Source organism: Streptomyces sp. NPDC050560 (assembly GCF_044457285.1).
Taxonomy (GTDB): domain Bacteria; phylum Actinomycetota; class Actinomycetes; order Streptomycetales; family Streptomycetaceae; genus Streptomyces.
Window position 1 is genome coordinate 1 of record NZ_JBITGT010000010.1, and the last position, 57,539, is coordinate 57,539.

The following is a 57,539-nucleotide window of genomic DNA, read 5'->3' on the forward strand; positions in this document are numbered from 1 at the left end:
CGGAGGAGGGAGTCGACGCGGCGCGTCGGCGACCGACGACAACGCGGCGTGGGGGCACCTCCCGGCCGAAGGCTGGGGGAGTGCGTGCCGGGCCGCCCCGACCAGACGGGCTTTTGAAGACACGACCTAAGGGGGCGGAAGCGTACCCGGCGGTGCGGGGGTGCGCCATCCGGGGGAGCCGGGGCGGGAGGCGGGGGCGCGACGGCGCGGAGGGCGGGGTGTGCACGCGCGGCGCGCGCCGCGCGGGGTCGCCCTCCCGGAGGAAAGCGGTGGTGGGAGCGGGGAAAGGCGCGCCGACACGACCGGGGGTGCGGTAGCGCCCGGGGGCGGCGTGGGTGAGGATGGGACCCGCGACGAACAGCCGACAGGAGGGCAGCCCTTTGTCCCGGCCGCGATCCGGTCCCACCGTGGCGCTGCGCATGGCCGCGGCGGATCTGCGCGCCCGCAGGGAGGCGGCGGGCGTGTCGCTCGCCGGGGCCGCCCAGAGCCTCGGCGTGCACCAGGACACGGTGCGTCGCATGGAGAGCGCGGAGACGGCGCTGCGGCACGTGTACGTGGAGAGCCTGCTGCGCGCGTACGGCACCGCGGAACCGGACATCAAACGGGTCCTGGAAGTGCTGCACGAGGCGAACAAGCCCGGTTGGTGGCACGAGTTCCGCGACGTGCTGCCCGACCACCTCCAGGGCACCATCGACCTGGAGTCCGCGGCGAACATGATCCGTGTCTACGCCCCCCAGGTCCTCCCCGAGCTGCTCCAGACCCCCGACTACGCCCGCGCCATGCTCCGCCTCACCCACCCGCGCGAGCCCGCGGAGCGCACCGAGCGGCGCATAGAGCTGCTCGCCGAGCGGAAGCGACGGGCCTTCGAAAGACCCAGGCCGCTGCGTCTCTGGGCGCTGATCGAGGAGTCCGCGCTGAACCGCCCGGTCGGCGGCGCCCAGGTGATGCGCGCGCAGCGCGAGTCCCTGGCGCGGATGGTGGCCGACCCGATGTCGCCCATCGCCGTCCAGGTGGTGATGCCGGACGGCGGTCCGCACCCGCTGCTGACCAGCGGCCCCGCCGAGCTGATGCGCTTCGAGCACCCCGCGCTCGCCGACCGCGCCGTGGTGCGCGGGCTGCACCCCGAGGTCACCGTGCACGACGGCATCGACGTGGTGCGCACCTTCCAGGCCGCCATGGACACCGTGTCCATCGTGGCGAGGCCGCCGCGCACCCCGCTGCCGCCCGCCCGCGGCGCCTGGTGAGCCACGCGGGCCGCACGCACCGCGCCCGCCCGGCGCCCACGCCTCACACCGGCTCGCGCGGGACGGTCAGACAACGTTGCCTGGCCCGCAGGAAGCTCTCCGTCGCCGCCGCGCCCTCGCCCCACGGCCAGGGCGTGTAGTACGGGCCGAGGGCCGCGAACACCCGGGCGGCGCCGCGGAACTGCCCCGCGGTGTACAGGGCGTGGGCGAGCACGCTGAGGTCGGACAGGTTCTCCGGGGGCTGCGCGGCGCGGTCGAACCAGCCGTCGAGCGCGGCCGCCGCCTCCCGCGCGGCAACCTCCGTGCCCCAGTGCGGCCCGAGCGAGGGCTGCCGCCGCGCCCGCTCCGCGCGCACATGGAGCGGCAGGGCGTGCAGCGGGGAGCCGCCGGGCGCGCCCGCCACCGACCAGAGCGCGAAGTCGGCCGCGTCGGCGGCCCAGCCGGAGGAGCCGCGGGAGCACAGGTACTGGAGCATGCGGTGGTACGCCTCGCGGTTGTACCGGTCGCGCCGGTCGGCCTCCGCCAGCAGCTCCCAGGGCCCCGGCGGCAGCATCGCGCCAGGCGGCGCGGAGCCGCGCCCGCCGCCGAGGCCCGCGAGCCGCAGCAGGCACACCCAGGGCACCGGGTCGGCGGGCGCGGCGCCCGCGGCGACCTGGCACGCCTGGCGGGCCTGGTGGCCCAGCGCGTGCGCATGGCGGTGGCCCGCGCGGTGGGCGCGCAGCGCCCGCTCGACGGCCACCCGGCCGTGCATCACCGCGGCGGGCGCGCTGCGCGGCTCGGCGGAGCGCCAGGCGCCGACGAGGTCGGTGCCCGCGACGGCGGCGCCGAGCACCTCGGTGCGGCGCGTCCAGCGGGCGGGGTCGCGCGCCGCGGCGGTGGCGTCGAGCAGGCTCCGCATCGCCGTCCAGCGGCCCTCGCGCAGCTCGCGCAGTGTCGTGCGCAACTCGGTGTCATGGCCCGCCGGATGGTAGGCGGGGCGGAACGTGTGCGGTGGCGCGGGTGTGGTCATCGATTCCGACTCCCGGCGGTCGGCGGACACGGGCGGGAACGGACGGGAGGGGGGTTCCGTCGGTTCTGTGGGGGGAGTGCGGCGGCCGTGGCCAGTGTAGGGCGGTGGGGGTGGGGAGTTGAGAGCTTTGCGCACCTTCCTCGCGGCTCCCTCGCCGCCATCGGCGGGGTCCGGCGCGAACGCGCTGGTCGTTACGGTGCCGGTGGCCGACGGCGCGTGAAAAGACCTTAGAAGAAAGGGAGTTGGGGCGGGAGCGCGTTCCGGTCACGGGGCGCGCGGGGAGGGTCCGTACGCCGTTCAACGGAGGCGTCGACGCGGAGTGTTGTGCGAACCCGCAAAGGTTATTTGGTTAGACCTCTAGACGCCGGGATACATCAACACTACTGTCACCTGGCGTGAACGCACCCACCGCCGGGCGTTCGGATTCCGGCGGCGGGACCCCTGACACGACCCGGCCGCAGGCGCGATCGGGCCCCGTCCCCTCCGGCTGCCGCGGCCGGGGCGTCCGAGGCGTCGACCATCTTCCCGACCAAGACCCGGTACGGCAGGAGACCGCCCGTCTCCCCGGTCCGACGGCACCGTCGAGCACGCGCGAGGCGAACCCGGCACGCCTCGACGGCGACACCAACCGCCACCCGCCCGCGCCCCGTACACCCACGGCCCGCGGGGCACACGGAGCCACCCACGGCCACGCCGCCGCGCGCACCCGGCCGCGATCCACCACGCCGCGCCCGCAGCCGCCGCGGCGTGCCGCCCGCCATGGAAGGAGGACCCATGCTGCGCGTCGACCACCTGGTGAAGAGCTACGCGCCGGAGAAGAAGAGCAGACGGGCGCGGAAGGCGGCGGGGGAGCCGGAGCGTGCACCCGCCGTCGACGACGTCTCCCTGGAGGTCGAGGAGGGCGCCCTCTACACCCTCCTCGGGCCCTCGGGCTGCGGGAAGACCACCACGCTGCGCTCCATCGCGGGCCTGGAGACCCCCGACTCGGGCCGTATCACCGTCGACGACCGGGTGCTCTTCAGCGCCGAGCCCGGCGGGCGCGCGGGCGCCGCCACCGTCAACGTGGAGGCCAACGAGCGCAGGCTCGGCATGGTGTTCCAGTCGTACGCGATCTGGCCGCACATGACCGTCTTCGACAACGTCGCCTTCCCGCTCCAGATCCGCAGACGCGCCGAGCGGCCCTCGAAGTCCGAAATCGAGGCGAGCGTGCGCCGGGCGCTCGACGTCATGGAACTCGGACACCTCGCCGAGCGCTCCGCCACCAAGCTCTCCGGCGGCCAGCAGCAGCGCCTCGCGCTCGCCCGCGCCGTCGTCACCGAGCCCCGGGTGCTGCTCCTCGACGAACCGCTGTCCAACCTAGACGCCAAGCTGCGCGAGTCCCTGCGGCTCGAACTCAAGCGGCTCCAGAGCGACCTCGGCATCACCTCCATCTACGTCACCCACGACCAGGACGAGGCGCTGTCGCTGTCCTCGACCATCGCCGTGATGCGGGCGGGCAAGGTCGTGCAGACCGGCCGCCCCCGCGACATCTACGCCCACCCCAGTTGCCGGTTCGTCGCCGAGTTCATCGGCACCTCGAACTTCTTCGGCGGCACCGTCGCCGCCCAGCGCGACGGCTGGGTGCACGTCGACACCGCCGCGGGGCCGCTGCGCATGCGGCGGCCGGAGCAGGCACTCCCGCCGGGCGCCGAGGTCATCGTGTCCGTACGCCCCGAGGACGTGGAACTGGCCGCCGCGAGCGCCGGGGGCGCCGTCCCCAACGAGTGGGCGGGCAGGGTGCTCACCCAGATCTTCCTCGGCGACACCATCGACCACGTGGTCGCCGTAGGCGGCCTGGAGATACGCAACCGCTCCACCCCCGCCACCTCCCTGCCCGCCCAGAGCGACGTCTTCCTGCGGATCGACCCGCGGAAGGTCTCCCTGGTGCCGGTCGAGTAACGGCCGGCGCACCGGCCCCCGGTCCCCGACACCCACCGCGACGAACGGAGATCCGCGTGTCCTACGAGACGATCCTGATCGACAAGGCCAAGGGCGTCACCACCGTCACCCTCAACCGCCCCGACAAGCGCAACGCCATGAGCCCGCGGCTGCACGAGGAGATGTCGGACGCGCTGCGCGACCTCGCCGTGGACGACGAGACCCAGGTACTGGTGATCACCGGCGCCGGGGAGTCGTTCTGCGCGGGCCAGGACCTGAAGCGCTACTTCCACGACATCCGCGACGACCCCAGGGCCCGCGCCCAGGCCCGGCAGAACTCCCACGACTGGCGCTACCGGCTGCTGCACCCCTTCCCCAAGCCCACCATCGCGATGGTCAACGGCTACTGCTTCGGGGGCGCCTTCACCGTGGTCTCCTCCTGCGACATCGCGGTCGCCGCCGACGAGGCCGTCTTCGGGCTCTCCGAGATCAACTTCGGGCACATCCCCGGCGGCATGGTCGCGAAGATCGTCACCGACTCGATGATCCCCAAGCAGGCCCTCTACTACATCCTGACGGGCCGTCAGTTCGACGGGGCCACCGCCGCCCGTATCGGCTTCGCCACCATGTCGGTGCCGCTCGCCGAACTGAAGGACACCGTCGACGGCATCGCCGCCGACCTCAGGGCGAAGGACCCGCTCGCCCTGACGGCGTGCAAAGAGGCGTTCAAGTCCGTCGACCTGCGCAGGCTCTCCGCCGAGGAGTCGCTGGCCTGGCTCACCGCCAAGAGCGACCAGCTCATCAGGAAGCAGTCGCAGCGCGGCGAGATCGACGGCATCCAGGGCTTCCTCGACAAGAAGTACCGGCCGGGCTTCGGCCCCGCGCCCCGGGAGAACGCCTGATGGCGCACGGCGGCGGGCCCGCGGACGACGGCGCGCGCCGCCGGGGGGTCCACGCGCTGCTGCACCCGCGCACCGTCGCGATCGTCGGCGCGGGCGACCGCCCCGGAAGCTGGCCGCAGCGCATCCGCGGCAACCTCGAACGCTTCGGCTACGCCGGCACCGTCTACCCCGTCAACCCGCGCCGCGAACAGGTCTGGGGCGCCGCCTGCTACCCCGACCTCGCCGCGCTGCCCGAGACCCCCGACCACCTGGTGGTGCTGATACCCGCCGCCGCCGCGCTGGAGACCGTCAGGCTCGGCGCCCGGCTCGGGGTGCGCAGCGCGACCATCTTCTCCAGCGGCTTCGGCGACCACGCGGGCGGCCCGCCGCTCAGCGCACTCACCGCCGTGGCCGACCGGTCGGCGATGGCCCTGTCGGGGCCCAACTGCCTCGGCAACATCTCCGTACCGGCCTCCATGGTGACCACCACCGACTCCAGGCTCGGCGAGATCATGGACGGGCCCGTCGCCGTCGTCGGCCAGAGCGGCGGCGTGGTCACCGCGCTGCACCGGGTCCTGGTCGGCCGCGGCATCGGCGCGCGCTACATGGTGTCGAGTGGCAACGAGACCTGTCTGACCACCGCCGATTACCTGCGCTACTTCGCCACCGACGACGGGGTGCGCGTCGTCGCCGCCTTCGTGGAGAGCGTCCGCGACCTGGACGCCTTCCTCGGCGCCTGCGACGCCCTCGCCGCCCGCGGCAAGCGCCTCGTCGCCCTCAAGGTCGGCCGCAGCGAGGCGGGACGCACCGCCGCGCGCAGCCACACCGGCGCCCTCGCGGGCTCCTTCGACGCCTTCGAGGCGGTCACCGCCGCGCACGGTGTGATCAGCGTCGGCACCATCGACCAGGCCGTCGAGGCATGCGAGTTCCTGTCCCGGGTGCCCGCACCGACCGGCGGCAAGGTCGCCGTCATCACCGTCTCGGGCGGTGTGCGCGAACTCGTCCTGGACGGCGCCGCCGCGGCAGGCGTCCCCCTCGCCGCGTTCTCCGACGCCACCCGGCGGGCCCTCACCGAACTCGTCGGCCCCGAGATGGACGTCGGCAACCCGCTGGACTCCGGCTTCGCCGGGCTCTCCGACGCCGGGGTCCTGGTCCGCTGCGCCGAGACCGCCGCCGCCGACCCCGACGTCGGACTCGTGCTGCTCCAGGAGGAGTTGCTCGGGCGGCCAGAGCCGGGCAAGGAGGCCACCCTCGCCCGCTACGACGCCGCCTTCCCCGGCGGCACCGTCGGCGGCACCGTGCCGGTCGCGCTCTTCTCCATGGCTTCCCTCGCCGTCACCGGCCATGGCAGGGCGCTGCGCCGCCGCCTGCCGCACCTCGCCTTCCTCCAGAGCACCGACAAGGCGCTCGCCACGGTGGGCGCGCTCCTCGCCAACGGCGCCGCCGGGCCCGCCGCGCCCGCGCCCGCCACGGGCCGGGCCGCGCGGCGGGACGGCGCACTCGCCCTGCTGCGCGACCTGCCCGCACACCTCACCGAGGTCGAGGCGAAACACCTCATCCGCCACTACGGCTTCACCACCCCCGAGGAGACCCACGCCGACACCCCCGCGCGTGCCCGCGCCTGGGCGGCCGGGCACCGGGCGCCGTACGTCGTCAAACGGGTCTCGCGGGAGAGCACCCACAAGTCCGACACCGGCGGTGTGCTCCTCGGCCTGCCGGACCCGGACGCCGTCGAGGCCGCCTGCCGGGGTCTCGCGGAGGACGGCGAGCCCACCGAGGGGTTCCTCGTCGCCGAGCAGGCACCCCCGGGCGTGGAACTCGTCCTCGGCTTCGTCCGCGACCCCGAGGTCGGCCCCGTGGTGATGGTCGGCGCCGGGGGGATCTCGGTGGAACTCTTCGGCGACGTCGCCTTCGCCCCCGCCCCCTGCACCCGCGACCAGGCGCTCGCCGCGCTGCGCCGCACCAGGGCCGCCGCCCTGCTCGGGCCCTGGCGCGGCCGCCCCGGCTGCGACCTGGACGCGGTGGCGGACGCGGTGTGCGCGATGGCGGACCTAGCCGCGGACCTCGGCGACATCGTCGAGTCCGCCGAGGTCAACCCGCTGCTGGTACGGGCGGGAGCGCCGGGAGCGCTCGCGCTCGACGCGGTCGTGCTGCGCCCCGCGCCCCCGCACCAGCCCGCACCCGCGCCATGACCCGGCAGCAGGGCCGGGCCCCTGGGGCCGCACCGTCCTGACGGGCCGTACGAGAGGAGGGCCGATGCCCGCACACACCGAACCGCCCGCGGCCGAGCCACGCGGCGAGATCGAGGTCACAGCGGCCGGGGAGGCCGACGGCGTCGCCACCGTGGTGCTCGCCCGCCCCGCCAAGCACAACGCGCTCACCCCCGGCATGCGCGCCGCGCTGCTCGACGCGTTCCGCTGGGCGAGCGAGGAGCCCGCGGTGCGCGCGGTGGTGCTGCGCGGCGCGGGACGGTCCTTCTGCGCCGGGCAGGACATCCGCGGCGAGCGGACCGCGTACGACTCCGTGCAGCAGGGCATCTGGCACCGCGAACACCAGAACCTGGGGCGGGCCGTGGCCGACTGCGCCGTCCCGGTCGTCGCCGCGCTGCACGGCCATGTGCTCGGCCGCGGCCTCGACATCGCGCTCGCCGCCGACATCAGGATCGCCGCCGAGTCTGCCAGGCTCGGCTTCCCCGAGGTCCGGCACGGCATGACCATCGGCGGCGGGGGACTGCGCCGCCTGGTGCGCGCCGTCGGCGAGTCCCGCGCGATGGACCTGCTGCTCACCGGCGACAGCGTGGACGCGGCCACCGCGCGCGCCTGGGGCCTGGTCACCAGGGTCGTCCCCGACGACCGGCTCACCGACGAGGCCCGGGCGCTGGCCGCCCGCCTCGCCGACCTGCCGGGACCCGCGCTCTACGCCACCAAGCACCTGGTCAGAGCGGCACTCGACGGCCCCGTGGAGGCCGGCTCCTGGACGGACACGGCGGTGGGCAGCCTGCTGGCCGCCGACCGCGCCGCCGCCAGAGCCCGCCCACGGGACCCGGACGACACCGGGCACCACGCGCCCGCCGAACGATAGCCCCAGGGAGGCAGCATGCGCACACGGATACCACTCCTCGCCGCGGCGGGCCTCGCCACGGCGCTCGCCCTGTCCGGATGCCTCGGCGCCGGCGCCCGGGTCCCGGCCGCCAAAACCGACCCTCAGCTCGCGAAGACCGAGAAGCTGACGGGCCCCGCCAGGGAGCGCGCCCTGTACCGGGGGGCGAGGAAGGAGGGCTCCGTCACCTGGTACACCGGGCTCATCCCCGACCAGCTCGTCATCCCCATGAAGAAGGCGTTCGAGGCCAAGTACCCCGGCGTCAAGCTGGAGTACTACCGGGCCGGCAGCTCCGAGATCGCCACCAAGATGCTCACCGAGGCCCGCGCCCGCTCCCCGAAGTCCGACATCTGGGACGGCGCCCACGCCGCCGAGGTCCTGAAGTCCTTCGGCGCCTCCGTCGAGTACCGCCCCCCGACCGCCACGGACTACCCCGCCAAGATCAAGGACAAGGACGGCTACTGGACCGCCGCCAACATCTACATCAAGGGCATCGCCTACAACACCCGCCAGGTCAAGGGCGACGACGTGCCCAAGACCTACGAGGACCTCCTCAAACCCCGGTGGAAGGGCCAGCTCGCCTGGACCCCCGAGGCCACCGGGGGCGCCGACTTCATCGGCAACGTCCTCGGCGGCATGGGCGAGAAGGCCGGGATGGCCTACCTCAAGAAGCTCGCCGAGCAGAACCCGGCCGTGGTCCAGGTCAGTTCACGGCAACTCGTCAACCTGGCCATCGCGGGCCAGTACCCGCTGGTCATCCAGGTCTTCAACAACCACGTCGCGATCAGCAGGAAGGACGGCGCCCCCGTCGGCTTCGCACCGCTCGGCTTCGCCTCCGAGGAGCTGAACCCGATGGGCCTGACGGCCGGCTCACCGCACCCGTACGCGGGCCGGCTGCTCCTCGACTTCATCCTCTCCGCCGACGGCCAGCGCATCTTCCGCGAGGCCGACTACATCCCGGCCGACCCCAGGGTGAAACCCGTCGACCCCGGCCTCGCCCCGGACACCGGAGGCTTCAAGGTCAACCTGATCACCCCGCACGCCATCGAGAAGGAGAACGCGAAGTGGGTGGACATCTTCGATGAGCTCAACGGCTGAGACCGGCATGGCGACACGCGGCGTCAGGGCCACCGTGGGTGTCCTCCTGGTGCTGCTCCTGGCCCTGATGGGCCCCGTGGTCTACCAGCTCGTGATGGGCAGCGTCACCTCCGTCTCGCTCGACGGTGCGATCTCCTTCACCGCCCATTACTACGCCGACCTCCTCGGCGACGGCGACAGCCTGCGGGCCGCCCTCAACACCGTGCTCTTCGCGGTGGGCAGCACCCTCGTCGCCACCGTCGTCGGCGGCTTCCAGGCGTGGGTGGCCGAGCGCACCAACGCCCCGCTGCGCAGGCTCGCCTACGCGGGAGCCCTCACCCTCATCGGCATGCCGTACCTGGTGTACGTGATCGCATGGGTGCTGGTGCTCGGCCGCGGCGGCCTCGTCAACTCCGCGCTCGCCGCCCTCACCGGCTCCGACAACCCGGCGATCTTCGATGTGAACAGCCTGGTCGGGATGGTCTTCATCGAGGGGTTCGTCTGGTCGCCCATGGCGTTCCTGCTGATCGCCGCCTCGCTGAAGCAGGCCAACCCGGCCTTCGAGGAGGCCGCGCGGATGTCGGGCGCCGGCATCGGCGTCATGGTCCGCCGCATCACCATCCCGCTGGCCTGGCCCGCGGTCCTCGCGGTGGGGCTGCTCACCCTGATCCGCTCCATGGAGGCGTTCGAGGTCCCCGCGATCGTGGGCCTGCCGGGCAACGTCCAGGTGGTCACCACCCAGGTGTACACCGCGATCCAGCAGGAGATGCCGCCCGACTACGGGCGCGCGAGCGCCGTGTCGGTGGGCCTCATGGTGGTGGTGGGCCTGCTGCTGTGGTGGAACGGCACCCTCACCAGGCGCGCCGAGCGCTACCAGGTCGTCACCGGCTCCCACTACCGGCCCGCGGCGCTCAACCTCGGCCGCTGGCGCTACCCGGCCGCGGCCGGTTCCGCGCTGGTCTTCCTCGTCGTGGTCGCCGTCCCGCTCGCCATGCTGGTGTGGGTCTCGGTGGTGCCGGTCTACCAGGGCGTCGACGGCTCACTCTTCCACTTCACGCTGCGCAACTTCACCGCCGCGGTGCACACCCCCTCGCTCGCCGAGGGCACCGTGAACACCCTGCTGCTGTGTCTGGGCGCCGCCGTGGTGTCCTGTCTCGCGGCGAGCCTGGTCGCCTGGTTCGTGGTGCGCCGCGCCACCGCGAGCAGGCTTCTCGACCAGCTCATGAGCCTGCCGCTCGTGGTGCCCGGCATCGTCGTCGGCCTCGCCGTCTCCCAGGTCGGGCTGACCTCGCCCGTCCCGCTGTACGGCACCGTGTGGGTGCTGGCGCTCGGCTACCTCATCACCTTCCTGCCCTTCGCCATGCGCTACGCGTACACCGGCGCCATCCAGATCCAGGCAGCGCTTGAGGAGTCGGCGAGGGTCGCGGGCGCCCGCTACCCTGCGGTGTTCCGCAGGATCGTGCTGCCGCTGCTGATGCCCGCGATGGTCACGGGCGGCCTGTTCGTCTTCATGCAGGGGGTGCGGGCGCTGTCCATGCCGGTGTTCCTCGCCTCGCCCCAGCACCCCGTCGCCGCCGTGTCCCTGTACGAGCTGTGGTCCAACGGGAGCACCACCACCGTCGCCGCGTTCGGGGTGCTCTGGACGGCGGCCATGGTGCTGGTGGCGGGCGTCCTCTCGGCGCTCGCCCGCCGCAGCCGCGTCTCGCTCTTCTGACCGCCGCCCCGCAACGACCGCCCAGGAGCCGGTATGACCGAGACCGCCACCACCCCCGCCCTCCATATCGACGGGGTCGCCTTCTTCGGGCCCGTGCTGGGCTCGATCCCGCGCGGCGAGGAGGCCGCCCGTGTCTTCGACGGCGCCGGCGCGCTCGCCCATTACCCGGACTTCTTCGAACTGAAGCGCACCCGCACGGGCGAGCTGAACTTCGACTGACATCCCGTACCGGACGGAGGCGACCGCCCGCCGCCGCCCCATGCCGCCCCATCCGGAATCCCCGGTTTCCCCTTCCGCGGCCGACGCTTTTGCGGAGGGATTCCATCCGGCCCCGGCGGCAGGGAAAAGCGGGTCGATATATTCCGCATCCGGTGGGCGAAACGCGCGCGGCGCTTTCCGAAAGGGCGCGCGGTCTTTTACGTGACGGCCGCCGCCGCGCGGATTCAGCCTCCCTTTTCCCTCGTCCCTCCGGCTTCCCCCGTTTCTCTCGTTTCCCCGGATTCCCCTGTCTCCCTTGCTTCCCTTGGTTCCCTTGCTTCTCCCGTCTCCCGTCCGACGCCGTGGACGGTGAAGCTGACCCGGGGACCGAGCCAGACCCGGTCGTCGTCGTGCATCCGCGCCCGGCTTCCCGGCCTCAGCACACGGTCGTTCAGCCGGGTGCCGTTGCTCGCGCCCTGCGGGACCTCCGTCACCCAGCTCGCCCCGTCCGGGGTGTGGACGACGGTCGCGTGCCGCGCCGACACCGACGTCTCGTCCGCCAGCAGCCGGTACGCCCGCGGGGCCCAGCCCCTGCTGCGCCCGAGACGCAGCTCCTCGCCGCGCGCCACGTCCAGATGGCCGCCGTCGAACACCAGCCGCAGCGGGCGCACGGGCGCCCCGGGCCGGACCGCACTTGTCGCAGGTGCCCCGACCGGGGAGAGGCACCCCGGGCACACGGCCATGCCGGACGGGACGACCGTGCCGCAGGTCGCACAGCGCGCGCCGACGGCGGGCGGGGCGGGACGCGGGGCGGGACGCGCCGGTGCGGGAGTCGGGTCGAGCAGCCGCTCGTTCGCCTCGACGTCATCCCACCCCGGGACCTCCCACCCCGGGACCTCCCCTTCAGGGGGCGCCGTGCCCGCCGCCGCGTCGTCGCCCACCGCGTCCCACGCACCCCCCGCGTCATCCGTGTCGTCCGCGTCCGACCCCCGCACCGGCGACACCCCCCTTCTTGAAGACCACCGCCGTGTCCACCCGTCCGCTCTCGGTCTCCCGCACGTCCGTCACCACCACCGTGGTGCCGGGACCGATGTCCGACGCGGCGAACAGCTCCCGGGCGAGCGGGTTGACCAGATGCGTCTCCAGCACCATGCCGATGCCGCGCCCGCCGTTCCACCTGTCCCGGATGCAGTGGTCGAGGAGCGCGGCGCGGGCCGGCTCCTCGATCCGCAGGACGAGCTGGTGCCCCTGCTCCAACTGCCGCTGGATGTTGCGGATCTGGAGGTCGAAAATCTGCTCGGCTACCCGGTCCGAGATGAAGTCGAACACGACCACGTTGCCGCCGATCCTGTTCATCAGCTCCGGCCTGCCGATGACCTGCTCGAAGTGCTTCTTCACATTGTCCTTGACCGTCGCCTCCAACTGCCGGTAAGGCGTGCCGGGTCTGACGATCCACTCGCGCTCCCCGGTCTCCGGGTCCGTGCGCTGCACCCCCAGGTTGGAGGTGAAGATGAGCACGCACTCGCTGAAGTACGCGGTGATGCCCTGCCCGTCCGTGAGCCTGCCGTCCTCAAGGACCTGGAGGAACTTGTCGAGGATGCCCTTGTCGGCCTTCTCGATCTCGTCGAAGAGGACGACGCGGAAGGGGTTCTCCCGTACCGCCGAGGTGAGTTCGCCGCCCGCCTCGAAGCCGACGTAGCCCGGTGGCGCGCCGACGAGCCGGTCCGCGGAGTGGGCCGCGGAGAACTCGCTCATGTCGAAGCGCAGATACGCCTGGTCGCTGTCGAAGAGCACCGAGGCCACCGACTTCGCCAGCTCCGTCTTGCCGGTGCCTGTCGGCCCCGCGAAGAACAGCACCCCGCGCGGCCGGTGCCCGGGACTTGTCGCCTGGGCGCCCGACAGGCCGAGCGCGGCGCGCTTGAGGATGTCGAGGGTCATCGCGACCGCCGCCTCCTGGCCCAGCACCCGGTTGGGGATGGAGTCCTTGTCGCCCGGGTCCTCACCGCGCAGGATGCGGCGGCGCAACTCGTCGCGGCCCCACGGGTTCTTCTCCACCCCGAGCCGGTAGATCCGCACGGCGTCCGGCATGGCGGCGAACGGCATCCCGCGGGAGCGCGCGAGCCGTACGCTCCCCTCCATCGCCCGCAGGCTCATGCCCGCGGCCGCCCGGGTGAAGGCGTCGACGGCCCGTGCCCGCTCCTCGCCCGCGGCCTCCGAAGGGGAGGGACCGAGCGGGGAGGAGGGCGCCCCGGGCTCGTCGGTCCCCGGGTAGCGGTGGTAGCGCTCGCCCAACAGCCGGGCCATCGTGGTGCGTTCGTCCGCGTCGGGCTCGGGCACCGCGACCGCGCGTATCCGCTCGCTGCCGGAGACCAGCCAGCCGGGCACGTCGCGCTCCCCGTCGGCCACCCAGATCACCGGGTTGAACCTGGCCGTCCCGTTCGCCGCCGTCCCGGGGACCTGCGGCCCCGGCCGCAACGGGTCGGCCCCGTGGGCCAGTTTGAGGCAGGCGAGAAAGAAGTCCCGCTCGTCCGGGGTCGGTCTGGACGGGTCGGTGAGCAGCCGGGAGGCGTGCTCCACCACGAGCGCCACCCGCAGCGGCGGCAGCGGGCGCCCGTCGCGCACCGTCTCGCGCCGCTGCTCGGCCCAGCCGGTGGTGACGTTCCTGAGCTGCTCAAGCGCCGCACGGCGCTGACCCGCCGTCTGGCCGGGGAACTCCCTGGCCCCCTGGAGCAGTTCCTGCACGGCGGCCTGCGTCCTGCCCTCGCCGGCCTGCGCCACGTGGAAGCCGCGCACCTGGTCGCAGAGGACCAGCGCCTCGTAGCCGATCTCCCGCAGCGGGTTCCACAGCACGTCGAGCAGCGGGTGGAAGCTGTCACGGCCCCGCCGCCGCACCAGGTGCAGATCGCGGATGTTGCCGTGCAGGACGTACTGCGCGTGCACCCCGAGCGTGCCGATCAACTCCTCGACGAAGTTCGGCAGCCGGTCTTCCTTGGACAGACGCATCGTTCCCCCCTGGGTGTGCCGGTCTCCCCGGCGGCCGTCCGGCCGTGCGGTGTGTTCAGCTTCCTGCGCCGCCGTCCGCGGTCCGGGTCCGGTACCCGCGTGCGTCCCGCGTCGCGGCCTGCCGCCGGGCATCCGCGCCGAGGGCGTCGTCGAGCAGCCCGTCGAGGAGTACGGCGTCCTCGCCGAGCACGCCCGGCAGCGCCCCCTCGGCGCGTTCGACCCTGAACGCGAGCCCCAGTCCCGCCGCCCCGGTGATCTCCTCGAAGTCGGCGAGGTGCCGCCTGGTCTGCGCGCAGCGGGTGTCGTCCAGGGCGCGCTGGCCCGGCGTCCGTTCCCCGGCCGTGTCCTGGTACATCGTCGCCACCCGCAGGACGCCGCCGACCACGGTCGCCCGCAGCCAGTGCCCGGGCTCCCAGCCGTCCGGCACCCAGTCGAGACGGATCTCCTGCCCCTCGGGCCACTGCGCCCCGGCCGGTCCGCCGAAGCGCCTCGCCAGTTCCGCGACGGCGCCCGCGCACTGCTGCGTGAGGTAGACCGCCTCCAGCGCGTCCCGGCGCTCCTCCACCCGGCGTGCGACCAGGTCGCGTTCCGCCCGGGTGAGCGGGGCGCCGTCGTCCAGGGTCCGCCGCAGCAGTGCCAGCGCGTCCGGCGCCACGGGCAGGTCCGCCACGCCCTCCCCGGTCTCGTACTCCAGGAAGTCGAGTTCCCGTGCGGCCCGTTCCTGTGCCGCGCGTGTCTCGCGCGCCTCCCGGTTGGCGTCCCGTACGAACTTCCGCGCCTCGACGAGGTGGTTGCGCGCCCGCGACGGCTCGTCGGCCGCGCGGCGTACGGCGTGCCCGACGGCGGCCTGGGCGAGTTCCGCGGTCGCCGTGGCGGCGTACGGGTCGAGACCGCCGAGGATCTCCGCGCCCAGCCGGCCGACCTCGCCGGGGCCGAAGGAGCCGGGCAGCGGCCCCCCGGCCCCCTCGGGCGCCTCCGCCCGCCCGTCCTCGGCGCCGCGCTCCGCCGCCAGCCGCTCCAGCGCCCTGCGCCGCGCGTCCCGCAGGCCGCGCCGCCAGTCGTCGTCCGCCCCGCCCCCGTCGTCGAGACGCAGCAGCGCGGCGGTGCGCCGCTGCTCCCACGCCGCGTGCCGCTCCTCGGCCGCCCGCAACCGCTCCTCCGCCCCGGCCAACTGCTGCCGCGCGTCGCACAGCCGCGCCCCGACGGGTTCGAGCGGCGGCGGCAGGTCGGGGACCGGCGGCGGCCCCGCGGGGCCGTGGGGGGCCCGCCCGGCGCGCGCCACCCGCGCCCGCAGGACCCGCCTGCGGGCGTTGCAGCTCACGGCGGCGAACGCGGCCGCCTCCCACTGCTCGGCGGCCGTGGCGGCCACCCGCTGCTGCCGTTCGAGGCAGCGCTGCTCGTCCGCGGCCCGTACCGCCGCCGCGGCCAGCACCCGGGTGGTGAGCAGCGCCGCCCGCCCGGCGAGCAGCACCCCGCTGAGCGAGCCGAGCACCTGCGCCGCGGCGTCCGCCGCGTGGTGGGCGGCCTGGCCCGCCAGGTCCGCGCCGTGCGCGTGGAGATGGCCCGCGACGTCGCCCGGGTGGACCACTCCGGTGTGCGGCAGCGCCTGCGCGGCGACCGGCGGGGGCGGCGCGAAGTCCACGGAGGGCGCGATCGAGGTGATCGAGGGAAAGGCGACGCCCATGCTCATGCCGCGCCTCCCGCCGCACCGCGCCCGGCCGGTGCCCGCCGGTGCGCCGCCCGCCGCTCCCGGTGCCCGCGCCGTCGGCGCCGCCAGACCCAGCAGCGCCTGACACTCCACGCGGCGACCGCGACGGACGACGCGAGCGGCCACAGCCACGGCACCGTCGAGAGCGCCCGGTACGCCAGGTAGACGGCGAGCAGCAGCAGCCCGGCGGCGACGAAGCGGCCTGCGCCGCGGCGGGCCAGCCGGGCGGGGCGCTCCGCGCTGCGGATCAGCAGCCCCGCGAGCGACCGGTCGGGATGGTAGAACGGCGGGCCGATGTAGACGGCGGTCCACAGCTCCACCGCGCACACGAACGCCGCGGCGGGCAGCGCGAACAGCCAGGCCGTGACGACGTCGCCCTGGGAGGCGCGGCCCAGCACGTCCGCCAGGCCCGTGACGAAGCCCCACGGCGCGGTGACGACGGTGGCGCCGAGCAGCGCCCAGCCCAGCGTGGGCGGCCGGTCGAGGCGCCGCAGCACGGCCACGATCCCGTCCTGGTCGGTGGCCAGCATCCGCTCGTACTCCTCGACGACGCGCCGCTGTCTGCGGTCCTCCGCCTCCGCCACGGCCTGCCCCGTCAGCAGATGGGCGCTCAGCAGCCGTACGTCGTCCTCGTGGTCGGTGAGCAGGGCGTCGAACCAGGGCACCCGGGCGGGCAGCGCGGCCCGGGTGCGCCGCAGCGCGTCGGCCAGCAGGCTCCTGGTGCGTTCCGGCTCGCGGGCGAGCTGGAGGAGCCAGGCGTCCACCACCACGCCCCGTTCGAGCGCCGCACGCGCGCGCGGCACACCGCGCGCCTCGTGGCGCCGCAGCTCCTGGGTGACGGGCCGCCACCGGGCGCGCAGGGCACGCCACGCGCTGTCGGTCTCGTCGAGGCCCTGGCCGCCGGGGCGCCCGGCCAGCCCCGGCAGGACGTCCTGGTGGTCCGCCAGGTGCCGTACCAGCGCGACCGCGTCGGCGCCGCCGTCCCTGGCCGCGGCGCACAGCCCGCGTATGCCGCGCGTGTCGAGGCCCACGCCGTGCCAGGAGACGTCGAGCCCAGGACCGAGCCAGTTCAGCAGCCTGACCACGCCCCCGGCGGACGGCGGCTGCTCCAGCTCGGCCCGCAGCTCCGCGAGGTCCCGCAGCTCCTGCGGGCCGCGGCCGCCGACGTGCTCGAACTGGCCGAGCCAGGCGACGAGTTCGGCCCTGGCGTCGTGGTCGGCGAGCATCCGGGCCGCCGCGCCGTGGTAGTGGTCCAGGTCGAGCGCGAGCCGCTCCGTGCCGGTGAACTCCCTTCCCATGAAGGGGAACGGGCGGATCTCGGGGCGCGGGTCCTGGTCGGGGAGTACCCGGCCGCCGGTGCGCGGCGCGACCGCGGGCGCCCTGCCGTCCAGCCAGTCACGCACCTGTGCGGCGCCCCAGCGCCGCTCGGGGGCACGGGTGAGCAGTCCCTCGCAGAGCGAGCGTGTCCTGCGGTGCCCGATGCCCGTGAGGTCCGGGTCGTGCGTGGCGATCTCCGCCAGCACCTCCTCGTCCCGCCGGAAGTCCACGGGGTGCTTGCCGAGGGCGAGTTGGGCCACGACCATGCCGAGCGACCACCAGTCGCCCGCCTCCGACACGGTCTGCCGCAGCAGGCCCGCCTCCGGCGCGAGATAGAGGGGCTTGCCGCGCCAGTCGGTACGGCGCTCCAGCGCCTCGTCGGGCCGGTGCACGGCGGCACCGAAGTCGATGAGGACGAGATCGGCCCTGTCGCCGTGGCGGCTGTGCACCATGACGTTGTCGGGGGTGATGTCCCGGTGCACCACACCCCGTCCGTGCAGCGCGGCCACGGCGCCGTAAAGCTGGCGCACCGCGGACTCGACGGCCTCGGGCGGCAGCCCCTCCGGGTGGTCGGCGCGGTACGCCTCCAGGGTCTCCTCGCCGTGCGACCAGTACAGGTGCCAGGGGTGGCCGTGCGCCTCGCCGGTCTCCAACAGCCGTTCGAGATGCGGGGTGGTCGGCTGCGCCAGCTCCCGCACCGCGCGCTCGACGTCGGGGCCCGGCGCGTGCATCCGGTGGTACCACTTGAGCACCAGGGGGATCGGCACCGCCCCGTGACGGCCCGTCAGGTCGCGCACCCGCAGCACCACGGCCTCCGCGGGCCGCCGCGCCGCGGACAGTACGGCGACACGTTCGAAGCGCCGCGACAGCTCGTCCGGCACACCGTCCAGGACCGGGCGCGTCTCGACGAGGCGGGCATCGGTGATCCCCCCGTCCTCGGGGGCGTAGAAATCGGTGGGTGGCGTCGTCATCTTCCGGCCTTCCGGGCGAACACGGCGGGGGGACAAGCGGGGCGGTGCGGGCGGCACAGGCGGGGCAACGGGGCGGCCTCCGCGGCACCTTGGGCGGGCGCACGCGCGGGGCTACGATGCGCGCTATGCCCACCCTGCCCCCGCACGAGAGCGTCGTCGCCGAACTCAGGGAGCTGCGCCGCCGCGGGCTTCCCGGGCTGCGGCGCTGCACCAGGCAGGCGCTGCGCGACGCCGCCGTCGCGGCCCGGCTGTGCACCGGCGCCGAGGACGAGCAGAGCGGTATCGAGGAACTGCTCGGCGAGGCGGTACGGCGGCTTGCGGGCGGCCGGCCCGTGCGGGACGACGACTCGTGCGACCCGCTGGCCCGCGCCGCCGCCCACTCCTTCGGGATCTTCCCCGCGCGCCGCGGCGTCCCCGGCAGCGACCGGCGCAAGGCGGCCGCCGCCGTCTACGGCGTGAGCACCGAGCGCTTCCGCAGGAGCCAGGAGCACGACGTCGTCGACGAACTCGCCGCGGCCGTCCTCGCCCTGGCCCGGGAGACCGCCGCGGGGGAGCGGGCCGGGCGCGGGACCTCGGGCGTCGTCCTCCAGCACATGCCCCCGGCGCCCGCCGCGCCCGCCTCCGCGGCGCCCGGCTGCCCCGGCGCGCCCGTACGCCCGCCGGGACGGCGCCCGGCCGCCGTGCCCGCGGCGGCGCCCGCCGTGCCCGCGGGCCGGATCACCGTCCGGGTCTCGCCCATCGAGCAGGTGCGGGACGTGGACGTCCTCGTCTCCTCGGAGAACACCTACCTGGAGATGTCCAGGACCTTCCGCCCCACCGTCTCCGGCGCCCTGCGCCGCGCCGCCGCGCTGCGGGACGCCTCCGGCGCGATCGCGGACGACGTCCTCGCCCGCGAACTCGGCGTCTGGCTGCGCACCCACGGGCTGACCGGCAGTCCGGTACGGCCCGGCACGGTCGTCGCCACCTCGTCCGGCGCCCTGTCCGCGCAGGGTGTGCGGCGCATCCACCACGCCGCCGTCGCCACCCCCGTCGGCGACGGCGACCGCTACCACGTGACACCCGCCGTGCTGGCCGAGGCGGTCCGCGCCTCGTTCGAACTGGCCCGCCGCGAGGCCGTGTTGCTGTCCGTGCCGATGGCCTCCATCTGCTTCCCGCTGCTCGGCACCGGGCGCGGCGGCCTGCCCGTCGACACCGGCGCCCGGTGCCTGCTCGACGCGGTCAGGGAGGAGTTACGCCGCGACCCCTCCTGGTCGGTGCTGCTCGTCGCGCTCGACGAGAGCCGCGCACGCCGGATCATGGCCGCCAGCTCCGCCCCGTGAGCACCACCCCGGCCTGCCGCAACCGGCTTTCCAGCGCGGTGAGTTCACCGCGCAGCGGCACCCCGTGCAGCCGCATGAGGCCGTCCTCGTCCCTGACGACCTGCAACCGCGGGCCCTCGGCCCCCCGCGCCAGATACGGGGCGTAGCGGACGACACCGAGCGGTGTCAGGGGAATGATCCGCTGGTTGGCCGAGCCCCGCCACGCAAGGCGGGTCGGCTCCGCCACCCGGAACCTGCCCACCACCACCGCGTCCGCGCATCCGAGCGCCGCACGCCGCCCCCGCGTCAACTCCCCGGGCTCGTGGCCCGTGTACACCAGCAGGTCGGGCCCGGCCCCGGCGCCCCCCTCGTGGCGCCGGGCCCCGTCGCGCAGCCGCGCCGCCCCGGCCAGCAGCGCGGCGAGCGCCTCCGCCTGCTCAAGCGGCTCGCCACCGCTGACCGTCATGCCCTGCGCACCGTCGTCGAGCGCGTCCCGCCACCGCGCCAGCACGTCGGACACCTCGGCCGCCCTGCCCGCCGCCCGGTCCCAGGTGTGCCGGGACATGCATCCGGGACAGGCCAGCGAACACCCCTGGAACCAGACGCCGAACCGCTTTCCAGGACCCAGCGTCTCCAGCGGATAGTGCGTCCCCGCAAGGCGCAATTCCACGGCATCTCCTCCTCGCACCGTTGGGAGTATGAAGTGCGTTCCGGTGCGCCCGCAATTGCGCGAGGGCCTGTTTTCGGCTATCCGCTGGGCGGTATCCGGTTGTTTTCCGGACCCCCGCCGAGAACGATCAATTCCCTTTCCCGCGCCCGTCCCGCGGCGGCGGACGCTCCGTTACTCTTCCGGGCATCGCCGCGCTTTCCGCTACGGATGTGCGCGAGAACGGGGGGTCATTCACAATGATCAATAATGCTGGAATAGGTGTTCGGGTGCCCTGGTTGCCTGCGGCCCGCGCCCGATGGCACGGCCGCCGGGATTCCGCGGGCCTGCGCGCCTTCCTGGCGCAGACGGCGGGAGGCACGCCCGAGGACGACACCCTGCCGCCCTATGTGCTCGGCCTGCGGATGCGGGCGAGGCGGCGCACCGTGCGGCTGCGCACCCGCACGCTCGCACGGCACCGCGCGCTGCTCGTGCGCATCCAGGCCGAGTCGGTGCGGGTGGTGGCCCAGTACACCCTGCGCGGCGAGCCGGCCCCCGCCGCGCTCGCCCGCTACGGCCAGATGGTGGGGGAGTGGCGCGCCGCCGCCACGGTCTGCCGCCAGCGCGCGCAGCAACACCTCGACGCCACCAACCAGTTGACCGCCTGCTACTGGGACGCGGCCTGGGCAGGGGCCCGGCGCGACGACGACGTCAGCGGCGCCCGCCCCACCGGCCGGCTCCCCGGCGAGGCCGTCCTCGACCACACATGGACCCACCTCGACGACGCGCTCGTCAGCGACCGCTGGTACGCCGAGGACGGGCCCCGGCGCGGGGCCGACACGTCCGCCGTCGCCGACGCGCTGCACATCCTCGACCAGCAGTCCGCACACGGCGGCCCCGGCCGGGCGCGCGGACGCGACACCGCGAGCGGCGCCCGCAGGGGATGACCGGCCCCGGACCCAGGAAGGCAGGTAACGCCATCGTGCCCCACCACTCAGCCAGGACCGGCCGCCGGTCCTCCCTGCGCGCCGCCCGCCGGCTCGCCGTCGCCCTCCCGCTGCTGTGCGGGCTCTGCGTCGTCTCCTGCAGCAAGCAGGAGGACTCCCTCGACACCCCCTGCGGGGTGGTCGTCGACGGCTCGGGTTCGGCCGCCGCGGTGAAGGAGGGCTTCGACTCGGAGGCGAAGCTCAAGGACACCCTCGTCGACTTCCTCACAGGACAGAAGTGCGGAACGCTCGACTTCGCCCCCGTCACCCGCTCCTCGCGCAGCTCGTCCTGCCGCCAGGACCGGGTCGACCTCGACCCGCCCCACGAGGCCACCACCGACCAGAAGGCGCTGCGCGCGAGGGCCAGGCAGACCGCCGCCGTCGCGGCGCTCGCCGAACTCAAGTGCGCCCGCACCCAGAACGGCTCCGACGTCTGGGGCGCGCTCGCCCGCATCGGCGAGACGGTGCCGTCGGACCCCACCCCGAAGCTGCTCGTCGTGAGCGACTTCGACCAGGCCGACCCCGAGTTCGCGCTGTCCCACCACGACCTGTCCACCAAGGCGGCACGCACCGACGTCGTCGACACCCTCGTACGCGCCAGAGGCCTGCCCGGCATCAAGGGCATGGACGTCCTGCCCGTCGGGCTCGGCATGCAGTACAAGGCCAAGCCGAGCGAGGCCGACGACTTCGACTCCTTCTGGACGGAAGCACTCGAAGGGAGGGCCGAGGCCCATGTCGACAACGCATACCGGAGCTGACGAACCACAGCCGCGGCGGCGCAGGCTCACCCGCCGCGCCCCCTTCACGGGCCTGCCAGGGCGGACCGCCCCGGGGCCACGCCCCGCCCCAGGACCCGGGGCACCGGGCGCGCACCGCCCCCTCGTGCACACCGACCCCGCCGAGCGCGCCCTGCTGCGCACCGCCAACAAGCGGGGCCGCCGGGCGGCGCGGCGCGGCACCCTCGACCCCTGGGTGCTGGGCGGCGGCGACCTGGTGTCCTACTTCGGCACCCTCGCCTCCGTACGGGACTCGCTCGTCCACCGGTGGGAGCAGGAGCTGAGCGACCGGGAGAACGCCGCCCGGGTACGGGACGCCCAGGCGGCGTCCGACGTGGCCTCGGGCGAGCGCGACACCAGGCTGCTGGACGAGCGGCTGCGGGAGGCCCGCCGTGACATCGAGGCGGCCAGGCGCCAACTCGACCTGCTCGCCTCCAGGTCCGCGCGCTGGCTGCGCTTCCGCGACCGGCTCCGCGAGCGGATGGAGGAGCGGTGGCTGCGCACCCGCTTCCCCGACGCGCCCGGCACACCGGCGCCCGACAGCCCCCTGGCACCCCCTCAGGGGCAGTCGGCGGTGGGTGCGGGTGCGGGGGAGCCCGACGGCGACGACTGGGTCGCGGTGTCCACGAAGGGCGCGGACGACGACACCGACACCCCCGCCCCGCTGTGGGACGAGTACCGTGCCGCCCGCGAGGAGACCCGCGACAGCGCCTCTGCGTTCGGCTGGGAGGGCCTGCAGACCCGCCCGGGGCTGCCCCGGTGGCTGACCTGGGCGCTGCTGCTCGTCGTCATGGCCGTGGAGGTGCCGGTCTACTGGGTCGCGTACCAGCCCTTCCACGGCGTCGGCAGCTCGGGCGGGGACCTGCTGTCCGGCACGCTCGCGGTGTCCTCCGCGGTCATCATGCTGACCGTCCCGCACCTGGCGGGGCACATGCTGCGCTGGCGCGCGGGCACGGGCTCGCCCCGGTCCGGCTGGGTTCCTGCGCTCTCGCTGCTCGGCGTGTGGGCCGGCCTGACGTGGGCGCTGGGCACCCTGCGCGCCAAGTACGTGCTCCAGCACGACACTCCGGTACCGCCCGCGGACGGCGCCGATGGCTTCCGCGGGCTCGACGACCCGTCCGGCTCCACCGGGACCCTGGTGGACAACCTGCACCTGTCGTCCCAGACGGTGACCTGGCTGTTCACCGCGCTGCTGCTGCTCTCCGGCGGTGTCGGGCTGCTGCTCGGGCTGTTCAGGGAGCACCCCTTGCTCGACGCCTTCCGCTCCGCCGTGGAGCGGCACGCGGAGCTGGGGCGGCGGCGCGAGGAGAGCATCGCCGCCACGGAGCGGGCCCGCAGCGTCACGGAGACCGCCGAGTCACGGCAGCAGGACCGCAGGGACGCCACGGACGAACTGATCGCCGCGACCCGTGAACTCCACGAGGCCGCCGCCCACGAGTACCTGGAAGGGGTGATGGCGGGTGCGAGGGACCCCGCCCTGACCGAGTCGGCGATGCGCCTCTCGCGCAACCGGCCCCTGCTGCCGCCGCCACTGCCCGCCGCACCGGCGGGCGAGACCGGCTGAAACGGGCCCGGCGGGCCAGGGCCGTCCCACAGAACTCGCCGCCCGACACACCGGGCCCGGCAACAACCGTGGCCCGACACACCGCCGCCCGGCGCGCCGCGCCCCCCACCTCGGGGGCGCCCGCGCGCCGGGCGGCTCCGCGCTGCCCGCCCCCGCTCACCCGCCGGGCCCGTCCCGTACCTCCGGTACGGAGATGACCGCGTGCAGCGGCGCGAGCAGCCTGTTGACGGCGCGCGCATCCTCCGCCGACCCGAGCCGCAGGCCCTCCCGCGTCCCGGGGGCGAGGGGCACGGGCGGGCAGCGGTCCCCGAAGAGCTGGAGCGCGGGGCGCGGACGGCAGCGCTTCGACGTCCACCACAGGCCCTGCGCCCGGGGGCAGCGCTCCCGGATGATGCGCACCCAGTACCGGGTGCCCGCGTACTCCTCGGTGTCGATCAGCCAGTGGTCCTGCCACACGGCGGCCAGCCCCTCCGCGGTGGTGAGGTCCACCAGGCACAGCTCCGCCGTGGTGCGCACCGTGGACAGGGTGTAGCGCGACGCCTGCGCCCACGGGATCTGCCGCACCCCGCCGACGCCGAACTCGACCGACCGCAGCAGCACTTCGCTCAGCGCGGTGACCGGGTCGAGGGCCGCGTAGAGATACGGGTACGGGTCCTTGCCCGTCGGGTCGAAGCGGCTGCCCTTGAAGAACTCGTGCGCGACGTTCGGGTTGAACGCCCCCGCCTCGTAACGGTGTTCGTGGCAGCGCCACAGCTCGGTGCCCGGGGGCAGGACCGTCAGCAGCGGCTCCATCGCGACTGTGGGCGGCAGTTGACCCGCCATCAGGGGGCTCCCACGAGTTCCGCCGCGGCGCGCTCCAACTCCCCCTCGGGCAGCACGCCGAGCAGCGCGGCGGGGGCGCCGCCCAGCCAGCGGTTGGCGCCGAGCCACCAGTCGGCGGCGCCCCACGGGTCGAGGTCGGCGCGCAGGAGCCCGTTGATCCGCAGCACGACGGGCAGCGGCTCCGCGGTGCCCGCCGCGAACTGGAAGCGGGGGTAGCGCACGCCGCGTTCCGGGTCGCGCAGCCGGATCAGCCCGGCGGGCGGCGGGCCCTGGCCGCCCCGGAGCGCGGTGTGTTCCTCCTCGGAGAGCGCCGGGACGGCGAGGATGCGCTCTCGCGCCCTGCGCAGCAGTTCACCGGGGTCGGGCGGCGGGGCGCCGAGCACGTCGAGCACCGCGTCGACCGCCGCGGGGCCCGGCAGCTCGCCGGGGGCCCCGGCGTAGCGGTGGCCGCCCAGCGCCTCGGACACGGGGTGCCCCGGCGGCAGCGCGGACAGGGTCCGCTTCAGCCGGCGCATCGCGCGCGCCACGGCGGCGGGGTCGGCCGCCGCCTCCCTCATCTCCCGCAGGGTGGCCGTGAGATCGGCGAGGTCGTCCGCGTCGAGTTCGGTGACGACCGTGGTCCAGTGGTAGGTGAGCAGCCCGAGCAGCTCCTGCGAGGTCATGCGCGCTCTCCTTCGGGCGTGGCGGCGGGTGCCGCCGGTGCGGGGTTGCCGTGGTGGACGAACGCCGCCCAGATGTCGGGCCGGTCGCGGAAGTCCTGCGAAAGCCGTCTGGCCCGCAGGCCGCGCAGGGCGGGGACGTGCGCCCGTTCTTCCGGTGCGGTGAGCATCCAGCGCTGGGCGGCGCGCAGCGCGTCCGGTGGGGCGAGCCCCCGGGAGAGCGCGTCGTGCAGGACGAGCATCATGATCTCGGACGACTGGTCGTCCACCCGCCACCGGGTGCCGATGGCGTCGGCGGCCAGCCGGTGCACCATCACGGAGGTCACGGTCAGCGCCTCGTCGTGGTCGCGGGTGGTCAGGTCGGTCTCGCAGCCGCCGCACACGACCAGCGGCCCCGCGGCCCGGAACGCGTCGCCCTCCGCGGGCGCTTCGAGCAGGGTGCTCAGGGTGAGCTGCCCGCCGCTGCCGGTCCGTCCGGGCGTGTCGGGCGCGGCCAGGTGGAGTGCGGACCGTGTCGGGTCGGGCCCCGCGACCCCGTGGCAGGCGAGGTGGACGAGCGAGGCGGGGGCGGCCGGCCCGCCGCCCAGCAGGGCGAGCACGGTGTCGGGGGTGGCGGGCGCGCCGTCGGGCCGGTGGACGACCGCCCCCGGGTAGAGCACGGCCTCCAGGGTGTCGATCTCCTCCTCGGCCCACTCCAGGTCGTCCACGGCGTGGTACACCAGCGCGGGCCGCCCGGCGGGCTCAAGCCGCCGCCGCGCCGCGGCCCGCAGGAACTCCCTGCCGGAGGCGGCATGGGCGACGACGGCGACGTCACACGCCCGCGTCGGACCCGGCGCATGGTGCCAGGCGGGCGGTGTGAGCACGGCCGCGGGCCAGGGCACGACACCCAGGTCACCGCAGGGCACCAGCACAAGCCGCAGAGCGTCGGCGCCTTCCGGCACGCCCGCCACGCCCGGCACGCCCGCCACGCCCGGCACGCCCGCCACGCCCGGCACGCCCGCCACGCCCGACATGCCTGGCGTGCCCGGCACACTCGGCGTGCCCGGCACATCCGGTACGAGGGCGCCACCGGCAGCGGCATGAGTGCCGGCACCGGCACCACCGGCATGGCCATGGGCGTGGACACCGGCACCGGTGGTGACGGGGGAGCAGGCGCCGCCGCGGTCCGCCCGCTGCCACACGCCGAGCCCGTCCAGCGCGGGCCCGAGCACGTCGCCCGCCCAGGCGCACATCCCGTCCAGGGCGCGCAGCCAGCGCCGTTCGGCCCGCCGGTCCTCCCTCGGGTTCACACCGTCACCGCCCGCGTCCCCGTCACCGTCCCGCAGACGCTGGAGGTCGGCGCCCGCCGCCAGGTACTCCGCGACCGGCGCGCGCCCCGCGGGCGCGAGTACCGGCAGGTGGACCACGCGTACCGGGCCCCCGGGCGTGACGGCCACCACGGCGCCGTCGCCCTCCTCGACACCGGGCACCAGGTACAGCAGCGCGTCAGCCGCCGACTCCCGCAGTCCGGCGCGGAGTTCGGCCACGGGGACGGGCGCGGGGGCCAGGTCGGCGCCGTCGCCGCGTAACGCGTCCAGCGAGCGGCGCCGCAGGTCGCCCGGGAGACCGGGGGCCGTCCTTTCCTGTGTGGCGAGCAGTTCGAGCGGGGAGCGCCGCGCCGGATCGGCGGGAGGCCCGTCGGTCTCCGCGCTCGCCGCCGCCACCAGTTCCAGCGGGGAGAGTCCGCCGACCGGGTCCAAGGCGCCGCCGGAGGGGCCGTCACGCCACCGCTTCGCCAACTCGCCCTCGCCCAGGGCCGCCAGCCGGTCCGCCACGTCCGCCGACACGGCCGCGGCGCCCAGCACCAGGGAGCGGCCCGCCTCAAGGCAGGCGATCGCGTCCTCGGCGCGTCCCGCGCGCAGTGCCCAGAAGGCGGCTCTACGGCCCCGCTCGGCCGCGGTTCGCGCGACCCGCAGCCCGCGCCCCACCCCCTGCTGGAGCAGCACGTCCTCGGCGGCGAGCCGCAGGGAGTCACGGGCCGACTCCACCGCGGCGCACAGCTCGCCACCGTCGGGCGTGTCGCCCCGCGGCGCGGCACGCTCGGCGCGCAGCGCCGCCAGGTCCCAGGTGAGCCCGGCGCCTCCCGGCACGCCGGACGGCAGCTCCGCGAGGGCCCGCTCCATCTCCGAGACGGCCTCGTCGAGCGGCCCGGGCTCACCGGTGAGCCCGTGCAGGGTGTGCAGGGCGATGGCGACACCGCTGCGCGCCCTGGACCTGAAGTCCGAGCTGAAACCGGGGCTCTCCAGCGCCTCCCGGCTGCGTCTGACGCCTTCGGCGATGCGTCCCGGGTCGGACTCCAAAATCGCGGTCATGGCGAGCAGGGGAGCCCAGGCGGTGTCGAGGAAGTGCCGGAGCGCCGGCAGCTCCACCGGTGTGTCCAGGGTCCGTGCGAAGTGGTGGGTGGCGGCGCGCAGCAGGTCCGTCCTGCCCTCCCCTGGCGGGGCGAGCACGACGCGGGCCAGACAGGCGCTGCCGAGCAGGAACCCCAGCGGGGCGTGTGTCCACTCCTCGGCGGCGTCGAAGCCTTCGTCCACCTCCAGTTCGCACAGCGCCCCGGTGAGGTCTTCGAGCGCCGCGTCGTCGTGGTCGTCCAGGGCGGACTCGAACGCCATGTGCAGCCGGACGATCTCCCAGAGCATGCGCAGGGTGGCCGCGGTGGTGCCGTCGGGCACCTCCTCCCACTCGTCCTCCAGCAGCACCCTCGCCAGGTCGTGGTGCTGGAGGCTCCCCCCGGTGACGAACGCCCCGATGAGCAGTTGGGGCACGACGGTGCGCAGCCAGTCGCCGTAGAAGCCGCCGTCGAGTTCCCCGTCGGCCGACGCCTCGTGCATCAGCCGCAGCGACTCCCGGAACCCGTCCATGTCCCCGGTACGGACGGCGAGTGCGGTGTGGAACTGGGCGGCGACCATCCGGGACGACACCGGGGTGCGCCCCTGCTCCTCGGCAGCGCCGCCCTCCGCTCCCGCCAGTTCGGCGACGAGCCTCGGCAGGTCCTCCGGGGTGAGGCTGCCGGGCACCGCCACCTCCGCCAGGGCCGCGAGCTGCGTCAGGGTCTGGCGTGCCTCCTCGGGCGTCTCGGGCTCGTACGGCCAGGCGTGGCCGGTCTCCCCGGCCCCGGGCGGCTGCGCCGCGATGCCCTCCTCCAGCATCGTGACCATCTGGGGGACCAGGGCCCGCAGCGGTCCTGCCTCCGGCGGCATGGACGAGGCGATGCGCCTGGCACCCGCCACGAACGCCCCGATGTCGCCCTTCAGCAGCGTCCCCGCCAACTCGCCAAGGGCGCTCAGGCTGGCGTGCTCCTCGGCGGACATGCCGTCCTGCCGACGTTCGAGCAGCAGGCGTACGACCAGCTCGGTGTCCTCGACGATGCCGGAGCCGCCCGCCTCCAGGGGCCTGCCGAGCGCCAGCGCGGACCTGAAGCGGTCGAGCGGCCACTCGCCCCCCTGCCCGTACTCGCGCTCCACCAGGACGAACCGGGAGCCGAGCATGGCCACGAGGTCCCGGCGCGCCGCCTCCCGCTCCTCGCCGTCAAGCAGGTGAGACGCACGGGCCTCCTCCAGCAGCCGCAGCGCCCTCTCCCGGTCGGCGGCCGCGCCCGCCAGGACGAACCTGGTGGCCACACATCTGCCGAGCCGGGCCGCGACGACCGCCGCCGCACCGCTCCCCGCGGCGCCCGCCGCCGCACCCACCGCGCCCACCGCGCCCGGTGAACCATCAGGCCGGTCCCGCGAGCCGTCGTCGAGTCCGCCCGTTCTGCCCCGCGAACCGCCCAGTGCGCCCAGCACAGTGTCGAGTTCGTCCGTCAGCGTGTCCAACTCCGTGCCCCGCGGCCCCTCGTACTGGCCCGGATCGAACGGCACGCGGAACCCGGCCGCCCGCGCCAGCACCTTGGCGGCACGCTCCTGCGCAGGTACGTCCCCGTCCCCAGCCATCCCCGATCGCCCCCGTCCCCCTCTTCGCACCCTTCGTGCTCTTCCGTGCCCTTCCGTTCTCCGCAGCACCCTGCCCTGTTCTTCCGGCTTTCGCCATGGTGCCCGGTTTCCCGGGCATGTGGCCGTGCCTCCGGTCGCCTTTGCGGCAACGTGCCCGGACCACGCCCGGTTTCTGACCGGTTTCCGCCCGGTCCGGCGTGGCGGCGCGTGCGCCGGAGTCGGCATGCTGGATGGTCCGTCAGGCGCGAAGCGGGGGAGGGCGCGGTGACACAGGGGGCACCGGCGCCCGATGGCGCCCCGGTCGCGTATCTGGAGACCTCGGGGGACGACTACGCGGCGCGCTACACGGCAGGGCTGCGCGTCGAGGGTGTCGACGTGGGTCTCGTCGTGCTGCACGGCAGGTGCCCCCGGTGCGGATGCGCGTTCTCCTGCACGCACACCGACCGCGTCTTCCGCTCACCGCGCCGCCGCGGCCCACGGGCGTACGTACCGGTGCTCTGCGAGTGCGGGACACGGCACCCGGGGCGCCCCGCCGACGAGAAGGGATGCGGCGCCTACTGGAACGTCGTCGTGGAGCGCGTCACGGGACGGGGGCCGGGGTGACCCCGCGCTACCGGGTCGGCCCCGGCCCCTCGGGGACGCCCGCGGACCGCGAGGCGGGCCGGGCCGCCAGAAGACTCCTCGCGGGCGAGCTGGCCAGGGCCAGGGCCGCGGCCCTCGCCTGGCGCAACGGGCTGGCCGGGCTCTTCGTGGGACTCCTCAGCTTCGGCCTGGTCAGGGGCCGTACCGACGTCGGCGGCCTGGCGTCGCCCTATGACGCCCTGGTGGGCGGCGCGCTGTCGCTGTGTCTGGTCCTGGGCACGTCGGGCGCGCTGCTCCTGCTGCGGGCCGCGCACGGGGCCCCGGCCGCCCGCCGCCTGCCCACGGGACCGCCCGCCGGGGCCCTCGCGGTACGCCTCGGCGACCACATGGAGACCCGCCGCACGGCACGGGCCCTCGCCCGCGGCGTGGCGCTCACCATCGCCTGCGGGGCGATGCTCGTGGCGGGGGTGGCGCTGACCTGGTACGGCCCGGGGGACGAGGGCCCCCGCGTCCTGGTGCGCACCCCCTCGGGCGTGCTGTGCGCCACCTCCGTACGGACGGACGGCGCGCGCCTGCTGCTGCGGACCGCCTCGGGCGACGTCACGGTACGCCTCGTTGACGCCGAGGAGGTGACCGCGGCCGCCGCGTGCCCCGGGGGCCCGGACGGGTAGGGCGGCCCGCCCCGCGACCGGCCCTTCCGGCTGCTCACCGCGAGCGGTCGCCCGCCACCGGCACCCGCCCGGCACCGGTCCCCGCGGCACGCAGGGCATACTCGGCGGCACCGGCGTGTCGCACCTCACCGCGCTGCCCGACACGCGTGGGCGCGCGGGCCGAACGGGCCCCGGAACCCCGGGCCCTGCTGCCGTATAAAACGTTCAAGTAGGCTGGGCGGAAGGCGGCGTACCGAGGTCTCCCTCGGTCCCGGCGGGCCTCCTCCGGCGGGCGGGTAGGGTGATGCCTCCTGGTACTCGTACGCTCCACCGCCGCACGGCGGGCCCGGGGCGTACGGCGGCGGAACGAAGGCGGGCGGGCTTGTGGTGCGGACGACGGCGCCGGGGGGCGGGCGCAAGGCCACGATCAAGGACGTGGCCAGGCTCGCGGGCGTGTCACCCTCGGCCGTCACCCTCGCCGTGCACGGCAAGCCCGGGGTCTCGGCGAAGACCAAGCAGCGCATCCTCGACGCCGCGCGTGAGCTGGGCTGGAGCCCCAACCAGGCCGCGCAGTCGCTGTCGGGCGGCACCGCCCACACCGTGGGACTCGCCATTGCCCGCCCGGCCCGCATGCTCGGGCTCGAACCGTTCTACATGGAGTTCATCTCCGGCATCGAGAGCGTCCTCAGCCGCCGCTCCTGCTCCCTGCTGCTGCGGCTCGTGGAGCCGGCGGAGGAGACCGAGGTGCACCGCGAGTGGTGGCAGGGCGGCCGGGTGGGCGGCAGCATCCTCGTCGATCTGCGCGTCGACGACCCGCGCGTGCCCGCGCTCTCCGCCGTCGGCCTGCCCGCCGTCGCGGTCGGACACCCCTCGCTGACCGGCCCCTTCACCTCGGTCTGGACCGACGACGCGGCCGCCACCGTGGAGGCCGTGCGCTATCTCGCGGCCCTCGGGCACCGCCGGGTCGCCCGGGTCAGCGGACCGGCGGAACTCGGCCACAGCGCCATCAGGACCCGGGCGTTCACCGACACCGCACGCGAACTCGGCCTCACCGCCGGGACCGCGGTGGCCGACTTCTCCGCCGACCAGGGCGCACGCGCCTGCCGCACCCTGCTGCTGTCGACCGAGCGGCCCACCGCGATCGTCTTCGACAACGACATCATGGCCGTCACCGCGCTCGGCGTCGCCGCCGAGTTCGGCCTCTCCGTACCGCGCGACCTGTCCCTGCTGGCCTGGGACGACTCCCAGCTCTGCCAGTTGACCAGGCCCACCCTCTCGGCCATGCGGCACGACATCTTCTCCTTCGGCGCCGACGTGGCCGAAACCCTCTTCGACGTGATGGCGGGACGCGAGGCGACCTCGCACGCGGTCGAGGTGCCAGGACTTGTCCCCCGCGGCTCCACGGCACCGCCCGCGCCCGAGCTGCGCTGACCCGGGCCAAGACCTGCCCCGCCGCCGGGTTTCCGCCGCCCCGTCCCCGCGCCATCGGCGGCCGTACGGGACCCGTTTTACTGGTACGTTTTAGTCTCGCCGCGCCCCATCCATTGACATGGCCATGGCCGAGTTCTAGCTTCCAGACGTCGGCCTTTGCGCGCCGCACCCCCACCGCGGCCCCATGGCCTCCCCTGGTCCGACACGGAACAACCTGCAACGTTCCACCCCCATGTGACGCACCATGAGAGGGTTCCCGTGAAACCGCAGACCCCCATCGGCAAGACCCTGGCGGCGTTCGTCTCGCTGCCGCTGGCCGCCGCCGCGTGGCTCACCGCCGCCCCGGCCCCGGCCGCGGCGGCACCGGCGGCCACGCCCGCGTCCGTCGTCGACTACCTGCGCCAGATCGACGGAAACCACGTCGTCAGCGGCGTCCACAACAAGGAACCGCTGAACAACCCCTCGCAGTACACCGCCCAGGCCCACGACATCACCGGGCGATGGCCCGGCCTGTGGGGCGGCGAACTCGGCTTCAGGGCCGACGACATCGCCGACCGCCAGACGATGACCGACCAGGCGAAGACCGAGTGGGGCAACGGCTCACTGGTCAACCTCACCTGGCACATGTGCCGCCCCGACGTGGCCACCTGCGAGTTCGACGGAGGCGTGAACGGCAGCAGTCTCTCCGACGACGAGTGGCGCGAACTCCTCACCGACGGCACCCGGATGAACAGCGACTACAAGGCCAAGCTGGACACCGCGGTCCCGTACTTCCAGCAGTTGAAGGACGCCGGGGTCCCCGTCCTGTTCCGGCCGCTGCACGAGATGAACGAGGGCTGGGCGTGGTGGGGCGGCAGGGCCGGGCAGGACGGCAGCGCGGCGCTGTTCCGGCTCACCCACGACTACCTGGAGTCCAAGGGCCTCGACAACATCGTCTGGGTGTGGAACGTCAAGGACACCGACGCGGCAGGCGGCTCCTCGGGCGTGGCCGACTTCTACCCGGGCGACGACTACGTCGACGTCGCCAGCCTCGACCCGTGGAACAAGGGCTTTCCCACGGACGACTGGTACCGGGCGCTGCTCGACGTGGCACACGGCAAGCCCGTCTCGCTGGCCGAGGTCGGCACCGCGCCCTCGCCTTCGCAGTTGGCCGCGCAGCCCCGGTGGACCTGGTTCATGATCTGGGCCGACTACCTCACCTCCGCCAACTCCGCCTCCGGCCTCCAGGCCACCTTCGGCGACCCCCGCGTCCTCAGCCAGGGCGACGTCCAGGTCCCCTCCGCAGCGCCCGCCCACGACACGGCCCACCCGACGGCAGCGCGCTGACCGGCCACCGCCCCACCCGCCCGCGAAGCCGCGACCCCCCAGCCGGCATCCCCCACATCCCCCCCCACGAGAGGCACCCCCATGTCCCCACGCGCCAGAATCCGGCCGCTGCTCGCCGCCGTCGCCGCTGCCGCACTCACCGGCACCGCGCTCACCCTCACCGGCGGCAGCGCCGCCGCCGACCCGCCCGGCGGCCAGGGCGTCACCGCCGCGGACGAGATCGCGTACCTGAGCAGCCTGACGGGCAGCAAGGTGCTCTCCGGGCAGCAGGGCGGCGCCAACAGCGACCCCGCCGCCTGGATCAACAAGGTCCACGACATCACCGGGAAGTACCCCGGCGTCTGGAACGGCGACTTCGGCTTCAGCCAGAACGACATCGACAACCGGCAGACCGTCATCGACGAGGCCGAGGGCGAGTGGGCGGCGGGCGCCCTGCCGGGGCTGATGATGCACGCCTGCCGCCCCGACGTGGCCACCTGCGACTTCGAGGGCGGCTCCGACCCGGTCAAGGGCAGCCACCTCGCGGACGACGAGTGGCATGACGTGCTCACCGACGGCACCGCGCTGAACACCGACTACCTGCGCAAGCTCGACCAGTTCGTGCCCTGCTTCCAGCAGTTGAAGGACGCCGGCATCCCCGTCCTGTTCCGGCCGCAGCACGAGATGAACGAGGGCTGGGCGTGGTGGGGCGGCAGGGCCGGGCAGGACGGCAGCGCGGCGCTGTTCCGGCTCACCCACGACTACCTGGAGTCCAAGGGCCTCGACAACATCGTCTGGGTGTGGGCCCTCAAGGACGTCGCGGGCGGCGCCTCCCAGGCCGCCGACTACTACCCGGGCGACGACTACGTGGACGTCGTCGGACTCGACGTCTGGAACGACAGGTTCGCGGGCGACGACTGGTACCGGGCGCTGTCGGACATCGCGGGCGACAAGCCCATGGCGCTCGCCGAGGTCGGCAGCGTCCCCCAGCCGGACCAGCTCACCGCCCAGCCGAGATGGGTCTACTGGAACGTATGGCTCGACTACCTCACCAACCCCGCGTACAACTCCAACGACTCGGTGAAATCGGGCTACTACGACGGACGCGTCCTCAGCCGCGGCGAGTTCCACATCCCCACGGACGGCACCGCGGGACCCCGCCCCTGACACCCGCCACCCGGCCCGCGATCCCGTCGGCCACGCTGTCTTGATCGGAGCGGGGGAGTGCGGGCACGGTTGCGGGGAGCGGTCTCCGCCAACGCGTCCGTCGCGCGCCCCACCGCGCGGCACCCGGCGCCGCGCGGTGGACCCGCACCCGCACCCGCGGCGCGCACCGCAGCGCCGCACGCGTCTGCGCCCCACAGGAAGGACGCCCGTGACCGACGAACGCCACGCCCACCCCGACGCCCCGGCGCCGCCCGGAGCCCCGCTGACCCGGCGGCTCCTGCTCGGCGCCGCGGGAGCCGCCGCCCTGGCCGGCCTCACCGCGGCAGGCCCCACCGCCGCAGCGGGCCGGAGGACCCCCGCAGCCGCGGCGGCGGACACCCGCCCGCTGCTCATCGGCACCTACACCTCCTCCGGCGGCCCCGGTATCGCCCTCGCGGCCTACGACACCGCCACCGGGGCCCTGACCGGCACGGGCGCGGCCTCCGTGCCCGACCCGTCGTTCCTGGCCGCGGGGGAGGGCGGCCTGCGCTACGCCGTCGACGAGAACGAGGACTCCGTCACCGCCCTCACCGCCTCCGACGACGGCCTCACCGTCCTCGGCACCGCGGACACCGGCGGCACCGGCCCCTGCCACCTGGCCGTACACGCCGCGGGCGGCCATCTGCTGAGCGCCAACTACGGCTCGGGCAGCGTCTCGGTGCACAGCCTCGCCGCCGACGGCTCCCTCGGCGACCGCACCGACCTGGTGCAGCACACCGGCTCAGGACCCGACCCCGACCGGCAGAGCGGGCCGCACACCCACATGGTGCTCAACGACCCCGCGGGCGCGTTCGTGCTCGCCGTCGACCTGGGCACCGACACCGTCTACACCTACCGCCTCGACACCGGCACGGGAAAACTCGCCGCCGTCTCCGCCGCCGCCGTCACCCCCGGCGCGGGACCCCGGCACGCCACGTTCCACCCCTCGGGCCAATACCTGTACGTGGCGAACGAGTTGGGCAACACCCTCACGGTCTGCGGCTATGACGGGGACACCGGGAAGGTCACCCCGGGCGACTCGCTGCCGACCGTGCCCCCGGGCGGCGGGGACGGGGAGCGCAACTACCCCGCCGAGCCCGTCGTCTCCCCTGACGGGGCCCACCTGTACGTCTCCAACCGGGGCCACGACAGCATCGCCCGCTACGCCCTCGGCGGCGACGGGGGCGCGCCCGAACTCCTCGACACCGTGCCCGCGGGCGGCGCCTACCCGCGCCATATCGCCCTCACCTCCGACGGCGCCTGGCTGTTCGCCGCCAACCAGAACTCGGGCACCGTCACCGCCTTCGCCCGGGACGCCGGCAGCGGGGCGCTCACCCCGGTCGGCGATCCCTTCGCGGCCACCGCCGCGGTCTGCGTCCTCCCCGGCTGAGCACCGTATAACCTGGCCATGCGGCGGGTGGCGCCCTCCCTACGGAGAGGGGAGGGCACCACCCGACGTGTGTCAGCCGTGGGCGGCCCGCAGCAGTGCGTGGCGGAGCGGGTCGATCTTCCGGATGCTGTCGTCGAGGCCGCCGGGGCGCGCACGCAGCAGCCAGCACGCGCGCTGCTCGGCGAGCAGCGGCTCCAGGCGGCGCAGCAGGCCACGGGCGGTGTCGGGGGCGATCGCCGCGGCGTCGCCGCCACCGGCCGCGGCACGGGCGCGCAGGACGTCCACCGCGAACTCCGACAGTCCGACGGCGTGGGCGAGTTCGCGGCGCACCACGTCGCCGTCGGCGGCCGCAGGGTCCGCGGCGGCCAGCTCGCGGCGGCAGTCGGCCAGCACCGCCGTGACGTGGTCGAGCGCCTCGGGGGCGGGCAGCGCGGGCAGCGGCGGGCCCGCGTCCGGGAACAGGGCGCGGGCGACGGGCGAGCCGTTCAGCAGCGGCACCCCCAACATCCGGTAGACACGGCCCAATTCGACCAGCACCCCGCCCATGAGCGCCGCCGCGTCCCGCAGGACGTGGGTGTCGAGGACGGCGGCGAGGTCCAGGTCCCGGTTCGTACGGCAGCACCAACTGACCGCGCCGCCGAGGACCGCGGGGCCGAAGGCGACGGACGGGGCGTCCCACATGCCGTGATCGCCCCACGAGGTGAGCAGATAGCCGAGGGCGCCGTGCTCCAGGCCCGCCTCGGCGGCGTCCACCATGTTCTCCACGGCGTTGTCGAGACGGCCGAGCACGCTGTTCCAGTTCCCGGCCCCGGGCGCCACCCAGTACGGCACACCGGCCCCCGCAAGCAGCCGGGCGTCATGGCGGAACCCGGCGCGCAACCGCCCCAGATCCGCGCCCCGCAGCCGCCAGGCCCGCGCCTCCGCACCACCGGCGCCTCCGGTGTCAGCGGCGCCGCCGGAATCCACGCCGTCCTCGGCGGCCTCGCCGTCACCGGCGTCCAGGACGCGGGCCACGTGCTCCGGTGAGTCGTACTGCCACACCACCGCCACCGCGCCCGGCGGCACCCGGTCGAGCAGCTCGGGGTGCTCGGCGAACACGTCGGCCCAGAACTCCACGGTGTAGCCGGCGTCGAGCCAGGGGCGCAGCACGGCGGTGACGTAGTCGAAGTAGACCGTGCCGAGGCCCTGTTGCCGCACCCGCTCGCGGGAGCGCCCGGTGCCCAGCTCGAAGGGCTCGTCGGCCCCGATGTTCACACGTCGGCCGCGCAGGACCCCGGCCACCTCGGCGACCAGGTTACGGGCGAACTCGGCGTTGTCCGCGGTGGGTTCGAGGGTGCTCGGCGGGCGGTGGACGCCGCCGCGTTCGAAGCCCTCGGGGTTCTCCGCACGGTGCGCGCAGTGCGGGTGGGCGAGGAAGCGCTCCATGTGGCCGAACGTGTTCTGGTTCGCGACGAGTTCGATGCCGAGCGCGGCGCAGCGCCCGTCGAGCCAGCGCAGGTCGTCCTCGGTGAGCGGCGACGCGTCCCGCCACACCGGCTGGTGGTCGCGGAAGGCGTAGGTGTGCTCCGTGTACAGCTCCAACTGGTTGAAGCGGGCCAGGGAGAGGATCTCCAGCCAGCGCTCCAGGGTGCGGCGGGTGGGGACGCGGTCGCGGCTGACATCGAGGAGGAAGCCGCGCCGCTCGAAGTCGGGGTGGTCGTCGACGGTGTAGCCGGTGGCCTCGTACTCCGGCGCGCCGCGGAGCTGGTCGAGCGTCCGGAGGGCATAGCGGAGCCCGGCGGCGTCGCGGTGGCGTACGGTGACGCCTTCCGGGCCGGTGCGTAGGCGGTAGCCCTGGGCGGGCACGGCGGTGTCGACGGTGACGGTCAGCGGCGCGTCGAGCGCGGCGCCGCCCGGTGCGGTGGTCATCGCGCGGGGCGCGGGGAAGAGGGTGACGGGCACTGCTGGGGCTCCTGGGACGGTACGGGGCTCTCTGGCACGGGGCGCGTCGGGCGGTGGGGTCGGCCCGGACCCGTGGGTCAGGGGGGTACGGACGCGTGGGTCCTGGCCGACCCGGGTTTCACGGTGTGCAGTCGTCCGACGCGTCCACCGTGTCGCGGTAGCCGACCCCCGCCGAGCGCAACTCGTCCACGGCGGCCCCGGCCTGCGCGGGCGTCTGCGCCGCGTTCTTGGCGTGGTACACGTAGTCCACGGCCTCGTGGTACACGCTGGAGTGCTCGCCCTGGTGGTAGGCGAGGTCGATGACCCAGTGGTTGAAGTCGATGGTCATGTCGCGGCGCGGGTAGTACTTGCCCGAGTGGTCGGCGACCTGGGTGCCGTCGATGAAGTACTTCACGTGTCCGTCGGCGACGGTGGCCATGACGTCGTGCCAGCCGTCCATGCTGCCGGGCTGCCTGGCCTCCTGGGAGTCGCTGGACGAGCCGTCGTCGCTGGTCGTGTACCAGCTCGTCTGGGTGTTCACACTGGTCTCGGAGCCCCACCCGCCGTTGGGCAGGTACTCGGAGAAGTCGAGTTCGCTGTAGGTGGGGTCCCCGTTGTGGTCGAGGGGCGAGATCGCGAAGAACGTCTGGTTGATGCGGTCGCCGTCGGTGCCCTGGCTCGGCGCGTCGGAGAATCTGACGCGCGCCAGATAGGTACCGGCGAGGAACCGGTTGCCCGCCTGCGAGATCTCGGCCTGGGTGGTGTCGTCGGCGACACCGTTGGTGATGAGCTGGAGGTCGAGGGCCTTGGCCCCGTCGACGGTCGGGAAGGAGATGTTGTCCTCGTCCCAGTACGCGCCGGAGGGCCCGGGGCCGCCCTGCCCGTCGCGCACCTCCCAGCCGTGGTCGCGCAGCGCGCCGTCGTCGGTCCCCGAGTAGTCGAAGTCGTCGAAGAGCAGGCCGCAGCTCCCGGCCCTGGGCGCGGGGTGCTCGGGGACGGAGGCCGCCGCGGACGGTGCGGTCAGGCCCAGAACGGCGACGGCGGCCGTGAACGCGAGGACCGGCCCGCTTCCGGCGGTCCTGCCTCTCCCGGTCGTACGGACATGCATGGCGGCACTCCTTCGGGGTGAGCGGGTGGGGGATGCGCGTTTTCCGGTGTCCCCGCCGGTGCTGTGGCGGGGAGCGGGGTGGAGCGGCGACGCGGGACGCACAGGAGCGGCCTCGGCCGGCCGGTCCGACGGCGCGCGGGGCGCTGTCGTGCGGCGCGGGACATGGTTGCGTGCAATCGATTGCACGTCAATGGGCGGGCGCGCGTGACCTGTCGGGGCGCTCACCGCAGCAGGTCCCGTACGTGTGTGATCAGCAGTCGGCGCAGCACCGGGTCGTCCGCGAGGTGGGCGGGGAAGACCGCACGCTCGGCGAGGAAGTGGCCGACGAACGCCGCCGGGTTCCCCAACAGCGCGCCCGAGCCAGCCAGTTGACCGGCCAGGGGATCGGGCACGGACAGCGGACGCCCCTGCCGGTCCGTGCCGCGCCCGATGAGGACCATCCACGCCGCGACGGCGAGCGCGGCCCAGTGCGGCTCCGCACCGGCGGCGAGCCGGTCCTCGACGGTGCCGAGGAGCCGGATGGGGATCTTCACGGACCCGTCCGTGGCGACCTGGGCGGTGGTGTGCCCGAGTGCCGGGTTGCGGAACCTGTCGAGCACCGTCTCCTGATACACCGTCAGATCCAGGCCGTGCGGGGCCCGCAGGCTCGGTGCCGCGTCGCACGCCATCAACTGCCGTGCCGCCTCGGCGATACGGGGGTCGTCGAGCGCGGCGGCGATGGTGGGGTGGCCGGCGAGCGCCCCGGTGCAGGCGACGAGGGAGTGTGCCGCGTTGAGCATCCGCAGCTTGACCGCCTCGTAGGGGTGGACGTCGTCGGTGAGTGTCGCTCCGGCGTCCTCCCAGTGGGGCCTGGGCGCCGCGAAGCTGTCCTCGACCACCCACTGGCGGTACGGCTCGCACACCACGGTGCCCAGGTCGTCCGCCCCGATACGGCGGGCCGTCTCACGGCGGTCCGCGGGGGTCGCGGCGGGCACGATGCGGTCGACCACGGTGGACGGGAAGGCCACGTGCCCGTCGATCCACTCGGACAGGGCGGCGCCGTGCGGCAGCAGGGCGCAGAAGTCGTCGACGACGGCCCGTACGACCCGCCCGTTTCCTGGGACGTTGTCGCAGGGCACGACGGTGAGGGGCGCGCCGCCGCGGACACGGCGCAGGTGCAGCGCGGCGGCGAGTTGTCCCGCGACGGTACGGTGCCGGTGGCCCGGGGCGTCGAACAGCGCGGCGTCCCGCGCCACGAGCGGGTCGCGGACGTCGAGTCGGCGCGACGGGGTCAGCCGGTAGCCGCGCTCGGTCACGGTGAGGGTGACGACCCTGATGGCGGGGTCGGCGATCCGCTCCGGCGCGGTGACCGGATCGCTCACACCGCAGCGCGCCTCGCGCAGCACGCCGACGACCCGGGGCGGTGCCGACTGCGCGCCGCGTTCGACCACGGTGTAGAGGCCGTCCTGCGGCGCCAGTGCCCGCGCCGCGGCGTCGGAGCGCTGGGTGTAGGCGCAGATCCCCCAGTCCTCCCCGCGCAGCCCGTCCTCGGTGTAGACGGCCTGGTGGGCCCGGTGGAAGGCGCCGAGGCCCAGGTGCACGACGCCCGTGCCCACGTCGGCGGTGTCGTAATCGGGCAGGCGCAGGCCGTCCCGCTCGGCCAGGCGGGCCAGGAGGGCGCGGTTCAGCCGGCTCACCAGTGGTGCACCGTCCCGTCCTCCAGCCTGTTGACGGGCAGTTGGGCGGGCCGGTACGGGAACGCGGCGGCCCGCTCCTCGTCGATGTCCACCCCGAGCCCCGGCTCCTGCGAGGGGTGCAGGTACCCGCCCTCGTAGCGGTAGGTGTGCGGGAAGACGGCGTCGGTCTCCGGGGTGTGCCGCATGTACTCCTGGAGGCCGAAGTTGGGGATGCTGATGTCGAGTTGGAGGGCCGCGGCCATGCACACCGGCGACAGGTCGGTGGCCCCGTGCGAGCCGCTGCGCACGTCGTGGAGCGCCGCGTGGTCGAAGATGCGGCGCAGATGGGTGATACCGCCCGCGTGCACCACGGTGGCCCGTATGTAGTCGACGAGCTGTTCCTCGATGAGCTGTTTGCAGTCCCAGACGGAGTTGAAGACCTCGCCCACGGCGACGGGGGTGGTGGTGTGCTGCCGGATCAGCCGGTAGCCGGACTGGAGTTCGGCGGGCACCGGGTCCTCGATCCAGGTCAGGTCGTAGGGCTCAAGGCTGCTGCCGAGGCGGGCCGCCTCGATGGGGGTGAGCCGGTGGTGCGCGTCGTGCAGCAGGCGCAGACGCGGCCCGAACTCCTCGCGCACCCGCCGGAACACGGTGGGCACGTGCTGGAGGTAGCGGCTGGTGGACCACACGTTCTCGGTGGGCACCGCCGCGTCGGCCGGTTCGTAGAACATGCGGTCACCGCCGACGCCGTACGTGGACGCCAGGCCGGGGACACCGGTCTGGACGCGTACGGCGCGGTAGCCGAGGCCGCTGTAGTGGGCCACCTCGTCGAGGACACCGTCGACGTCCTCGGCGTTGGCGTGCCCGTAGACGGTGACACCCTCCCGGGAGCGCCCGCCGAGTAGCTGGTAGACGGGCAGGCCCGCCACCTTGCCCTTGATGTCCCACAGCGCGGTGTCGACGGCGGCGATGGCGGTCATCGTCACCGGGCCGCGCCGCCAGTACGCGCCCCGGTACAGATACTGCCAGGTGTCCTCGATACGGGAGGCGTCCCGGCCCGCGAGCAGGGGGACGACATGGTCGTCGAGGTAAGCGGCGACGGCGAGTTCGCGGCCGTTGAGCGTCGCGTCGCCGACGCCGGTGACCCCGTCCTCGGTGACGATCTTCAGGGTGACGAAGTTGCGGCCGGGGCAGGTGACCACGACCCGGGCCTCGGTGATCCTCATGCGCTCTCCCCGGTGGCGGTGCGCGGACGGCGGCAGGTCAACGGGTGGCCTCGTGTTCCTTCAGGAACTCCTCCGCGACCCGGGCGCCGCCCTGGTCGCGCCACTTCTTGTACACGGCGTCCCACTCGGAGACCTTCTTGCGCCCCGCCACGACCGAGGTCACACCGTCGCCGAGGATCTGGTCGAGACCGGCGCCACGGCTCGTGAAGGTCTCGGATTGCAGCCCCCAGCGGTCGTTGGGCTCCAGCAGCGGGACGACCTTCCGCTGCCAGGTGTGCAGCCGTTTGACGAGGTCGGGCCCGCCTGGCTGGTAGAGGACGTTGGGGGCGTCGCAGAGGTACTTCAGCGGCAGGTTGGTGTTCGACTCGATCAGGCCGAGCGGGGTGGGCACGGGGTCGTTGTCCTTGTTCGGCCTGAAGTGGACGCCTTCCAGGCCGTAGTGCGTGAGGCCGTACTCCCGCGTGCCGAACGGCGCGGCCAGGTAGTCGAGGACCCGCAGCAGCAGCCTGACACGGTCCTTGGGGGCCTTCTTCAGCAGGGTGTAGCCGAAGGCGCCGCGGGTCTGCTGGAAGTGCTGGGTGACACCGGGGACGGTGTAGGGCACGGCGGCGTCGAGGGTGTAGGCGCCCTTGATGCCCTGGAAGTCGCTGGGGTAGGCGAGGAAGCCGTCGACCATGGACAGCACCGTGCCGTTGTAGAACTGCGTCATCTCGTCCACGTTGGACACCGAGGTGGCGTTGGGCGTGTAGGAGCCGTTCGCGCGCAGCTTCGCATGGAAGGCCAGCATCTCCTTGAACGCGTCGGTGCCCCACATGTCGGTGGCCTCGCCGTCCCTGATGCGCCACTCGTTGGGGGTGCCGTGCCAGGGCCCGAAGGTGCGGTAGCCGAACGCGGAGCCGCTGTAGGCGCCCAGCGCCCACTTCCTGCCCGACGTGGCCCGCCGCGCCATGGCGGCGAAGTCGTCCGCCGTCATGCCGGGGCGGTACCCGGCCCCGGTCAGGGCCTCGCGGTTGATCCACAACGGGTCGCCGATCTTGGGCCGTTCGATGGGGACGCCGTACAGCCGCCCGCCGACGAGTCCGACGCCCTCCCAGGAGTACGGCGGCAGGTTGGCGAGGTTGGGATAGTCCTTGACGGCGTCACCGGAGAGGAACTCGGTGAGGTCGGCGCAGCGCGACTGGGCGAACTCGGCCTCCCGCGGCAGCACGAAACCGCCGCCGATGCTGATGATGTCGGGCAGGTCGTCACCGGCGAACACCGTGGTCATCTTGGCGCGGAAGTCGGCCTCAGGCACGGCGGTGAAGTCGAGCCGCACCCCGAGTGCCTTCTGCACGGCCGCGTAGAACCGGTTGTGCGACGCGGGCTTCGGGGGTGTGCCGTAGGTGATGCTGAGCACCTTGACGCGCTCCCTGCCCGTGCCGGGACGCTCCGCGACACCAGAGGCGAGGTGTCCTGGGTAGGAGAGGAACCCGGCCTGGACACCGTGTTCGTCGGCCGCCAGGTCCGGCTCCACCACCGTGCGCGGCACGTAGGCGGGCAGCGCGGCGGCCTTCTTGCCGGTGTTGGAGACCGACCCGTGCTCCTTGGTGTCGCAGGCGGTGAGCAGCGCGGGCGCGGACAGGGAGGCGCCCACGACCGCCAGGGAGCGGAGCAGCGTACGGCGCGAGGGGGTGGGGGCGTTCATGTCACCGGCCCTTCTGAGGAGGTGGTGGAGGAGCGGGAGGGGAGCCGGACGGGCGGCGAGGAGGCCGCCGGGTCAGCTCTTGATGGCGCCGGTGAGCACGCCCTTGGTGAAGTACTTCTGGAGGAAGGGGTAGACCAGCAGGATCGGCACGGTGGCGATGACCAGGACCGCCATCTGCGTGGTCTGCGGCGCGGACACCTGCCCCGCCTCGCTCAGCCCCGTGTCGGCGATCTGCGCGCCGCCGACCACATAGGTGCGCAGCACCTGCTGAAGCGGCCAGTGGCCCGACTCCAGATAGATCGAGGCATGGAACCAGGCGTTCCAGTACGTCACCGCGTAGAAGAGCGCGACGACGGCGAGGGCGGCCTTCGACAGCGGCAGGACGATGCGCCACAGGATCGTCCAGTCCCCGGCGCCGTCCAGCCGCGCCGCCTCGTACAGCTCCTCCGGGATGCCCTGGAAGAAGCCCCGCAGGACGACGAGGTTGAAGACGTTCACGAGGACGGGCAGGACGAGCGAGGCGTAGGTGTCCAGCATGCCGAGCCCCTTGACCAGGAGGTACGCGGGGATCATGCCGGGTGGGAAGAGGAACGTGAACAGGACGAGCAGGAGCACGGGCCTGCCGCCGACGACGCCGGGGCGCGACAGGGCGTAGGCGAGGAAGGTCGTACAGGCCAGGGAGAGCGCGGTGCCGACGAGGGTGACACCGGCGCTCACGGCGAGCGCCTTGGTGACGATGCCGCCGCCGAGGATCGTGGAGTAGGCGCGCAGGGTGGGGTGTGTCGGCCACAGCACCCAGCCGCCGTTCGCGACGACGTCGCGGTTGGAGGCCAGCGACGTCGACACGATGACCAGGAAGGGTATGAGGACGAGGGCCACCAGCACGGTCAGGGCGAGGCCCTTGCCGGCCTGTGTCAGGGGTGCGGGGCGTTCCATCCAGGCGGGCCGCGGGGTGCCCTGCCGGTGCCGCGCCCCGCGTGCCGCCGCCGTCTCGCGCCGGGTGCGGCGCAGCTCGCTCGCCGGAGCGGTCATCGGTACACCCCCTGCTCGCCGAGACGGTGGGCGATCTTGTTGGCGGCGAAGACGAGGGCGGCGCCCACGAGCCCCTTGAACAGCCCGGCCGCCGCCGCGTACCCGGTGTCGCCGTTCACGAGCCCCTGCCAGAACACGAAGGTGTCCAGCACCTCGCCCGCCTCGGGCCCCACCGACTGGCGTTGCAGCAGCATCTGTTCGAAGCCGACGGAGAGTATGTCGCCGAGCCGCATGATCAGCAGGAGGACGATCACCGGGCGGATGGCGGGCAGTGTGACGTGCCAGAAGCGGCGCCAGGGGCCGGCCCCGTCGATGGCGGCGGCCTCGTAGCTCTGCTCGTCGACGTTCATCAGCGCCGCGAGGAAGATGATGGTGCCCCAGCCGGCGTCCTTCCAGACGACCTCGGCCACGACGAGCGGCTTGTACGCGTCCGGGTTGCCGATGATGTCGACGCTGTGCAGCCCGGTGTCCTGGAGGACGTTGTTCAACAAGCCTGTGGCGCCCAGGACTTGCTGGAAGAGGGCGACGACGATGACCCACGAGAGGAAGTGCGGCAGATAGACGACGGACTGCACGAAGCGGCGCAGCACGGACGAGGTCAGGCTGTGCAGCAGCAGGGCGATCGCCAGCGGCACCGGGAAGAAGAAGACGAGCTGGAGCACGGCGATCGCGACGGTGTTCCAGGTCGCGTGCCAGAACTCCGGGTCGCCGAGCATACGGCCGAAGTTCGCGGTGCCCGTCCAGGGGCTGGCCCACAGGCCGTCGAAGGGGACGTAGTCCTTGAAGGCGACGACGTTGCCGACGAAGGCGCCGTAGTGGAAGAGGAGGAAGTAGAGCAGGCCGGGCAGCATGAGCAGGATCAGCGTCCGGTGCCGTGTCAGACGGTGCCACATCGGGCCGTTACTCCTTTCTGCGCGTGTGCCGGCGCGGCGTGCGTGGTGCGGGGGTCAGGGCAGCGGCAGCCGGCCGCAGCGCTGCCGGAAGTGGCCGCCGCCCTCCAGGTGCGTGAGGACGGCCCGCTGGAGGGTGGTGCGCCGGGGCAGCCGTGCGAGGTCGGCCGTTCCCGGCGGGGCGTGGAAGACGAATTCGAGGACGGCGTCGTCGCAGGGCTGCGAGGCGCCGAAGAGGGTGAAACGCCGCTGGAATCCGAGGATGTTGGACGTCGGGGGCAGCAGCGCGGCCAACTGCTCGTCCAGGAGCCAGGACCGGCAGACCGCCTGGGTGTGGCGCTCGCCGGGGAAGTGGGTGGCGAAGAAGCGCGCGCCCTCGCGGAGCGACGCGTCGCACAGGCCGGGCGTCAGCGGACCGTCGCCGGGGATGTGCAGTTCCAGGACGTGCTCCCCGTCAGCGGGGCCGTCCGGCGGTGCGCCCCCGTAGGCGTCGGCCGCCAGTACGGCGCGGTCGAACTGGAGGCGGCCGACACGGAAGAGGGTGGCCCTGAAGTGCCGTACGAGCCACCGCTGCCGGTCGAGCCCCCCGGTGCGGTGGGCGAGGCGGTAGGTGGCCATCTTGGCGCCCACGTCGGCGACGGTGTCCCGGGTGACGCGCGGGTCGACCCCCAGGCGTCGGTGGGTCTCCAGCAGGCGCGGCAGCGCGGCGAGGCAGAGGTGGACGTAGAAGTGGCGGCCGTGCGCGCCGAGGCGGGCCGGGGCGTCTGGCCACGGCAGCCGGGAGGGCGGCACGGTGTCGTCGAACAGGGCGCGATGGCAGGCGCACAGGGCGCGCCACAGCTCGCCGTCCACCCGGTGTCCCGGCCAGGTGCGCAGCACGGTGTCGCGGTCCCGCTCGGGCACGTCCAACAGGTCCATGCGCGCCGCGAGTTGAGCATCCGTACAGGGCTCGGGGCCGGTCCGCGCCGGGCCCGTGGCCGGGAGTGCGGCGAGGGTCGCCGCCCACGCGTGTGCGTCGGCGTCGAAGGCGGGCGCCTCGGCGCCCCGGTGTGCCGCGGTCACCGTGGACTCCCTCCGGGCGCGGGGCGCCCCAGCAGCAGGGCCGTGTGCACCGTGAGGTCCCGGTCCCCGGGCGCGAAGGCGAAACGGACGAGGTCGGCGGGCCCGCCCACTGCCAAGCGGCCACGGTCCGCCACGAACCGGCCGGGCCCCGCGGTCGCCATGCGCAGCGCCGCACCGAGACCGAGACCGGCCGCCGCCACGACGTGCGCCACCCCCTCGGACAGACAGCGGGCGGCCCCGGCGAGATAGGGGGTGCCGGCCGCCACCAGCCGTCCGTCGTCGTGGAGTTCGACGCGGCCGCCGACCGGAGTCTCGTAGTGGCCCGGCGGGCAGCCCGCCAGCGCGACCGCGTCGGACACCAGGACACACCGGTCCTGCCCCTTGGCGCGGAGCATGGCGACGAGGGTGTCGGCGGGCAGATGGTGGCCGTCGGCGATCAGGCTCGCGGTGAGGCGGTCGTCGGCGAGCTGGCTCCACAGGTAGTTCGGGTGCCGCGGCAGGACGGCGTGCGCCCCGTTGCCCAGATGGGTGCTGAGCCGGGCGCCCGCCGCGGCGGCCGCGTGGATCTGGCCGGGGTCGGCGTGGGTGTGCCCGACGGCGACGTGGACACCCCGGGCGGTGAGGTGGGCGATGTACGCCGCGGAGCCCGGATGGTGCGGGGAGAGGGTGACCATGCCGACCAGCCCGCCGCACGCCCGCTGCCACGCCTCGAACTCGTCCGTCGACGGCGGTCTGACCCACCGCTCGGCGTGCACCCCGCGCGGCCCGTCCTGCGGCGAGATGTGCGGGCCTTCGAGGTGCACGTACGGCGCGGCGTGCGCGACCAGCGGATCGGCCCTGCGGGCGGCGGCGATCACCGCGAGCGCGTCCGCGGTCCGCTCGTGCTCCGCGGTGACCAGCGTCGGGACGAACGTGGTGACACCGCGGGCGTGCAGGCTCCGCACGAGCGCGCTCACCACGTCGACGGTCAGCCCCGGGGCGTTCAGGTCGTGCCCCGCGAAACCGTTGACCTGGAGGTCCACCAGGCCGGGGGAGAGCCAGTGCGTCTCGTCCGCCGGGCCCTCGCCGACCGCCGTGATGACACCGTCGGCCACCGACACCGCAAGCGGCCGCCCGGTGTCCGGGTCGCGCCCCGTGAGCCGCTGCTCAGCCACCGTGCACCACCTCCTCCGGCAGCAGCGCGGCGGCGCCGGTGTCGACGTGGAGCGTGCACCGGGGGTGGGTGCGCAGCGCGGTGGCGGGGCAGGCCGCGCCGACCGGGGCGCACACCGCGTCCCGCACGGCCGCGCTCTTGCGGCGCCCGAGCACCGTGCCGACCAGGCGCTCGGCCCGCAGCAGACGCGGCACCGTCAGGGTGACCGCGTGCGTGGGGACCTGCTCCAACGCCTCGAAGCAGTCGTCGTCGACCTGCTGGCGACGGCATGCCCCGTCCAGCTCCACCACCTTGACGTCGAGCGGGTCGTCGAGGTCGGCGACCGGGGGATCGTTGAAGGCGAGGTGCCCGTTGACGCCGATGCCCAGGCAGACCAGGTCGAGGGGGCCCTCGTCCAGCAGGCGCGCATAGCCGCGGGCCGCCTTCCCGGGCTGCGGGCCCGGGTCGATGAGAAGGGCGTCGGCGAGGGGCACATGGTCGAACAGGGCGCGGCGCAGCCACGGTCCGAAGCGCTGCGGCGCGTCGGGGGCGAGACCGATGTACTCGTCCATGTGGAAGGCGGTCACCCGCGTCCAGTCGATGTCGTCGCGGCCGCGCAACGCCGTGAGCAGCGGGAGCTGGCTGGGCGCCGCGGCGAAGACCACCCGCGCCGAGCCCTTCCGCGCCAGCGTGGACCGCAGCGCCTCCGCGACGGCGGCCGCCGCGGCGCGGCCCGTCTCTTCGGGCGTGGTGGTGACGCGTACATCGAGGGCAGAGGTGGGACTGGGCATCACAAGCCGTTCCTGCCGTGAGTACCGCTCCGTCGGGGCGGTCGGGAATGTGGGGTGCCGATGGCCCCCGGGTGGCGCACATGAAAGCGTGCAATCGGTTGCACGTCAATGGCGCGAACAGCGCGCGTCCGCCCGGGGCGGCGCCGCTACAGTGACGCCCATGTCCCCACGCGCCGACGGCACCACGCCAGGGCCCGCCACGCCCACCCTCGCCAGCGTCGCCCAGGCGGCGGGCGTCTCCCGCGCCACCGCCTCGCGCGCGTTCGGCAACCCCAGGGTGCTGCGCCCCGAGACCGTCGCCCGGGTCCACGCCGCCGCCCGCGACCTGGGCTACGTGCCCAATCCCGCCGCCAAGGCCCTGTCCACGGGGCGCCACGGGCTGCTCGCCGTGATCGTGCCCGACATCGCCAACCCCTTCTTCCCGCCGCTGATCGGCTCCGTCGAGGGCCGCGCCGACACCGCCGGGCTCGCCGTCCTGCTGGGCAACAGCGCGGAGGACCCGGCGCGCGAGCACCTGCTCATGAACAAGCTCGGCCTCCAGGTCGACGGGTTCGTGCTCGCGGCGAGCCGGCTGAGCGACGAGCAGATCCGCACCCACGCGGCGCGGCGCCCGGTGATCCTGGTCAACCGCGACCTGCCGGGCCTGCCCCGGGTGCTGATCGACACCGCCGCCGGGGTCACCGAGGCGGTCGAGCACCTGGCCGCCCTCGGCCACTCGCACCTCGCCTATCTGAGCGGGCCCGCCCGCTCCTGGGCCAACAGCCAGCGCAGGAAGGCGTTCCGCAGGACCGCCGAGCGGCTGGGGGTGGAACCGAGCCTGCTGCCCGCCCGTATCTCCAGCTACGCGGCCGGTCAGCAGGCGGTGCCCGGGCTGCTCGCCTCCGGGGTCACCGCCGTGGTCGCCTTCGACGATCTGCTCGCGCACGGGGTGCTCGCCGGGCTCGCCGAGCACCAGGTCGCGGTCCCTGACGAGTTCAGCGTGGTCGGCTGCGACGATGTGATGGCCTCCCAGACATACCCGCCCCTGACCACCGTGTCCGCCCGTGCGAGCGAGGCGGGCGCCACCGCGGTCGACCTGCTGACCCAGCGCCTCGAACAGGGCGCGCGCGCCGCCTCCGACGTCCGGGTGCTGCTGGACACGTCCTTGGTCGTACGCGCCACCACCGCGCCGCGGCCCTGATCCCGCACGGGTCCGCCGCCCCGGCTGCAACTCTCCCGCCGGGGCGGCGGAGGTCTCGCCCTTGACGTGCAACCGGTTGCGCACTTCAATGCCCGGCATGCCAGACACCCCGGTGCTTCGGCTGGCCGTCCTCGGCGCCGCGCACCCCCATGTCACCTACGCGCTCGACGAACTTCCCCACCACGACGGCCTCGCGCTCGTCGCGGTCGCCGACCCCGACCCCGCACTCGCCCACACCCACGCCCACCCGCACCGCGTCCCGTCCTACCGCGACCACCGCGCGCTGCTGGCGGACCACGGGCCCGACGTCGTCATGGTCGCCGGAATCTACGCCCAGCGGGCACGCGCCGTCATCGACGCGCTGGAGGCAGGCGCCCACGTCCTGGCCGACAAGCCGCTGTGCACCACGCTCGACGACCTGGACGCCATCGAGGAGGCCGCCGCCCGCACCGGCCGCACCGTCTCGCTGCTGCTGGAGAAGCGCCACTACCCGGAGACCGTCGCCGCCCGGCAGTTGCTCGCCCGGGGCGAGCTGGGCGAGCTGGCGACGGTCGCGGCCTCGGGGCCGCACAAGCTCAGGCGCGCGCAGCGCCCCGCCTGGTTCCTCGACCGCCGCAGCTACGGCGGCATCATCTCCGACCTCGCCGTCCACGACATCGACCTGGTCCTGCACCTGTCCCACGCCTCCGAGGGCACCGTCACGGCCGTCAGCGCCCCGGCCCCCGACGGCTTCCCGCTCAGCGGCGCGGTGCTGCTGAGGGCGGGCACGCTCGCCGCCACCATCGAGGTGAGCTGGCTCACCCCGGCCGCCGCCCCCTGGCACGGCGACTACCGGATGCGGCTGACCGGCACCCGGGGCGTCGCCGAACTGCTGTGGGCGCGGCACACGCTGACCGCCGTCACCGACACCCGCGAACCCCACGAGGTGCCGCTGCCGCCGGGACGCCGCCCGGGCGACGAGGCGCTGAGCGCCCTCGCCGCGGGGCGGGTCCCCGAGGTCGACACCGCACAGAGCGTCGCCGTCACCCGCATCGCCCTGCTGGCCCAGCTCAGCGCCGACGAGGGCGGCACACCCCACTCCTGGACCACCCGGCACACCTCCCCGGCGAACGGAGCACCGTCATGAGATTCCTGCTGGTGGGCGCCGGTGTCATAGGCGAGGTCCACGCCCGGCTCATCACCTCCCTGGACGGCCGCGGCGACCTCGTCCGCGTCGCCGACCGCGAACGGGAGCGCGCCGAGCGGCTCGCGGCCCGGTTCGGCGCCGAGGCCACCGACGACATCGGGGCCGCCATGACCCGCGACGACATCGACGCGGTCGCCGTCTGCACCCCCAGCGGCAACCACGCCGACCTGGCGGTCGCGGCCCTGGAGGCGGGCAAACACGTCGTCGTCGAGAAGCCGTTGGACATCACCCTGGAGGCCGCCGACCGTATCCTCGCGGCGGAGCGCGCCAGCGGCCGCACCGTCGCCGTCATCAGCCAACGCCGCTTCCAGCCCGCGCCCGCCTTCGTCCACGAGGCCATCACCGCGGGCCGGCTCGGCCGGGTGACCTCGGCCGTCGCCGAGTCCACCTTCTGGCGCCCCCAGGAGTACTACGACTCGGGCGGCTGGCGCGGCACCCGCGCCGTCGACGGCGGCGGCGCCCTCATGAACCAGGGCATCCACGCGCTCGACCTGCTGGTCTGGATGCTCGGCGAACCCGTCGAGGTACGGGCCTTCGACGCCTGCCTCGCCCACGCGCGCATCGACGTCGAGGACACCGTGTCCGCGGCCATACGCTTCGCGAGCGGCGCGCTCGGCACCCTCACCGCCACCACCGCCGCCTACCCGGGCCTGCCCGTACGCCTCGCCGTCCACGGCGACCAGGGCAGCGCGGTCATCGAACGGGAGGAACTCACCTACTTCCACACCCGCGAAGGGCAGGAGCCGGGGGCGGAGCACGCCCACCACCAGGCTCCCGTACTGCCGGAACCGGCCGGGCAGGACTCCATAGACACCGCCCACCGCGACCAGTACCTGGACTTCCTCGCCGCCGTGGCGGAGGGGCGCCCGCCGCTCGTCGGCACCCGGGAGGGCCGCAGGGCGCTCCAAGTGGTCCTTGCCGTCTACGAATCCGCCCGCACCGGCGACTCCGTCGCCCTGAACGGAGCCCCGGCATGCGCATAGGCATCATCGGCACCGAGAACAGCCACGGTGACCACATCATCGACCACCTCAACGTCCGACAGGCCGCCGGGGACGCCCGTATCGTCGCGCTCAGCGGGGGACACAGCCCGAGGAACGAGGCGCTGGCCCGCACCGGCCATATCGACCTGATCGTCGACGAGCCCGCCGACCTGCTGCGCTCGGTCGACGCCGTCATCATCACCGACCGGCACGGCGGTCTGCACCGCGCGCACGCGCTGCCCTTCCTCACCGCGGGGCTGCCCGTCTTCGTCGACAAACCGCTCGCCTGCACCGTCACGGACGCACAGGCCATCGTCGACGCCGCCGTCGCCCATGACGCGCCCCTCACCTCGTCCTCGGCGCTGCGATGGGTCGCGGACACCGACGCGCTGGCCACCGCACTCGAAGGACCGCCCCGGGCGGTGGTCACCTCGGGTCCGGCCGACCCCGCCAGCGAGCACGGCGGCATCTTCTTCTACGGCATCCACCCCGTCGACGTCGCCCTTCGGCTCGCGCCCGGGCCGGTCTCGGCGGTGCACACGCACACCACCGACACCACGGTGACGGCCGTCTTCACCGCCGGGCCCACCCGCGTGGTGGTGAACCTCGTCAGGCCGGAAGGGGCGCGCCAGATCCCCTTCCACGGCACGGTCGTCACCCAGGACGCGGTGGCGGCAAGGGAGTTGACCCTCGACGCGCACTACTGCGTCCCGGGCCTCGAAGCGTTCCTCACCATGGCGCGCACCCACGAACCGCCCATCGCGTACACCGACCTGCTGCGCCCCGTCCAGGTACTCGAATCGATCGCCGGGGCCCTGTAGCCACGGGCGTGGGGCCCCGTGCCGCTACCTGGCGAGGACGGCGCGGAGGACTCCGGTGAGCACGGCGGCCGGGTCCGCCGCGCCCGACGCGGCGCGCCAGGCGACGAAGCCGTCGGGGCGGACGAGCACCGCGCCGTCGGCGCCGATCCCGTGCGCCTTCTCCCCGCCCTCGACGTCCACGTCCGCGCCCAGCACGTGGGAGCGGATCTCGACGCCCAGCGCGGTCGCGAGGTCCTTCGCGGCCCGCGTCCACGCCGCCCCGTCGCGCCCTGCCAGCAGGACGAAGGCGTCGCCGTACAGGTCGAGGGTCGAGCCGCCGTCGGCGGTCGGGCGGTGCGGCGCGCGGGTGCCGGGCTGCGCGGCGAGTTCGACGGCGGGGACCGGGTCGGCCGGGTGGCTGCCGGGCACGGCCGCCGAGGCGTATCTGAAGCCCGTCGTCACGGCCGAGTAGGGGAGCAGTTCGCCCCGCGCGCCGTCCGACATCCGGTCGCCGAAGCGGGCGAGCGCCTGCTCCATCGCGAGCCTGCCGTACGGCCGCCGCTCGGCGTCGTAGGTGTCGAGCAGCCCAGGGCCTGCCGAGCCCGCGAGGACGGCGGCCAGCTTCCAGGCCAGGTTGTGCGCGTCCTGGATGCCGGTGCTGCCGCCGAACCCGCCGGTGGGCGGCTGGATGCGCGCCGCGTCCCCGGCCAGGAACACCCGGCCGCGGCGGTACGCCCTGGCCACCCGCGCGCCGATCGGGAAGCCGAGCACGGTGACGTCGGTGCCGGGGATCTGCGGCCGCAGTGTGACCGCGACGTCGTCGAGTCCCGACGCCTCCCGCACCATCCGCGCCACCCGCTCGGGGGTGAACTCCGCGAGGGACTCGTGCCGTGGGTCGTAGCCGGTGCTGAACAGCCACCGCGCGCCCGAGTCGTCGTGCGGCATCAGCGAGCTGAACGGGCGCGGTCGCTGTAGGTAGGCGATGCCTATCCGGCGGCCGCGGACGGCGGGCGCGAGGTCGGCCTCGACGAGCGCGGTGATCGTGTCGAAGAGCACCCCCGGGCCGTCGCTCTCGATCCCGAGCCGGGCACGGGTCCCGCTCCTCGCCCCGTCGGCGGCGACGGCGTACCGGGCGCGGCACCGGGTCTCGTCGCCGCTCGCCCGGTCCCTGAGCGTCGCCGTCACACCGCCGACGTTTTGGTCCAGGGCGGTGACCTCGGTGAAGTACCGCAGGTCCACGCCGAGTTCGCGGGCGCGGTCGCGCAGGACGACTTCGAGCCTGTCCTGGTCGATCCCCGCGAAGGCCGACGTGCCGTAGGAGAGCGGGTCGGTGAACTCCTCCGCCGCCTCCGCCACCGGCTCGTAGGGCCCGGCCAGCGTCTCGGCCCGCAGCGGTACGAACGCGCCGTCCGCGCGCCGCGCGCTCTCCGCCCGGATCGCCCCACCGAGGCCCACCTGTTCGAACACCTCCACGGTGCGGGGTGTGATGCCGCGCAGCCTCGGGTGGACGAGCAGGTCGGTATGGCGCTCCACGAGCGTCACGGACACGCCCCGGTGGGCGAGGAACAGGGCGGCGCTCAGCCCGGTGAGGGCGCCTCCGACGACGAGTACCTGGGTCTGGGGTGGTGTGTTCATGGCGGCATAATTATATGGATGAATAATTCTGTCAAACAGATGGATGAATGAGTTGGGCGGACGGATGGCAGAATGCCGGGCATGGCCTCGAAGCAGAGCGACACGGGCGCGCGGCGTGCGCCGGCCCCGCACGAGCGGCGGCGCGACCCCGAGCGCACCAAGGCGCGCATCCTGGACGCCGCCATGGAGGAGTTCGCGGCGAAGGGCTTCGCCGGTGCCCGGGTGTCCGCGATCGCCGGGCGCGCCGGTGTCAACCAGCAGCTCATCGCGTACTACTTCGACGGCAAGGAGGGGCTGTACCGCGAAATGGGCCGCAGATGGCGGGCCTACGAGGCGGCGGCGTTCCCCGACGGCATGGACCTCGGCGAGATGGTCAAGGGCTATGTGCGGGCGAGCGTGGCGGACCACCACAGCGGTCGCCTGCTCGCCTGGGACGGACTTGAGTACACCGGCGGGGACGACGCCGAGGCGCAGGCCCGCGACACCCGGCTGGGGCACGAGGTGGAGGGCATCCGCGAACGCCAGCGCGCCGGGGAGATCGACGACGGCATCGACCCGGCCGCCCTGCTGCTCATCGCCCTGAGCGCGAGCAACGCCCTGGCGGTCTACCCGCAGTTGGTCCGCGGCCTCTTCGGCGCCGACAGTGACTCGCCGGAGCTGGTCGAGCACTATGCCGAGCAGCTCGCCCGCGTACTCGCCAGGCTCGGCGGCCCCCGCCCCGACTGACGGACCGTCCCCCCCCCCCGCCGGGGCGCGCCGCGGTTTCCGCGGCGGCCCCCCTCCGTGCCGGCCCCACCGCCGCATCGCCGACCGGGCGTCGCCTACCGCCGCATCGCCGACCGGGCGTCGCCCGCCGCCGCGTCGGACCCGTCCGCGCCACACGCCGCTCACCCCTGGCCCGCGGCAGCTCACCCATGTCGCGCGGCCGGTCTCCCGTAGCGCCCATTCACTCCACGCGCCTCCTCCGCGCCGCCTCCCGACACCACCTCGCGAAGAACCCCCGACATCGACAACTTAGGTATGCCTTGCCTAATAGTGACGCGCTGTTGTAAATTCGCGCCCTGTCCGGCCCGACCCGGTGGCCGGGAAGAGCGGAAGAGGTGCGAACACGGTGAACTCCGGCAAGGACAGCGGCACTGCGGGCCCACCGGGCGCGTCGGCGCCCGTCGTCGTGGAGGGGCTGCGGCTCGCCTACGGCGGGCGGCCCGCGCTCGACGGCCTCTCCCTCACCGTCGGCGCGGGGGAGATCGTCGGACTGCTCGGGCCCAACGGCGCGGGCAAGACCACCACCGTCAACGTGCTGTCCACCCTGGAGCCCCCGGACGGCGGACGCGCCCTGGTCGCGGGCCACGACGTGGTCGCCGACCCCGCGGCGGTGCGCGCCGCCATCGCCCTCACCGGGCAGTACGCGGCCGTCGACGAGGAGCTGACCGGGCGGGAGAACCTGGTCCTCTTCGCCCGGCTCCTCGGCCTGCCCAAGGCGCGGGCGAAGGAGCGCGCCGCGGAACTGCTCGCCGCCTTCGGCCTCGACGACGCCGCCGACCGGCGCAGCCGCGGCTACTCGGGCGGCATGCGCCGAAGGCTCGACCTCGCCGCCTGCCTCGTACGCGACCCCGCCGTCGTCTTCCTCGACGAGCCCACCACGGGGCTCGACCCGCGCAGCCGCCTCGCCCTCTGGGACTCCGTGCGCGAGCTGCGCGACCGCGGTGTGGCCGTGCTGCTCACCACCCAGTACCTGGAGGAGGCGGACCGGCTCGCCGACCGGGTGGTGGTGATCGAGCACGGCCGTGACATCGCCACCGGAACCCCCGCCCAGCTCAAGGAGCAGGTCGGCGGAGTCTTCTGCGAGATCGCCCCGGCCGACCCCGCCGACGCCGACCGGCTGCTCACCGCGCTGGCCGCGCTCGGCGCCCGCCGCCGCGACGACACGGTCGTGCTGCCCGCCCCCGAAGGACCCGCCACCCTCGCGGAGGCCGTCCGCAGGACGGAGGGCGAGGGCATCCCGCTCGACGACATCGCGCTGCGCCGCCCCTCACTCGACGAGGTGTTCCTCGCCCTCACCGGGCACGACACCGGCGAGAGCGCCGGGACGGACGGGGCCGACGACGGCGAAGGGCCCGGGGCCGACGAGGCGGGCGGCGACGGCGCGTCACGGCGGGCGTACTCCACGAAGGAGAGCGTCGGATGAGCGCCGGCCCCGCGGCCCCGACCGCCCCCGCCTGGGACACGCCGGCCCCGGCGGCCTCCGCGCCCGTCCAGTCGTGGGTGCTCGCGCTGCGCGCCGTCACCCTGCTGAAGCGGGACACCGCCGAGATCTCCGGCGCCGTCCTCGCGCCCCTGGTCTTCTTCGTCGGCTTCTACGTGCCGATGCGGGGCGTCATGCACGAGCGCGGCGTCGACTACGTGCAGTGGCTGCCCGCGATCGTGGTGCTCCAGGCCATGCTGTTCGTGGCGATGAGCGCGGCCGACGCGATGGCAGCCGACGTCACATCGGGCATGGTCCGGCGGTTTCGCACCCTGCCGCTCGGCACGCTCGCGCCGGTGGCGGGCCGCCTCGGCGCCGACCTGTGCCGCGCCCTGCTCGCCGGGGCCTGCGGCATCGGCATCGCCGCCGCCTTCGGCTTCCGCTTCCGCGCGGGAGCGGGGGCCGCGGTCGGCTTCGCCGCGCTCGCCGTCGCCTTCGCGCTCGTGCTCTGCGTCGGCTGTGTCGCGCTCGGCCTCAAGGTCGGCAACCCGGAGCACACCGCCTCCGCCATGCTGGTCCCGCAACTGCTGCTGACCATGCTCTCCACCGGCTTCACCCCGCTGAGCGGATTCCCCGGCTGGATCAGGCCCTTCGTCGCCAACCAGCCCGTCTCCCGCGCCGCCGACGCGCTACGGGCCCTGTCCTCCGGCGGCCCCACCGCACGCCCGGTGCTGATCACCGCCGCCTGGCTGGCCGGCCTGCTCGTGCTGTTCACCTGGCTCGCCGGCCGGGTCCTGCGCAGGGGCAGGCGCCCGGCACGTACCACGAGAGGAGCCGCGGCATGAGCGCGGTCCACCCCCAGGCCCCCCACCCGCCCGGCGCCCTGGCCCAGGGCGGGCTGCACGCGGGGCGGCTGCTGCGGCGCTGGTCGAGGTCGCCCGTCGTCGTGGTGCAGGCGGTGGTGTTCCCGGTCTGTCTGCTGCTGGTGTTCCGCCTCGTCTTCGGGGACACCGTCACGGCCGCTTCCGGCGGGGACAGCCTGCACAGGTTCCTGCCGCTGGCCACCCTCGTCGGCACCGTGTTCGGCGGCGTCGGCAGCGGGGTCTCCCTGGTGCTCGAACGGCAGTCGGGGCTCCTCGACCGCTTCCGCGCGCTGCCGGGACCCCGGACGTCGCTGCTGGTCGGCCGGCTGCTCGCGGAGATCGCCAGGGCGCTCGGCACCTCGGCCGCCTTCCTCGCCGTCGGCTGCGCCCTCGGCTTCAGACCGGGCGGCACGGCGGGCGCCGCCGCGGTGCCGCTCTTCCTCGCCGTCCCCTCGGCGCTCGGCCTCGGCTTCGCCGCGCTGGTCTGCGCGGTCGCCGCACGCGCCCGGAGCACCGCCACCCTCAGCGGCCTGTCCATGGTCTTCACCCTGATGCTGTTCTTCAACACCGGCTTCGCCCCGCTCGACTCCTACCCGGGGGCGCTGCGCCCCGTGGTGCGGGTGCTGCCGATGAGCCTGGGCGCTGACACCATGCGGGCCGCGGCGGAGCACACCGCGCTGCTCGGCCCGCTGCTCGGCACCCTGGCCTGGACGGTCGGGCTGGTCGCGGTGTTCGGCACCCTCGCGGTACGGGGCCTTGCGGCACCGGCCCGCCACTGAGCGCCGCGGCGGACCGGGGGCGGCC

45 protein-coding genes and 1 pseudogene are annotated in these 57,539 nt (G+C 74.4%); 26 read left to right on the forward strand and 20 right to left on the reverse strand.

The features are described from left to right. Positions 1 to 407 precede the first annotated feature (407 nt). Positions 408 to 1,244, forward strand: a complete 837-nt coding sequence (locus tag ACIBIW_RS23150) for a helix-turn-helix domain-containing protein (RefSeq protein ID WP_399338889.1) — start codon at positions 408 to 410, stop codon at positions 1,242 to 1,244. Between the two features lie 43 nt (positions 1,245 to 1,287). Here the strand turns inward: ACIBIW_RS23150 and ACIBIW_RS23155 are convergent, their stop codons facing one another. Next, the gene (locus ACIBIW_RS23155; RefSeq protein WP_399338890.1) at positions 1,288 to 2,253 is read right to left on the reverse strand and encodes a hypothetical protein; all 966 of its coding nucleotides are present in this window, start codon (positions 2,251 to 2,253) and stop codon (positions 1,288 to 1,290) included. Positions 2,254 to 3,027: 774 nt separating this feature from the next. Here ACIBIW_RS23155 and ACIBIW_RS23160 point away from each other — a divergent pair. The 7 genes and pseudogenes from ACIBIW_RS23160 to ACIBIW_RS23190 all read left to right on the forward strand — a co-directional run. Continuing rightward, positions 3,028 to 4,191, forward strand: a complete 1,164-nt coding sequence (locus tag ACIBIW_RS23160) for an ABC transporter ATP-binding protein (protein ID WP_399338891.1) — start codon at positions 3,028 to 3,030, stop codon at positions 4,189 to 4,191. A gap of 56 nt (positions 4,192 to 4,247) precedes the next feature. Further along, the gene (locus ACIBIW_RS23165) at positions 4,248 to 5,072 is read left to right on the forward strand and encodes a p-hydroxycinnamoyl CoA hydratase/lyase (protein WP_399338892.1); all 825 of its coding nucleotides are present in this window, start codon (positions 4,248 to 4,250) and stop codon (positions 5,070 to 5,072) included. Then, complete coding sequence (locus ACIBIW_RS23170; protein ID WP_399338893.1) at positions 5,072 to 7,243, forward strand: acetate--CoA ligase family protein; 2,172 nt, start codon at positions 5,072 to 5,074, stop codon at positions 7,241 to 7,243. Before ACIBIW_RS23165 ends, ACIBIW_RS23170 begins: the two co-directional genes overlap by 1 nt. A 64-nt stretch (positions 7,244 to 7,307) precedes the next feature. After that, positions 7,308 to 8,132 (forward strand): enoyl-CoA hydratase/isomerase family protein, encoded by an 825-nt coding sequence (locus tag ACIBIW_RS23175; protein ID WP_399338894.1) that lies wholly within the window; start codon positions 7,308 to 7,310, stop codon positions 8,130 to 8,132. 15 nt (positions 8,133 to 8,147) lie between these two features. Beyond that, the gene (locus ACIBIW_RS23180) at positions 8,148 to 9,248 is read left to right on the forward strand and encodes an ABC transporter substrate-binding protein (RefSeq protein ID WP_399338895.1); all 1,101 of its coding nucleotides are present in this window, start codon (positions 8,148 to 8,150) and stop codon (positions 9,246 to 9,248) included. Further along, entirely contained in the window at positions 9,232 to 10,941 is a 1,710-nt protein-coding gene (locus ACIBIW_RS23185) for an ABC transporter permease (RefSeq protein ID WP_399338896.1), read from the forward strand. Before ACIBIW_RS23180 ends, ACIBIW_RS23185 begins: the two co-directional genes overlap by 17 nt. 51 nt (positions 10,942 to 10,992) lie before the next feature. Continuing rightward, positions 10,993 to 11,160 (forward strand): annotated as a pseudogene (locus ACIBIW_RS23190) (disulfide bond formation protein DsbA); the annotation flags it as partial. 224 nt (positions 11,161 to 11,384) lie between these two features. Here the strand turns inward: ACIBIW_RS23190 and ACIBIW_RS23195 are convergent. The 4 genes from ACIBIW_RS23195 to ACIBIW_RS23210 form a co-directional block, all read right to left on the reverse strand. Then, complete coding sequence (locus tag ACIBIW_RS23195) at positions 11,385 to 11,810, reverse strand: FHA domain-containing protein (RefSeq protein ID WP_399338897.1); 426 nt, start codon at positions 11,808 to 11,810, stop codon at positions 11,385 to 11,387. Positions 11,811 to 12,102: 292 nt separating this feature from the next. After that, positions 12,103 to 14,142 carry an AAA family ATPase gene (locus ACIBIW_RS23200; protein WP_399338898.1) on the reverse strand — a complete coding sequence of 680 codons (2,040 nt, stop codon included), beginning with the start codon at positions 14,140 to 14,142 and terminating at the stop codon, positions 12,103 to 12,105. Between the two features lie 55 nt (positions 14,143 to 14,197). Continuing rightward, positions 14,198 to 15,832, reverse strand: a complete 1,635-nt coding sequence (locus tag ACIBIW_RS23205) for a hypothetical protein (protein WP_399338899.1) — start codon at positions 15,830 to 15,832, stop codon at positions 14,198 to 14,200. Next, positions 15,829 to 18,138 (reverse strand): serine/threonine protein kinase, encoded by a 2,310-nt coding sequence (locus tag ACIBIW_RS23210; protein WP_399338900.1) that lies wholly within the window; start codon positions 18,136 to 18,138, stop codon positions 15,829 to 15,831. Before ACIBIW_RS23210 ends, ACIBIW_RS23205 begins: the two co-directional genes overlap by 4 nt. Before the next feature lie 125 nt (positions 18,139 to 18,263). Here ACIBIW_RS23210 and ACIBIW_RS23215 point away from each other — a divergent pair, with 125 nt between their 5' ends. Beyond that, positions 18,264 to 19,457, forward strand: a complete 1,194-nt coding sequence (locus ACIBIW_RS23215) for a macro domain-containing protein (protein ID WP_399338901.1) — start codon at positions 18,264 to 18,266, stop codon at positions 19,455 to 19,457. Here ACIBIW_RS23215 and ACIBIW_RS23220 read toward each other — a convergent pair. Beyond that, positions 19,432 to 20,106, reverse strand: a complete 675-nt coding sequence (locus tag ACIBIW_RS23220) for a 4Fe-4S single cluster domain-containing protein (protein WP_399338902.1) — start codon at positions 20,104 to 20,106, stop codon at positions 19,432 to 19,434. The two genes, ACIBIW_RS23215 and ACIBIW_RS23220, sit on opposite strands and share 26 nt — an antisense overlap. Positions 20,107 to 20,372: 266 nt before the next feature. Here ACIBIW_RS23220 and ACIBIW_RS23225 point away from each other — a divergent pair, with 266 nt between their 5' ends. From ACIBIW_RS23225 to ACIBIW_RS23235, 3 genes are read left to right on the forward strand one after another with little or no spacing between them, the layout of a single operon-like run. Continuing rightward, positions 20,373 to 21,029 (forward strand): hypothetical protein, encoded by a 657-nt coding sequence (locus ACIBIW_RS23225; RefSeq protein ID WP_399338903.1) that lies wholly within the window; start codon positions 20,373 to 20,375, stop codon positions 21,027 to 21,029. 35 nt (positions 21,030 to 21,064) lie between these two features. Then, on the forward strand, positions 21,065 to 21,826 hold the full coding sequence (locus ACIBIW_RS23230; RefSeq protein WP_399338904.1) for a hypothetical protein: 762 nt from the start codon (positions 21,065 to 21,067) through the stop codon (positions 21,824 to 21,826). After that, a complete protein-coding gene (locus ACIBIW_RS23235; protein ID WP_399338905.1) occupies positions 21,801 to 23,408 on the forward strand; it encodes a hypothetical protein in 1,608 nt (535 codons plus the stop codon). The genes ACIBIW_RS23230 and ACIBIW_RS23235 overlap by 26 nt, the downstream gene beginning before the upstream one ends. 156 nt (positions 23,409 to 23,564) lie before the next feature. Here the strand turns inward: ACIBIW_RS23235 and ACIBIW_RS23240 are convergent, their stop codons facing one another. From ACIBIW_RS23240 to ACIBIW_RS23250, 3 genes are read right to left on the reverse strand one after another with little or no spacing between them, the layout of a single operon-like run. Beyond that, positions 23,565 to 24,230 (reverse strand): RES family NAD+ phosphorylase, encoded by a 666-nt coding sequence (locus tag ACIBIW_RS23240; RefSeq protein WP_399338906.1) that lies wholly within the window; start codon positions 24,228 to 24,230, stop codon positions 23,565 to 23,567. After that, positions 24,230 to 24,892 (reverse strand): hypothetical protein, encoded by a 663-nt coding sequence (locus ACIBIW_RS23245; protein ID WP_399338907.1) that lies wholly within the window; start codon positions 24,890 to 24,892, stop codon positions 24,230 to 24,232. The genes ACIBIW_RS23240 and ACIBIW_RS23245 overlap by 1 nt, the downstream gene beginning before the upstream one ends. Then, complete coding sequence (locus tag ACIBIW_RS23250; RefSeq protein ID WP_399338908.1) at positions 24,889 to 28,860, reverse strand: CHAT domain-containing protein; 3,972 nt, start codon at positions 28,858 to 28,860, stop codon at positions 24,889 to 24,891. Before ACIBIW_RS23250 ends, ACIBIW_RS23245 begins: the two co-directional genes overlap by 4 nt. A 264-nt stretch (positions 28,861 to 29,124) precedes the next feature. On the opposite strand from ACIBIW_RS23250, the gene ACIBIW_RS23255 reads away from it, so the two are divergent. The 6 genes from ACIBIW_RS23255 to ACIBIW_RS23280 all read left to right on the forward strand — a co-directional run bounded on the left by ACIBIW_RS23255 (position 29,125) and on the right by ACIBIW_RS23280 (position 35,403). Continuing rightward, complete coding sequence (locus ACIBIW_RS23255) at positions 29,125 to 29,463, forward strand: hypothetical protein (RefSeq protein ID WP_399338909.1); 339 nt, start codon at positions 29,125 to 29,127, stop codon at positions 29,461 to 29,463. After that, entirely contained in the window at positions 29,460 to 30,113 is a 654-nt protein-coding gene (locus ACIBIW_RS23260) for a hypothetical protein (protein WP_399338910.1), read from the forward strand. Before ACIBIW_RS23255 ends, ACIBIW_RS23260 begins: the two co-directional genes overlap by 4 nt. Before the next feature lie 363 nt (positions 30,114 to 30,476). Beyond that, on the forward strand, positions 30,477 to 31,523 hold the full coding sequence (locus ACIBIW_RS23265) for a LacI family DNA-binding transcriptional regulator (protein ID WP_399338911.1): 1,047 nt from the start codon (positions 30,477 to 30,479) through the stop codon (positions 31,521 to 31,523). Between the two features lie 258 nt (positions 31,524 to 31,781). Continuing rightward, the gene (locus tag ACIBIW_RS23270) at positions 31,782 to 32,849 is read left to right on the forward strand and encodes a glycoside hydrolase family 26 protein (protein WP_399338912.1); all 1,068 of its coding nucleotides are present in this window, start codon (positions 31,782 to 31,784) and stop codon (positions 32,847 to 32,849) included. Between the two features lie 81 nt (positions 32,850 to 32,930). Continuing rightward, positions 32,931 to 33,995 (forward strand): glycoside hydrolase family 26 protein, encoded by a 1,065-nt coding sequence (locus tag ACIBIW_RS23275; protein ID WP_399338913.1) that lies wholly within the window; start codon positions 32,931 to 32,933, stop codon positions 33,993 to 33,995. Between the two features lie 208 nt (positions 33,996 to 34,203). Beyond that, positions 34,204 to 35,403: a lactonase family protein gene (locus tag ACIBIW_RS23280; protein WP_399338914.1), complete on the forward strand. Its 1,200-nt coding sequence runs from the start codon at positions 34,204 to 34,206 to the stop codon at positions 35,401 to 35,403. Between the two features lie 72 nt (positions 35,404 to 35,475). Here the strand turns inward: ACIBIW_RS23280 and ACIBIW_RS23285 are convergent, their stop codons facing one another. From ACIBIW_RS23285 to ACIBIW_RS23330, 10 genes are all read right to left on the reverse strand, one after another. Continuing rightward, a complete protein-coding gene (locus ACIBIW_RS23285) occupies positions 35,476 to 37,344 on the reverse strand; it encodes a family 20 glycosylhydrolase (RefSeq protein WP_399338915.1) in 1,869 nt (622 codons plus the stop codon). A 118-nt stretch (positions 37,345 to 37,462) separates the two neighbouring features. Next, entirely contained in the window at positions 37,463 to 38,431 is a 969-nt protein-coding gene (locus ACIBIW_RS23290; RefSeq protein WP_399338916.1) for a glycoside hydrolase family 16 protein, read from the reverse strand. A 221-nt stretch (positions 38,432 to 38,652) separates the two neighbouring features. After that, positions 38,653 to 40,107, reverse strand: a complete 1,455-nt coding sequence (locus ACIBIW_RS23295; RefSeq protein WP_399338917.1) for a mannitol dehydrogenase family protein — start codon at positions 40,105 to 40,107, stop codon at positions 38,653 to 38,655. Then, positions 40,104 to 41,312 (reverse strand): D-mannonate dehydratase ManD, encoded by a 1,209-nt coding sequence (gene manD / locus ACIBIW_RS23300; protein WP_399338918.1) that lies wholly within the window; start codon positions 41,310 to 41,312, stop codon positions 40,104 to 40,106. Before manD ends, ACIBIW_RS23295 begins: the two co-directional genes overlap by 4 nt. 37 nt (positions 41,313 to 41,349) lie before the next feature. Continuing rightward, positions 41,350 to 42,996: an extracellular solute-binding protein gene (locus ACIBIW_RS23305; protein WP_399338919.1), complete on the reverse strand. Its 1,647-nt coding sequence runs from the start codon at positions 42,994 to 42,996 to the stop codon at positions 41,350 to 41,352. Between the two features lie 72 nt (positions 42,997 to 43,068). Continuing rightward, on the reverse strand, positions 43,069 to 43,932 hold the full coding sequence (locus ACIBIW_RS23310) for a carbohydrate ABC transporter permease (RefSeq protein ID WP_399339203.1): 864 nt from the start codon (positions 43,930 to 43,932) through the stop codon (positions 43,069 to 43,071). A gap of 92 nt (positions 43,933 to 44,024) precedes the next feature. After that, positions 44,025 to 44,921: an ABC transporter permease gene (locus tag ACIBIW_RS23315; protein ID WP_399338920.1), complete on the reverse strand. Its 897-nt coding sequence runs from the start codon at positions 44,919 to 44,921 to the stop codon at positions 44,025 to 44,027. A gap of 54 nt (positions 44,922 to 44,975) precedes the next feature. Next, positions 44,976 to 45,980 carry an acyltransferase domain-containing protein gene (locus ACIBIW_RS23320; RefSeq protein WP_399338921.1) on the reverse strand — a complete coding sequence of 335 codons (1,005 nt, stop codon included), beginning with the start codon at positions 45,978 to 45,980 and terminating at the stop codon, positions 44,976 to 44,978. Next, positions 45,977 to 47,134 (reverse strand): N-acetylglucosamine-6-phosphate deacetylase, encoded by a 1,158-nt coding sequence (locus ACIBIW_RS23325; RefSeq protein ID WP_399338922.1) that lies wholly within the window; start codon positions 47,132 to 47,134, stop codon positions 45,977 to 45,979. The genes ACIBIW_RS23320 and ACIBIW_RS23325 overlap by 4 nt, the downstream gene beginning before the upstream one ends. Continuing rightward, positions 47,127 to 47,903, reverse strand: coding sequence for a 6-phosphogluconolactonase (locus ACIBIW_RS23330; protein ID WP_399338923.1), 777 nt, complete (start codon positions 47,901 to 47,903; stop codon positions 47,127 to 47,129). The genes ACIBIW_RS23325 and ACIBIW_RS23330 overlap by 8 nt, the downstream gene beginning before the upstream one ends. Positions 47,904 to 48,063: 160 nt before the next feature. Between ACIBIW_RS23330 and ACIBIW_RS23335 the strand changes: the two genes are divergently transcribed. The 4 genes from ACIBIW_RS23335 (at position 48,064) to ACIBIW_RS23350 (ending at position 52,073) form a co-directional block, all read left to right on the forward strand. Further along, on the forward strand, positions 48,064 to 49,083 hold the full coding sequence (locus ACIBIW_RS23335; RefSeq protein WP_399338924.1) for a LacI family DNA-binding transcriptional regulator: 1,020 nt from the start codon (positions 48,064 to 48,066) through the stop codon (positions 49,081 to 49,083). Positions 49,084 to 49,180: 97 nt separating this feature from the next. After that, positions 49,181 to 50,209 (forward strand): Gfo/Idh/MocA family protein, encoded by a 1,029-nt coding sequence (locus ACIBIW_RS23340; RefSeq protein WP_399338925.1) that lies wholly within the window; start codon positions 49,181 to 49,183, stop codon positions 50,207 to 50,209. Continuing rightward, positions 50,206 to 51,252 (forward strand): Gfo/Idh/MocA family protein, encoded by a 1,047-nt coding sequence (locus ACIBIW_RS23345; protein ID WP_399338926.1) that lies wholly within the window; start codon positions 50,206 to 50,208, stop codon positions 51,250 to 51,252. The genes ACIBIW_RS23340 and ACIBIW_RS23345 overlap by 4 nt, the downstream gene beginning before the upstream one ends. Further along, positions 51,243 to 52,073, forward strand: coding sequence for a Gfo/Idh/MocA family protein (locus ACIBIW_RS23350; protein ID WP_399338927.1), 831 nt, complete (start codon positions 51,243 to 51,245; stop codon positions 52,071 to 52,073). Before ACIBIW_RS23345 ends, ACIBIW_RS23350 begins: the two co-directional genes overlap by 10 nt. Positions 52,074 to 52,097: 24 nt before the next feature. Here ACIBIW_RS23350 and ACIBIW_RS23355 read toward each other — a convergent pair whose 3' ends face one another. After that, a complete protein-coding gene (locus tag ACIBIW_RS23355; protein WP_399338928.1) occupies positions 52,098 to 53,687 on the reverse strand; it encodes an FAD-dependent monooxygenase in 1,590 nt (529 codons plus the stop codon). A gap of 81 nt (positions 53,688 to 53,768) precedes the next feature. Here ACIBIW_RS23355 and ACIBIW_RS23360 point away from each other — a divergent pair, with 81 nt between their 5' ends. From ACIBIW_RS23360 to ACIBIW_RS23375, 4 genes are all read left to right on the forward strand, one after another. Then, positions 53,769 to 54,413, forward strand: coding sequence for a TetR/AcrR family transcriptional regulator (locus ACIBIW_RS23360; protein WP_399338929.1), 645 nt, complete (start codon positions 53,769 to 53,771; stop codon positions 54,411 to 54,413). A gap of 385 nt (positions 54,414 to 54,798) precedes the next feature. After that, the gene (locus ACIBIW_RS23365; RefSeq protein ID WP_399338930.1) at positions 54,799 to 55,875 is read left to right on the forward strand and encodes an ATP-binding cassette domain-containing protein; all 1,077 of its coding nucleotides are present in this window, start codon (positions 54,799 to 54,801) and stop codon (positions 55,873 to 55,875) included. After that, positions 55,872 to 56,717 carry an ABC transporter permease gene (locus ACIBIW_RS23370; protein WP_399338931.1) on the forward strand — a complete coding sequence of 282 codons (846 nt, stop codon included), beginning with the start codon at positions 55,872 to 55,874 and terminating at the stop codon, positions 56,715 to 56,717. The genes ACIBIW_RS23365 and ACIBIW_RS23370 overlap by 4 nt, the downstream gene beginning before the upstream one ends. Next, positions 56,714 to 57,514: an ABC transporter permease gene (locus ACIBIW_RS23375; protein WP_399338932.1), complete on the forward strand. Its 801-nt coding sequence runs from the start codon at positions 56,714 to 56,716 to the stop codon at positions 57,512 to 57,514. Before ACIBIW_RS23370 ends, ACIBIW_RS23375 begins: the two co-directional genes overlap by 4 nt. The last annotated feature ends 25 nt before the right edge of the window (positions 57,515 to 57,539 follow it).

What these genes read in the sequence shown, in the direction of transcription:
- ACIBIW_RS23375 (WP_399338932.1), top strand. Translation starts at nt 56,714, where the DNA reads ATGAGCGCGGTCCACCCCCAGGCCCCCCACCCGCCCGGCGCCCTGGCC.
- ACIBIW_RS23205 (WP_399338899.1), bottom strand. Translation starts at nt 15,832, where the DNA reads ATGAGCATGGGCGTCGCCTTTCCCTCGATCACCTCGATCGCGCCCTCC.
- ACIBIW_RS23315 (WP_399338920.1), bottom strand. Translation starts at nt 44,921, where the DNA reads ATGTGGCACCGTCTGACACGGCACCGGACGCTGATCCTGCTCATGCTG.
- ACIBIW_RS23330 (WP_399338923.1), bottom strand. Translation starts at nt 47,903, where the DNA reads ATGCCCAGTCCCACCTCTGCCCTCGATGTACGCGTCACCACCACGCCC.
- ACIBIW_RS23160 (WP_399338891.1), top strand. Translation starts at nt 3,028, where the DNA reads ATGCTGCGCGTCGACCACCTGGTGAAGAGCTACGCGCCGGAGAAGAAG.
- ACIBIW_RS23200 (WP_399338898.1), bottom strand. Translation starts at nt 14,142, where the DNA reads ATGCGTCTGTCCAAGGAAGACCGGCTGCCGAACTTCGTCGAGGAGTTG.
- ACIBIW_RS23310 (WP_399339203.1), bottom strand. Translation starts at nt 43,932, where the DNA reads ATGGAACGCCCCGCACCCCTGACACAGGCCGGCAAGGGCCTCGCCCTG.
- ACIBIW_RS23350 (WP_399338927.1), top strand. Translation starts at nt 51,243, where the DNA reads ATGCGCATAGGCATCATCGGCACCGAGAACAGCCACGGTGACCACATC.
- ACIBIW_RS23180 (WP_399338895.1), top strand. Translation starts at nt 8,148, where the DNA reads ATGCGCACACGGATACCACTCCTCGCCGCGGCGGGCCTCGCCACGGCG.
- ACIBIW_RS23360 (WP_399338929.1), top strand. Translation starts at nt 53,769, where the DNA reads ATGGCCTCGAAGCAGAGCGACACGGGCGCGCGGCGTGCGCCGGCCCCG.
- ACIBIW_RS23290 (WP_399338916.1), bottom strand. Translation starts at nt 38,431, where the DNA reads ATGCATGTCCGTACGACCGGGAGAGGCAGGACCGCCGGAAGCGGGCCG.
- ACIBIW_RS23275 (WP_399338913.1), top strand. Translation starts at nt 32,931, where the DNA reads ATGTCCCCACGCGCCAGAATCCGGCCGCTGCTCGCCGCCGTCGCCGCT.
- ACIBIW_RS23175 (WP_399338894.1), top strand. Translation starts at nt 7,308, where the DNA reads ATGCCCGCACACACCGAACCGCCCGCGGCCGAGCCACGCGGCGAGATC.
- ACIBIW_RS23305 (WP_399338919.1), bottom strand. Translation starts at nt 42,996, where the DNA reads ATGAACGCCCCCACCCCCTCGCGCCGTACGCTGCTCCGCTCCCTGGCG.
- ACIBIW_RS23185 (WP_399338896.1), top strand. Translation starts at nt 9,232, where the DNA reads ATGAGCTCAACGGCTGAGACCGGCATGGCGACACGCGGCGTCAGGGCC.
- ACIBIW_RS23210 (WP_399338900.1), bottom strand. Translation starts at nt 18,138, where the DNA reads ATGACGACGCCACCCACCGATTTCTACGCCCCCGAGGACGGGGGGATC.
- ACIBIW_RS23215 (WP_399338901.1), top strand. Translation starts at nt 18,264, where the DNA reads ATGCCCACCCTGCCCCCGCACGAGAGCGTCGTCGCCGAACTCAGGGAG.
- ACIBIW_RS23245 (WP_399338907.1), bottom strand. Translation starts at nt 24,892, where the DNA reads ATGACCTCGCAGGAGCTGCTCGGGCTGCTCACCTACCACTGGACCACG.
- ACIBIW_RS23155 (WP_399338890.1), bottom strand. Translation starts at nt 2,253, where the DNA reads ATGACCACACCCGCGCCACCGCACACGTTCCGCCCCGCCTACCATCCG.
- manD (WP_399338918.1), bottom strand. Translation starts at nt 41,312, where the DNA reads ATGAGGATCACCGAGGCCCGGGTCGTGGTCACCTGCCCCGGCCGCAAC.
- ACIBIW_RS23355 (WP_399338928.1), bottom strand. Translation starts at nt 53,687, where the DNA reads ATGAACACACCACCCCAGACCCAGGTACTCGTCGTCGGAGGCGCCCTC.
- ACIBIW_RS23335 (WP_399338924.1), top strand. Translation starts at nt 48,064, where the DNA reads ATGTCCCCACGCGCCGACGGCACCACGCCAGGGCCCGCCACGCCCACC.
- ACIBIW_RS23240 (WP_399338906.1), bottom strand. Translation starts at nt 24,230, where the DNA reads ATGGCGGGTCAACTGCCGCCCACAGTCGCGATGGAGCCGCTGCTGACG.
- ACIBIW_RS23340 (WP_399338925.1), top strand. Translation starts at nt 49,181, where the DNA reads ATGCCAGACACCCCGGTGCTTCGGCTGGCCGTCCTCGGCGCCGCGCAC.
- ACIBIW_RS23370 (WP_399338931.1), top strand. Translation starts at nt 55,872, where the DNA reads ATGAGCGCCGGCCCCGCGGCCCCGACCGCCCCCGCCTGGGACACGCCG.
- ACIBIW_RS23235 (WP_399338905.1), top strand. Translation starts at nt 21,801, where the DNA reads ATGTCGACAACGCATACCGGAGCTGACGAACCACAGCCGCGGCGGCGC.
- ACIBIW_RS23345 (WP_399338926.1), top strand. Translation starts at nt 50,206, where the DNA reads ATGAGATTCCTGCTGGTGGGCGCCGGTGTCATAGGCGAGGTCCACGCC.
- ACIBIW_RS23250 (WP_399338908.1), bottom strand. Translation starts at nt 28,860, where the DNA reads ATGGCTGGGGACGGGGACGTACCTGCGCAGGAGCGTGCCGCCAAGGTG.
- ACIBIW_RS23170 (WP_399338893.1), top strand. Translation starts at nt 5,072, where the DNA reads ATGGCGCACGGCGGCGGGCCCGCGGACGACGGCGCGCGCCGCCGGGGG.